This window comes from Pseudomonas sp. D4002 (assembly GCF_013385665.1).
Classification (GTDB): Bacteria; Pseudomonadota; Gammaproteobacteria; order Pseudomonadales; family Pseudomonadaceae; genus Aquipseudomonas.
Window position 1 is genome coordinate 113,565 of record NZ_JACAPN010000009.1, and the last position, 56,716, is coordinate 170,280.

At 61.0% G+C, this 56,716-nt stretch carries 51 protein-coding genes (2 of these 51 only partly in view); 26 read left to right on the plus strand and 25 right to left on the minus strand.

Translation table 11 applies throughout. The features are described 5' to 3' along the window. Window positions 1-52: the 3' portion of a hypothetical protein gene (locus tag HX824_RS03075; protein WP_032899669.1), read on the plus strand. It extends 323 nt beyond the left edge of the window; only the last 52 of its 375 coding nucleotides appear in the window; its start codon lies beyond the left edge, outside the window; it ends in the stop codon at window positions 50-52. Window positions 53-67: 15 nt separating this feature from the next. On the opposite strand, the gene HX824_RS03080 is transcribed toward HX824_RS03075, so the two are convergent. Together HX824_RS03080 and HX824_RS03085 are read right to left on the minus strand one after the other, a co-directional pair. Further along, on the minus strand, window positions 68-397 hold the full coding sequence (locus tag HX824_RS03080) for a YXWGXW repeat-containing protein (protein WP_023659079.1): 330 nt from the start codon (window positions 395-397) through the stop codon (window positions 68-70). Between the two features lie 160 nt (window positions 398-557). Continuing rightward, window positions 558-1,457, minus strand: a complete 900-nt coding sequence (locus HX824_RS03085) for a DMT family transporter (protein ID WP_177054119.1) — start codon at window positions 1,455-1,457, stop codon at window positions 558-560. A gap of 97 nt (window positions 1,458-1,554) precedes the next feature. Between HX824_RS03085 and HX824_RS03090 the strand changes: the two genes are divergently transcribed. Further along, entirely contained in the window at window positions 1,555-2,403 is an 849-nt protein-coding gene (locus tag HX824_RS03090; protein ID WP_134325972.1) for a LysR substrate-binding domain-containing protein, read from the plus strand. Here the strand turns inward: HX824_RS03090 and HX824_RS03095 are convergent. Continuing rightward, on the minus strand, window positions 2,400-3,296 hold the full coding sequence (locus HX824_RS03095; protein ID WP_173406091.1) for a LysR family transcriptional regulator: 897 nt from the start codon (window positions 3,294-3,296) through the stop codon (window positions 2,400-2,402). The genes HX824_RS03090 and HX824_RS03095 overlap by 4 nt on opposite strands. 97 nt (window positions 3,297-3,393) lie before the next feature. On the opposite strand from HX824_RS03095, the gene HX824_RS03100 reads away from it, so the two are divergent. Beyond that, complete coding sequence (locus HX824_RS03100) at window positions 3,394-4,047, plus strand: NADPH-dependent F420 reductase (RefSeq protein ID WP_003218886.1); 654 nt, start codon at window positions 3,394-3,396, stop codon at window positions 4,045-4,047. A gap of 85 nt (window positions 4,048-4,132) precedes the next feature. On the opposite strand, the gene mqo is transcribed toward HX824_RS03100, so the two are convergent. Continuing rightward, complete coding sequence (gene mqo, locus HX824_RS03105) at window positions 4,133-5,779, minus strand: malate dehydrogenase (quinone) (RefSeq protein WP_087693667.1); 1,647 nt, start codon at window positions 5,777-5,779, stop codon at window positions 4,133-4,135. Window positions 5,780-6,216: 437 nt separating this feature from the next. Here mqo and HX824_RS03110 point away from each other — a divergent pair, with 437 nt between their 5' ends. The 6 genes from HX824_RS03110 (at window position 6,217) to HX824_RS03135 (ending at window position 12,058) form a co-directional block, all read left to right on the plus strand. Further along, entirely contained in the window at window positions 6,217-6,795 is a 579-nt protein-coding gene (locus tag HX824_RS03110) for a fimbrial protein (protein WP_003218890.1), read from the plus strand. A 67-nt stretch (window positions 6,796-6,862) separates the two neighbouring features. After that, window positions 6,863-7,558: a molecular chaperone gene (locus tag HX824_RS03115; protein WP_177054120.1), complete on the plus strand. Its 696-nt coding sequence runs from the start codon at window positions 6,863-6,865 to the stop codon at window positions 7,556-7,558. A gap of 41 nt (window positions 7,559-7,599) precedes the next feature. Next, a complete protein-coding gene (locus HX824_RS03120) occupies window positions 7,600-10,176 on the plus strand; it encodes a fimbria/pilus outer membrane usher protein (RefSeq protein WP_008437639.1) in 2,577 nt (858 codons plus the stop codon). Between the two features lies 1 nt (window position 10,177). Beyond that, the gene (locus HX824_RS03125; RefSeq protein WP_256346906.1) at window positions 10,178-11,089 is read left to right on the plus strand and encodes a fimbrial protein; all 912 of its coding nucleotides are present in this window, start codon (window positions 10,178-10,180) and stop codon (window positions 11,087-11,089) included. Window positions 11,090-11,099: 10 nt separating this feature from the next. Continuing rightward, on the plus strand, window positions 11,100-11,567 hold the full coding sequence (locus tag HX824_RS03130) for a fimbrial protein (RefSeq protein ID WP_003218898.1): 468 nt from the start codon (window positions 11,100-11,102) through the stop codon (window positions 11,565-11,567). Next, window positions 11,564-12,058: a fimbrial protein gene (locus HX824_RS03135; RefSeq protein WP_003218900.1), complete on the plus strand. Its 495-nt coding sequence runs from the start codon at window positions 11,564-11,566 to the stop codon at window positions 12,056-12,058. The genes HX824_RS03130 and HX824_RS03135 overlap by 4 nt, the downstream gene beginning before the upstream one ends. Here HX824_RS03135 and HX824_RS03140 read toward each other — a convergent pair whose 3' ends face one another. The 4 genes from HX824_RS03140 to HX824_RS03155 form a co-directional block, all read right to left on the minus strand. Then, the gene (locus HX824_RS03140) at window positions 12,059-12,706 is read right to left on the minus strand and encodes a response regulator (protein WP_017477281.1); all 648 of its coding nucleotides are present in this window, start codon (window positions 12,704-12,706) and stop codon (window positions 12,059-12,061) included. It abuts the gene before it with no gap. Between the two features lie 28 nt (window positions 12,707-12,734). Continuing rightward, entirely contained in the window at window positions 12,735-15,632 is a 2,898-nt protein-coding gene (locus tag HX824_RS03145) for an ATP-binding protein (RefSeq protein WP_177054121.1), read from the minus strand. 124 nt (window positions 15,633-15,756) lie between these two features. Then, window positions 15,757-16,956, minus strand: a complete 1,200-nt coding sequence (locus HX824_RS03150) for an EAL domain-containing protein (protein ID WP_003218906.1) — start codon at window positions 16,954-16,956, stop codon at window positions 15,757-15,759. Beyond that, a complete protein-coding gene (locus HX824_RS03155) occupies window positions 16,953-19,760 on the minus strand; it encodes an ATP-binding protein (RefSeq protein ID WP_177054122.1) in 2,808 nt (935 codons plus the stop codon). The genes HX824_RS03150 and HX824_RS03155 overlap by 4 nt, the downstream gene beginning before the upstream one ends. A gap of 170 nt (window positions 19,761-19,930) precedes the next feature. Here HX824_RS03155 and HX824_RS03160 point away from each other — a divergent pair, with 170 nt between their 5' ends. Beyond that, entirely contained in the window at window positions 19,931-21,118 is a 1,188-nt protein-coding gene (locus HX824_RS03160; protein WP_177054123.1) for an MFS transporter, read from the plus strand. An 87-nt stretch (window positions 21,119-21,205) separates the two neighbouring features. Here HX824_RS03160 and HX824_RS03165 read toward each other — a convergent pair whose 3' ends face one another. After that, complete coding sequence (locus HX824_RS03165) at window positions 21,206-21,439, minus strand: hypothetical protein (protein ID WP_003218911.1); 234 nt, start codon at window positions 21,437-21,439, stop codon at window positions 21,206-21,208. A gap of 226 nt (window positions 21,440-21,665) precedes the next feature. Between HX824_RS03165 and HX824_RS03170 the strand changes: the two genes are divergently transcribed. The 3 genes from HX824_RS03170 to tal all read left to right on the plus strand — a co-directional run bounded on the left by HX824_RS03170 (window position 21,666) and on the right by tal (window position 24,136). Beyond that, window positions 21,666-21,803, plus strand: coding sequence for a hypothetical protein (locus tag HX824_RS03170; protein ID WP_167410166.1), 138 nt, complete (start codon window positions 21,666-21,668; stop codon window positions 21,801-21,803). Between the two features lie 106 nt (window positions 21,804-21,909). Beyond that, a complete protein-coding gene (gene dusA, locus HX824_RS03175) occupies window positions 21,910-22,905 on the plus strand; it encodes a tRNA dihydrouridine(20/20a) synthase DusA (protein WP_177054124.1) in 996 nt (331 codons plus the stop codon). A 304-nt stretch (window positions 22,906-23,209) separates the two neighbouring features. Then, window positions 23,210-24,136, plus strand: coding sequence for a transaldolase (gene tal / locus HX824_RS03180; protein WP_008437618.1), 927 nt, complete (start codon window positions 23,210-23,212; stop codon window positions 24,134-24,136). Between the two features lie 199 nt (window positions 24,137-24,335). Here the strand turns inward: tal and rssC are convergent, their stop codons facing one another. The 3 genes from rssC to HX824_RS03195 all read right to left on the minus strand — a co-directional run bounded on the left by rssC (window position 24,336) and on the right by HX824_RS03195 (window position 27,035). Beyond that, on the minus strand, window positions 24,336-24,818 hold the full coding sequence (gene rssC, locus HX824_RS03185; RefSeq protein WP_003218919.1) for an anti-sigma factor antagonist RssC: 483 nt from the start codon (window positions 24,816-24,818) through the stop codon (window positions 24,336-24,338). Continuing rightward, window positions 24,818-25,999, minus strand: a complete 1,182-nt coding sequence (gene rssB / locus HX824_RS03190; protein WP_003218921.1) for a two-component system response regulator RssB — start codon at window positions 25,997-25,999, stop codon at window positions 24,818-24,820. The genes rssC and rssB overlap by 1 nt, the downstream gene beginning before the upstream one ends. 346 nt (window positions 26,000-26,345) lie before the next feature. Beyond that, window positions 26,346-27,035 (minus strand): VacJ family lipoprotein, encoded by a 690-nt coding sequence (locus HX824_RS03195; RefSeq protein ID WP_008437615.1) that lies wholly within the window; start codon window positions 27,033-27,035, stop codon window positions 26,346-26,348. 195 nt (window positions 27,036-27,230) lie between these two features. Here HX824_RS03195 and HX824_RS03200 point away from each other — a divergent pair, with 195 nt between their 5' ends. Beyond that, window positions 27,231-27,842: a hypothetical protein gene (locus tag HX824_RS03200; RefSeq protein WP_003218927.1), complete on the plus strand. Its 612-nt coding sequence runs from the start codon at window positions 27,231-27,233 to the stop codon at window positions 27,840-27,842. 110 nt (window positions 27,843-27,952) lie between these two features. Next, window positions 27,953-28,219 carry a DUF4404 family protein gene (locus HX824_RS03205; protein ID WP_177054125.1) on the plus strand — a complete coding sequence of 89 codons (267 nt, stop codon included), beginning with the start codon at window positions 27,953-27,955 and terminating at the stop codon, window positions 28,217-28,219. A gap of 126 nt (window positions 28,220-28,345) precedes the next feature. On the opposite strand, the gene queF is transcribed toward HX824_RS03205, so the two are convergent. Both queF and HX824_RS03215 read right to left on the minus strand, forming a co-directional pair. Continuing rightward, window positions 28,346-29,176 (minus strand): NADPH-dependent 7-cyano-7-deazaguanine reductase QueF, encoded by an 831-nt coding sequence (gene queF, locus HX824_RS03210; RefSeq protein ID WP_177054126.1) that lies wholly within the window; start codon window positions 29,174-29,176, stop codon window positions 28,346-28,348. Between the two features lie 57 nt (window positions 29,177-29,233). Beyond that, on the minus strand, window positions 29,234-29,758 hold the full coding sequence (locus HX824_RS03215; RefSeq protein ID WP_177054127.1) for a plastocyanin/azurin family copper-binding protein: 525 nt from the start codon (window positions 29,756-29,758) through the stop codon (window positions 29,234-29,236). Window positions 29,759-29,914: 156 nt separating this feature from the next. Here HX824_RS03215 and HX824_RS03220 point away from each other — a divergent pair, with 156 nt between their 5' ends. Both HX824_RS03220 and HX824_RS03225 read left to right on the plus strand, forming a co-directional pair. Further along, a complete protein-coding gene (locus tag HX824_RS03220; RefSeq protein ID WP_003218936.1) occupies window positions 29,915-30,595 on the plus strand; it encodes a heavy metal response regulator transcription factor in 681 nt (226 codons plus the stop codon). Next, on the plus strand, window positions 30,595-31,947 hold the full coding sequence (locus HX824_RS03225; protein ID WP_177054128.1) for a heavy metal sensor histidine kinase: 1,353 nt from the start codon (window positions 30,595-30,597) through the stop codon (window positions 31,945-31,947). Before HX824_RS03220 ends, HX824_RS03225 begins: the two co-directional genes overlap by 1 nt. A gap of 117 nt (window positions 31,948-32,064) precedes the next feature. Here HX824_RS03225 and HX824_RS03230 read toward each other — a convergent pair whose 3' ends face one another. The 3 genes from HX824_RS03230 to HX824_RS03240 are packed head-to-tail and all read right to left on the minus strand — an operon-like array spanning window position 32,065 to window position 35,309. After that, the gene (locus HX824_RS03230; RefSeq protein WP_003218940.1) at window positions 32,065-33,309 is read right to left on the minus strand and encodes a lipoprotein-releasing ABC transporter permease subunit; all 1,245 of its coding nucleotides are present in this window, start codon (window positions 33,307-33,309) and stop codon (window positions 32,065-32,067) included. A 58-nt stretch (window positions 33,310-33,367) separates the two neighbouring features. Beyond that, window positions 33,368-34,051, minus strand: a complete 684-nt coding sequence (lolD, locus tag HX824_RS03235) for a lipoprotein-releasing ABC transporter ATP-binding protein LolD (protein ID WP_003218941.1) — start codon at window positions 34,049-34,051, stop codon at window positions 33,368-33,370. 7 nt (window positions 34,052-34,058) lie between these two features. After that, window positions 34,059-35,309 carry a lipoprotein-releasing ABC transporter permease subunit gene (locus HX824_RS03240; protein WP_003218943.1) on the minus strand — a complete coding sequence of 417 codons (1,251 nt, stop codon included), beginning with the start codon at window positions 35,307-35,309 and terminating at the stop codon, window positions 34,059-34,061. Between the two features lie 94 nt (window positions 35,310-35,403). Here HX824_RS03240 and HX824_RS03245 point away from each other — a divergent pair, with 94 nt between their 5' ends. Beyond that, entirely contained in the window at window positions 35,404-35,988 is a 585-nt protein-coding gene (locus HX824_RS03245) for a PilZ domain-containing protein (RefSeq protein WP_003218944.1), read from the plus strand. Between the two features lie 66 nt (window positions 35,989-36,054). Next, complete coding sequence (locus HX824_RS03250; protein ID WP_003218946.1) at window positions 36,055-36,777, plus strand: glycerophosphodiester phosphodiesterase family protein; 723 nt, start codon at window positions 36,055-36,057, stop codon at window positions 36,775-36,777. Window positions 36,778-36,819: 42 nt separating this feature from the next. Here the strand turns inward: HX824_RS03250 and sthA are convergent, their stop codons facing one another. Further along, a complete protein-coding gene (gene sthA, locus HX824_RS03255) occupies window positions 36,820-38,214 on the minus strand; it encodes a Si-specific NAD(P)(+) transhydrogenase (RefSeq protein WP_003218947.1) in 1,395 nt (464 codons plus the stop codon). A gap of 236 nt (window positions 38,215-38,450) precedes the next feature. On the opposite strand from sthA, the gene HX824_RS03260 reads away from it, so the two are divergent. After that, entirely contained in the window at window positions 38,451-38,993 is a 543-nt protein-coding gene (locus HX824_RS03260) for a chalcone isomerase family protein (protein WP_177040093.1), read from the plus strand. A 286-nt stretch (window positions 38,994-39,279) separates the two neighbouring features. Beyond that, complete coding sequence (locus tag HX824_RS03265; protein WP_003218952.1) at window positions 39,280-40,578, plus strand: MFS transporter; 1,299 nt, start codon at window positions 39,280-39,282, stop codon at window positions 40,576-40,578. 163 nt (window positions 40,579-40,741) lie between these two features. Here HX824_RS03265 and HX824_RS03270 read toward each other — a convergent pair whose 3' ends face one another. Then, on the minus strand, window positions 40,742-42,205 hold the full coding sequence (locus tag HX824_RS03270) for a glyceraldehyde-3-phosphate dehydrogenase (protein ID WP_023659083.1): 1,464 nt from the start codon (window positions 42,203-42,205) through the stop codon (window positions 40,742-40,744). Between the two features lie 339 nt (window positions 42,206-42,544). On the opposite strand from HX824_RS03270, the gene mfd reads away from it, so the two are divergent. The 3 genes from mfd to HX824_RS03285 are packed head-to-tail and all read left to right on the plus strand — an operon-like array spanning window position 42,545 to window position 49,275. Further along, window positions 42,545-45,994 carry a transcription-repair coupling factor gene (gene mfd / locus HX824_RS03275; RefSeq protein WP_003218956.1) on the plus strand — a complete coding sequence of 1,150 codons (3,450 nt, stop codon included), beginning with the start codon at window positions 42,545-42,547 and terminating at the stop codon, window positions 45,992-45,994. 11 nt (window positions 45,995-46,005) lie between these two features. Next, window positions 46,006-46,575: a CsiV family protein gene (locus HX824_RS03280; protein WP_003218957.1), complete on the plus strand. Its 570-nt coding sequence runs from the start codon at window positions 46,006-46,008 to the stop codon at window positions 46,573-46,575. Between the two features lie 9 nt (window positions 46,576-46,584). Continuing rightward, window positions 46,585-49,275 carry a DEAD/DEAH box helicase gene (locus HX824_RS03285; protein WP_003218960.1) on the plus strand — a complete coding sequence of 897 codons (2,691 nt, stop codon included), beginning with the start codon at window positions 46,585-46,587 and terminating at the stop codon, window positions 49,273-49,275. Between the two features lie 112 nt (window positions 49,276-49,387). Here the strand turns inward: HX824_RS03285 and nagZ are convergent, their stop codons facing one another. Both nagZ and HX824_RS03295 read right to left on the minus strand, forming a co-directional pair. After that, entirely contained in the window at window positions 49,388-50,398 is a 1,011-nt protein-coding gene (gene nagZ / locus HX824_RS03290) for a beta-N-acetylhexosaminidase (RefSeq protein ID WP_102605709.1), read from the minus strand. Between the two features lie 170 nt (window positions 50,399-50,568). After that, complete coding sequence (locus tag HX824_RS03295; RefSeq protein ID WP_102368389.1) at window positions 50,569-51,276, minus strand: TetR/AcrR family transcriptional regulator; 708 nt, start codon at window positions 51,274-51,276, stop codon at window positions 50,569-50,571. 262 nt (window positions 51,277-51,538) lie between these two features. Between HX824_RS03295 and lexA the strand changes: the two genes are divergently transcribed. Next, the gene (gene lexA, locus HX824_RS03300) at window positions 51,539-52,147 is read left to right on the plus strand and encodes a transcriptional repressor LexA (RefSeq protein ID WP_003172575.1); all 609 of its coding nucleotides are present in this window, start codon (window positions 51,539-51,541) and stop codon (window positions 52,145-52,147) included. A 10-nt stretch (window positions 52,148-52,157) separates the two neighbouring features. Continuing rightward, entirely contained in the window at window positions 52,158-52,631 is a 474-nt protein-coding gene (sulA, locus tag HX824_RS03305; protein ID WP_003218967.1) for an SOS-induced cell division inhibitor SulA, read from the plus strand. A gap of 112 nt (window positions 52,632-52,743) precedes the next feature. Here sulA and HX824_RS03310 read toward each other — a convergent pair whose 3' ends face one another. The 4 genes from HX824_RS03310 to HX824_RS03325 form a co-directional block, all read right to left on the minus strand. Continuing rightward, complete coding sequence (locus HX824_RS03310; RefSeq protein WP_003218969.1) at window positions 52,744-52,977, minus strand: hypothetical protein; 234 nt, start codon at window positions 52,975-52,977, stop codon at window positions 52,744-52,746. A gap of 188 nt (window positions 52,978-53,165) precedes the next feature. Continuing rightward, the gene (locus tag HX824_RS03315; protein WP_003218971.1) at window positions 53,166-53,687 is read right to left on the minus strand and encodes a DUF6586 family protein; all 522 of its coding nucleotides are present in this window, start codon (window positions 53,685-53,687) and stop codon (window positions 53,166-53,168) included. Between the two features lie 126 nt (window positions 53,688-53,813). Next, window positions 53,814-56,435, minus strand: coding sequence for a type I DNA topoisomerase (gene topA, locus HX824_RS03320; protein ID WP_003218973.1), 2,622 nt, complete (start codon window positions 56,433-56,435; stop codon window positions 53,814-53,816). Between the two features lie 114 nt (window positions 56,436-56,549). Further along, window positions 56,550-56,716: the 3' portion of a DUF1653 domain-containing protein gene (locus tag HX824_RS03325; RefSeq protein WP_008437597.1), read on the minus strand. Its footprint extends 70 nt past the window's final position; only the last 167 of its 237 coding nucleotides appear in the window; the start codon falls outside the window, past its right edge — the gene reads right to left on this strand; the stop codon is at window positions 56,550-56,552.

Below are 56,716 nucleotides of genomic sequence, written 5' to 3' on the forward strand. Positions count from 1 at the left end.
CGCGGCGCTGCTCAGGGAAGTTCGGCTTCTGGGTACGAAGAAGCCGATTTAAGCCATCGGAAAACGGTCAGCGAACCCAACCGCCGCCCTGCCAGTGATAGCCGTCGTTACGCTGCTCCCAATGCGGGTGAACATAACGATAACCTGGCCGTACCGGCTCCCAGTGGCCGTGAACCGCCACATAGCGCCCGCCTTCCCAACGCCAGTAGCCACGCGACCACAGGTAACCTGGCCGCCCTTCGGGCTCGACCTCGATGACCTGCACCGGCGGCGGTTGCGGCGCGACGACTTCTACATATTCACGCTGCACCGGTCGTCGATCATGCACGACCCGCTCCTCTACACACCCGGAAGCCGCGACGACCAAAGCCGCCAATGCCGCATAACGTAACAACATACAGAATCCTCGGGCGTGACCGCCCAGCGTTTATACCGGAAAAAAAAATGCCCCCTTGTTCCAGCCGCGCTCCTGCTTGGCCATAAGACTTTTTAACAGGTGCCAACTGTCAGCTTGCTGAACCCACGGGCAGACAGCAGGTAAAGAAAAACTGACCTTTTCAAGAGGCACAGACTGCGACCGGCTGTTTCAGTCGCACCAGAATCAGCCCGGCCACCACCACGGCGATCCCTGCATATGTCGACGCATGAATCTCATCGCCAAACATCAGTGCCGCCCACACCAGTGTCACGGGAGGCTCCAGGTACACCAATGTCGCCACATGGGTAGCCGTCATTACGCGCAACAACATCCACAGGCTCAGGTAAGCCACGAAGGTAGAGAACACCGTCAGCCAAACGATGGAGATCAATACGTCGGGGGTCCGCGGAATGCTCAGCGTATCGGTGTACAGCACCGCTGCAGCAAAGCCGATCAAGGTCAGCAACGACTGGATAAACAATGCCAGGCTCAGGTCGCCGGAGTCAGTGTGGGCCGCCCGCCGTTCGTACAGCGTGGCCACGGTCAGACCGAGTGCCGACACCAGGGGCAATGCATACATGACCCACCCGACTTCGGCCCCGCTGTTGCGGTATTGCCCGAAGATGACGATCGACACGCCGGCAAAACCGATCATCAACCCCAGCCACTGCCAGCCGCCGCTGCGTTCGGCGTGGCTACCCGATGACAGCGCCGCCGTCATCAATGGCTGCAGGGCCGCGATGATCGCCGCAATCCCCGACGGCAAACCGTTCTGGATCGCCACGTAGACACAGGTCAAATAGAGAAACTGCGAGAGGAAACCCACCACCGCGTGATGGCGGATCTGTGCCCAGGAAACCTTCAGCAGCCGCACGTTCAAAAACAGCGCCAGGCACAACGACACCAGCAAGAAACGCCAGAACAGCACGTTGAACACGCCATCACTCCGGGTCGCCAGTTTCGCGCCGATAAACCCCGAACTCCACGACAGCACGAACACCGCCTGTAACAGCAACCGCCCCACGGTTGATCGCTTCATTGAGCCTCCGGTTCGCTTGATTGACCAAAAGGCTAAGTGCCGCGCATGATTCTGTATATTTGAATAATCTGTACCACTAATCCTTAAAAGTGGAATCATGAGCAAACAACTGAATATTGACCTGTTGCGCACTTTCCACGCGGTGGCCCGCTTCCAGCGATTCAACGAAGCGGCCAATCATGTGCATCGCAGTGCCTCGACGGTGACCACGCAGATCCAGAAGCTCGAAGACCAGGTCGGCCAACGCCTGTTCAGCCGCAGCAACCAGGGGGTTGAACTGACGATGTACGGCAAGAAACTCCTGGGCGAAACCACCGAATTCCTCAAGAGCCACGACCGCTTGCTGGCCTCCCTCACGCCGCAACGCATGCAGGGCAAGATTCGCCTGGGTTTGCCTGATTCCTACGCGCCAGACTTCATGCAGGAGTTCCTGCCCCGCCTGGTCGCCGACAACCCACTGCTGGAACTGGAGGTAGAGGCGCGCTCCAGTGGCGAACTGCTCACGCTGTTCGCCAGCAGGCAGTTGGACCTGGCCCTGATTGTCAGCGCCCAGCCGTTGGAACAAGGCGAGCGCCTGGGAGAAATCCAGCCGCTGTGGGTGGCCGCCGAACACTTCAGCTGCCCACCGCAGGCGCCGCTGCCGATTGCCGTGCAACTGACAGGTTGCCCTTATCGCGCTGCAGCGATTCGAGCGCTGAAGGAGCACGGCACTTACTATCGGGTGCTGCTGGAAAGCGCGAGTTCGCCCGCTGTTGAAGCGTGTATCCGCAGTGGCATGGCGGTGGGGTTGGTGGAAGAAAGCCGCATGGGTAAGGGATTGACGCGCCAGATTGCTGGAGCTGAACTGCCGCCGCTGCCGCTGCATCACCTGTACCTGCTTGGCGACAGCAGCAACCTGTTGGCACTGCATCTGTATGAGCAGGTCAAGGCCGGCTTCAGCGTCTAGGGTGGTCCGAAACGCAACAGCACCGCATCGACAAATCGCCGCAGCTTGGCGGTGCGCTGGCGATTCGCGGTGTAGAGCAAATGCATCTGCCGACTTGGCGCCTCATAGTCCGGCAGCACTCGCACCAACTCACCGCTCTTGAGCGCCGAGCGTAAGAAATCCTCAGGCCCCAGCACAACCCCGAAACCATCCCGCGCGGCCGACATCAAGGCCCGGCTTTCATTCACGTGCAGGCGGCTGGCGACCTGGGCCTTGTGCAGGACGGCGCCTTGGTAGAACGACCATTCGCGATCAGCCGGACGTGACCAGTAGGCGTATCCCAGGCACTCGTGGTGTTCAAGGTCAGCGGGCGTCAGCGGCGTGCCGCGCTCGGCCAGGTATTTGGGTGCCGCACAGACCACCAGGCGGTAGGGCTGCAGCGGCCGGGCGGTGAGGCTGCTGTTCGCCAGCGGGCCGATACGGAACGCCACTTCGTAGCCCTCCTCCACCAGGTCGACAAACCGGTCGGTCAGGTGCAGGTCGATTTCCACCTCGGGGTTGTCGCGTAAAAATTCGGTCACCAGTGGCATCAGGCTGTAGGAGCCAAAAGTCACCGGGGCGCTGATCTTGAGCTTGCCCCGTGGTGTGTCATTCATGATCTGGGCGAGGGAGTCTGCGGCCTCTGCCTCTGTCAGGATATGTTTGCAGCGCTCGTAGTACGCGCTTCCCAACTCCGTCAGGCTTTGCCGGCGTGTGGTGCGGTTGAGCAGGCGTGCGCCCAGCCGCCGCTCCAGCGCCGCCACATGCTTGGCTACCATCTGCGGCGACATTCCCAGGCGTTCGGCAGCACGGGCGTAGGACCCCAGTTCGGCAGCCATCACAAAGGCACTCATGCTTGAAAGGCGGTCCATCATTCACCACTCCCAGTAACAACACCAAGACCAGAACGGCCATTTATCCTCATCCAGTAGCCAATCATCATAACGTCTCTCTCAACTCAGGAGCACCGACATGAAAATTGGCATTATCGGAGCAGGCTTTATCGGACGCGCCGTTGCGCAGTTGGCGTTGGCGGCCGGCCATGAAGTGATGTTGAGCAACTCCCGCGGCCCGCAGTCGATGAGCAGCGTGCTGAGTGGCATTCGTGGGGTTCAAGTGGGTACTGCGCAAGACGCCGCGCAATTTGGCGAACTGGTCCTGCTGGCGATTCCGTTCGAACATTACCGCAGCGTGCCGGCGCAGTGGCTGGAAGGCAAAACCGTGATGGATGCCAACAACTACTACCCGAACCGCGACGGCCATATTCCCGCGCTCGACCGCTTTGAAACCACCACCAGTCGGTTGGTGGCCGAGCACCTGTCGCAATCAAATGTGGTGAAAGTGTTCAACGCTATCCTGGCGCCGGACCTGACCCAGGATGCTCGCAGCCGCGGCGCACCCGACCGGCGCGCGCTCCCGGTCGCGGCGGATGACCCGGCAGCCAAGGCGCAAGTCATCGCCCTGCTGGACGAGATCGGCTTCGACGCAGTAGATGCCGGTGGGCTGGATGAGAGCTGGCGGTTTGAACGCGCCAAGCCGGCGTACTGCATACCTCTGGATAAAGAGGGACTGAAGGCAGCGTTGGCAGCTGCAGAGCGGCAGGTCGAAGTACCCGCTCATTGGTGACACCTGCAAAAAAGCCCGCTGACCGTCACCGGTTCAGCGGGCTTTTTACGTTGCGCAGGCCCTGAATCAGGACCTCACCAACGTCTTACAGCGCGAGGTCAGAAGCTGGCTTGCTCGGCTCAGCCGCAGGCTGGGCAGACTCGGTGGCTTTAGGAGCAGTCAGCTGCGGAATCGCAGGTGGAGGCGTCAGCTGCAGAATGTTGGCGGTGTAGGCCCATTCTTTAGCCACAGCTTCAGGGCTGTCGTTCAGCTTGGTGCCGTAGCTAGGCACGATCTGGTGCAGCTTTTCCTGCCAGGCCGGGGAAGCAACCTGTTCCTTGAACACTTTCTGCAGCACGGTCAGCATGATCGGAGCCGCGGTGGACGCGCCTGGCGATGCACCCAACAGGCCGGCGATGGTGTTGTCGGCGGAGCTGACCACTTCGGTACCGAGTTTCAGGACGCCGCCCTGCTCTTCGTCACGCTTGATGATCTGCACACGCTGACCGGCCTGCCACAGGCGCCAGTCTTCTTTCTTGGCGTTCGGGAAGTACTCTTGCAGCGCCTTGAAGCGGTCGTCATCCGACAGCATCAGTTGGCCGGCGAGGTACTCGACCAGTGGGTATTCGCGGATACCGACTTTGGTCATTGGCCAGATGTTGTGGGTGGTGGTGCTGGTCAGCAGGTCCAGGTACGAGCCTTCTTTCAGGAACTTGGTCGAGAAGGTAGCGAATGGGCCAAACAGAATCACGCGCTTGCCATCCAGCACGCGGGTGTCCAGGTGCGGAACCGACATCGGCGGTGCGCCAACGGAAGCTTTACCGTAGGCCTTGGCCAGGTGCTGCTCGGCAATCGTTGGGTTATCGGTGACCAGGAACGAACCACCAACAGGGAAGCCCGCGTATTCCTTGGCTTCAGGAATGCCCGACTTCTGCAGCAGGTGCAGTGCACCGCCGCCCGCGCCGATGAACACGAACTTGGCGTCGGTTTCCGTCTTGGTGCCGTCTTTCAGGTTCTTGTAGCTGACACGCCAGGTGCCATCGGCGTTCTTGGTGATGTCCTGCACTTCGCTCGACAGTTTCAGGTCGAACTTCGGCGTAGTTTGCAGGTGAGCGACGAACTGGCGCGTGATCTCGCCGAAGTTCACGTCCGTACCGATCGGGGTCCAGGTGGCCGCGATTTTCTGGTTCGGGTCACGCCCTTCCATCATCAGCGGAACCCATTTGGCGATTTGCGCCGGGTCCTCGGAGTACTGCATGCCGGCGAACAGCGGGCTCGCCTGCAGCGCTTCGTAACGCTTCTTCAGGAACTTGATGTTGTCATCGCCCCACACGAAGCTCATGTGCGGAGTGGAGTTGATGAACGAACGCGGGTTCTTCAGGACGCCCTGCTGAACCTGCCAGGACCAGAACTGACGGGAGATCTGGAACGCTTCGTTGATCTCGACCGCTTTCGGGATCTCAACGTTGCCGTTCTTGTCTTCCGGGGTGTAGTTCAGCTCAGCCAAAGCCGAGTGACCGGTACCTGCGTTGTTCCAGCCGTTGGAGCTTTCTTCGGCCACGCCATCGAGGCGCTCGACCATCTCCATCGACCAGTCCGGTTGCAGCTCATTGAGCCACACACCCAGGGTTGCACTCATGATGCCGCCGCCGATCAGCAGCACATCGACTTTCTTTGCCTCTTCCGCGTGAACGGAAGTGATCCCCATCGACAAAGCCAGCCCCAGCAGGGCAGTGTTTACTTTTTTAAACATCAGTAGCACCTATGATAAAACGCCATCCGCCCCACTGCCCCTGATCATGGGCAACCCTCAATCACGCTGCGCCAGGCAACGCACCGCGGGGTGTGCACATTCATTCGGGGACCGCAGGGTGGGCACACAAGGCCGACGTATCGACCTCACTTTTATGTCCCTTCTGCGCTGACTTCTTATCATTATTGGCTTCAGCTACCTGGGCGACAGCTAACCACCGGGACGTATACGGGTGTACGTACTCGATAGAGGCTAGACCAAGATGGCGCGCAGAATATCACGCTCGGCGCCTTATATGGACTCAGCGGTCGGGCGGCCATCAGTTCGCCAGTTTTTAAGATCCGTCTCATGTGCCTCTAAAACACAGCATTGCACTATGGATTGGCTTACCTGACGGGTAGGCAGACAACCTTCCTTCTCTTAAAAGAGGCACTGCAATGCTGAACAAACTGAGCCAACTCACCCTCGCCTGCGGCGCTTGCTGGTTGCTGGCCGGCACCGCTCAGGCGGCGGACGGGCAGATCGAATTCACCGGTTCCGTCACCGATAACGCCTGCACCATCACCACCGGCGACGTGAACAAGTCGGTGACTCTGGACCCGGTGCGCATCGCTGACTTCGCGCCCACCGTGGGTTCGGTGCTCACCGATAAAGCTAAGCCGTTTTCCATCAGCCTGGACAACTGCAGCACCGCGACCCGTAAAAACGTCGCGATCACCTTCAGCGGCCAGCAAGACGCCAGCGACCCGACATTACTGGGCCTGACCGGTGAAAACCAGGTGCGCGGCATCGCGATCCAGATCACCGACTCCCGTAACGGCAACAAACTGCCACTGAACACGCCGACCGCCGATTACGACCTGCGTGCACAGTCCAATACCTTCGACTTTACCGCTGCCTACGTGCGCACCGTCGCCGACACCACCACCGGTGAAGGCGACGACGCGGTGACCACCTCCGGCATCAGCACCGGTCAGGTGCACGCGCTGGCCAGCTTCGACGTTACCTACAAGTAATTGCTCGTCAACACCGTGGGCCAGGCGTTCGCGCGCCGGCCCGCGGGCTTCCGGAGGTCCCCCTGTCATGCGTTTGAAAGTCTATCTTCTGCTCGCCCTGCTGCCGTTCTGGCACAGCGCCGCCAACGCCGCCGTCACCGTCGGCGCCACGCGACTGATCTACGACGGCGCTTCCAACGAAGCCAACCTAAGCGTCAGCAACCGCGACGACACCTCGCCTTACCTCGTGCAGTCCTGGGTCAGCCACTTCGGCAGTGGCAACGAGGAAAGCGTCGATAACTTTATCGTCACGCCGCCGCTGTTCCGGCTGGATGCCGACAAGGAAAACATCCTGCGCATCATTTTTACCGGTGGCCCAGAAGTGCCCCAGGACCGCGAAAGCCTGTTCCTGATGAACGTCAAGGCAATCCCGGCCATGAGCGACGATCAAAAAGGCAAGAACGTGCTGCAGATCGCGCTCAAGACCACGATCAAACTGTTCTACCGCCCGGCCGGCCTCAAAGGTTCGCTCAAGGACGCGGTGGCGCAAGTGAACTGGAAGGCCCAAGCGGGTGCATTGGCCGTCAATAACGCCTCCAAGCTGCACGTGGTGGTCAGCGAACTGAAGCTCAACGGCCTGCCGATCACCCAGGCGCCGGATGTGCTGCGCCCAGGCGAAGCGCGTGAGCTGCCGATCCAGGCAAAGGCCGGCGATGAAGTGCAACTGAGCTACATCGATGACTACGGCAGCATCGTGACCGCCCCCGTCATCAGCATTCACTGATACCCACGCGACAACCCCGGAACGCCTTTTCAGGAACGACCATGCTCCGTTCATTCCCATTCATGCGCCGTCGGGCCGTGAAGGCTTTCGGCTGCCCGCTCGTGGCCGCCGCCGCCTTGCACCTGGCCCCCGCACACGCCGGCTACGAGTTCGATGCGTCGTTTCTCGAAATCGGCGGCGGGCAGAGTTCGGCCGCTGTGAAACAACAGGTCAGCGCCATGAGCGACGGCCAGTTGCCGGGGATTTACCGGGTGGATATCCAGCTCAACCAGCGCTCGATCGAACAGCGTGATGTGCGTTTCATCCGCGCCACCGGCACCCAGGAACGCTCGAGCACCGGCCTGTTCCCCTGCCTGGATGTCGAGTTCTTCCGCGCCCAGGGCGTGGCCGACACGGCCCTGCAAAACCGCACCGACGCCGACCCCACCTGCATTGCGTTCGATCAGGGCCTGGCCGGCGTGAGCTACGACTACGACTTCAACCGCCAGATCCTGTCGATTGAAATCCCACAGGCCTACCTGGGCAGCATCCCTTTTGAAGTGCGCCGTCGGCAATGGAGTAACGGCGAACAGGTGGCCTTCACCAACTACAGCTTCACCGGCAGCACCGTGGAGTCCGATACCGGCCGCCGCCAGGACCAGTTCGGCAGCCTGAGGAGCGGCGTGAATGCCGGGGCCTGGCGCCTGCGCAATTTTTCGACCTGGCAAAAAGGCAGCACCACGCCCGGGCGCTGGGAGTCGCTGGAAACCTACGCCCAGCGCGACATGGGCAATATGATGGCGATCGCCACCCTGGGCGATTCCACCACCGAAGGCGACCTGTTTGACGCGATCCCCTATCGCGGGCTGGGCATCGCCTCTGATCTGGACATGCTGCCCGACCAGGCCCGCGAATTCGCCCCGGTGATTCGCGGCATTGCCAATGGCCGCTCGCGGGTGATCATCCGCCAGCGCGGCTATGTGATCCATGAGCAATGGGTGCCGTCGGGGCCGTTCGCCTTGACCGACCTGTACCCCACCGCCAGCAATGGCGACATCGAAGTCACCGTGGAAGGCCCGGACGGCCAGCGCCAGGTCTACACCCAGTCGTTCTCGTCGGTGCCCTACATGCTGCGCGAAGGCCAGCAAAGCTATTCGGTATTCGCCGGCCAATACCGCCCGGCGCAATCGTCCTTTGTGCAGCAAACCCCAACATTTATCCAGGCCTCCCTACGACGCGGTTTGAGCGGCAGCACCACGCTGTTTGGCGGCAGCCTGCTGAGTAATCAATACAACGCCGGCCTGCTGGGTTTTGCCCACGACTTTGCCGGCTTTGGCGCGATCTCGGTGGACGTGACCCACGCCCGCAGCGACGCCGTGGGCCGGGAGAAAACCACGTCCAGCGGCCAGTCGTTTCGCTTTCGCTATTCCAAGTCCCTGGCGGCCACCGACACCAACTTCAGCCTGATCGGCTACCGCTACTCCACCGGCGGCTACTACTCGTTCAACGAAGCGCTGAACAGCCGCAGCACCGAGCAAACCCTGGACACGTACCGCAGCGGCCACATGAAAAGCAACTTCACCGCCAACGTGTCGCAGCAATTGGGCGGCTACGGCGGGGTCTATGCCAACGTGTCGAAAACCGCCTACTGGGACAAGAGCAAGGCCGACACCTCGATCCAATTGGGATACAGCGCGAGCGTCGGGGACATTTCCTACTCCCTTGGGCTGGGCCTGAACAAAGGCGCCAACAGCGACGACCGCAGCCTGTCCCTGAGCATCAGCATGCCCCTGGGCGGCACGCGCAGCCAGCGCGTTACGGCCAACATGAACCAGAGCGCGCGGGGCTCGGCATCACGCACCGCGACCCTGAGCGGCAACGCGTTCGAGGACGATACGCTGGCCTACAGCGCGGGTGTGTCGCAGCAAGTCAGCGGCGCGCAACGCCAGACCGGCGGCACCTTCGCCGCGCAATACGACGCGCCCAACGCGATTGTGCGCGGTGCCTATAACGAGACCACCGGCAGCCGCCAACTGGACATGGGCGTCGAAGGTTCGGTGGTGGCGTATGGCAGCAACCTGATGTTCAGCCAGCCATTGGGCGAAACCAATGTGATCGTCGCCACACCGGGCGCCGCCGACGTGGGCATCAGCAACAAGCGCGGTGTGCGCACCAACAGCAATGGCTACACCGTGGTGCCACAGGCCCTGCCCTATCGCAAAAACCGCGTGTCGCTGGACACCCAGTCGATGCCGTCTGACGTCGACATCGCCGAGCCGGTGCAGGAAGTCACGCCAAACCGTGGTGCCTTTGTGCTGGCGGACTTCGACACCCGGCGCGGACAACGCATCCTGTTTCGCATCAGCGACACGCAGGGCGAAGCAGCGCCGTTTGCCGCCCGCGCCGAACTGTTCGCGCCGGACGGCCGTGCCTTGGGCAACACCCTGGTAGCCGACAAAGGCCGCGCGTTCCTGACCGGCGTGCCGCCCGAGGCGCGGTTGTTGGTCAGCGTCGACGGCCAGCCGTGGTGCAGCCGCGAATTGAAGCTGGACGAAACAGAGCCTGCCGAGGGCGGCATCACCCAAATGAATATTCAATGTGAGCGCGCGGCCGGTGGGTCGGGTGCCAAGGATTCCTGACATGATCGTTAAAGCAACACATAAGGTACGTGGACGGCTGATGCTTGCGCTGTTGTGCGCAGTATTGAGCTGCCTGTCACAACAGGCGCACGCGTTGGTCGAAGGGAATCTCAACTGCACAGTGCCGGGTTTTCCGAGCGGCGGTTACACTTTTACGCCCGGTCAGGCGATCAGAATCGTCTACGAGGGTACGTGCACCGTTCGCCGTGCATTCCCCTATTCCGCCGGCTTAAATTCGCAAGTCAATTACCTGAGCGGCCCGGATCAAGCCCCGTTGAGATTGACCGACCCGTATCACAACATCTACTTATCCAATCTGCCCATCGGCCAATACAGTAACAATTGCCTGGGTGGCTATTGCCGGCCTCTGCCCCTGAATACCGTGGTGCCTTACCGCTACATTCTGGTGGGCACTGCGCCCCGAACAGCAGGTACACGATTTGTAGCTGTAGCGCTGGGCGTGACCTCGCAAAACTGGCTGGGTTATGGCGAGTGGTTCATGCAAACACTATTTCAATACACCGTCGTTCCACCGGCGTGCAGCCTGAGTTCACCCGGCAGCGTCGACCTGCGCTTTGGCTCCATCAGTAACGCCGACCTCAGCAACCAGATGCAATCGACCACTGTGTCGATCAACTGCAAGTCCGCGATGCGCGCCAACGTCTACCTGCTGCCCAACCAGGCGGTAGTCAACGCCACCACCGGCGTGACACGCACCTCGCTGGCAGGTTTGAACATGCAGGCGCTGTGGACCGACACCCTGAACCCGGTGAACTTCACTACCCCGCGCTTTATGCAGTTACGCGTGGGCAGCAATGACGTAAACCTGAGCTTCAAGCCACAACTGGCGGCCGGGCAATCACCGACGGGTGCGTTTCAGACCCAATACACGCTGAACATCGACTATCAATGAGGGCCTTGCCATGAAAACTCCACTGCTCGCCCTGATGCTGCTCAGCAGCACCGCTCACGCTGCCGACGTGGTGAATATCACCGTCAGCGGCACCCTCACCCGCCCACCGTGCGTATTGAGTACCGGCACAACCCTGACCGCCGCATTTGGCGACGTGCGTACTGACCAGGTGGCGACCACCGGCACTGTGGAAGTGCCGGTGCGCTTGAAGTGCTCGTCGGGTTCTTCGCTAAATGTCAGCTTCACGTCCAATAACGGCACCTACACCTCCACCGTGGCCAAGACCACGGCGGATAACCTCGGTGTGTCGTTGCTGTGGGCGGACAACACGGCGGCAAACCTCAATGGCACCGTCAAGAAATACACCAACCTCAGCGGCGACGTGGATATCAGCCTCAAGGCGCAACTGGTCGAACGCGGCACGCTGGCGCCGGGCGCGTTCACCTCGTCGATGGTCATGACCCTCAATTACCTATGAAAGCGCTCGCCTGGATGCTGCTGGCCGTAGCCAGCACCGCCCTTGCGCAAGCGGCGGAAGAAGCGCAGATCGACGTCAGCGGCAAGCTGACCGCACCGCCGTGCACCGCAAGGTTTCCGAGTACGCAACAGGTGGACCTGGGCAAGGTCAACCTCAACCAGTTGGCCGACGGCAGCACCGTCGCCACCGATGTGCCGCTGGTCTTCGACTGTCAGGCGGGCGCTCAGGTCGAGCTGAGTTTGTCGGCGGGCATGGCCCGGGCCCTCACCGTCAGCCCGGTGCTGCTCACCAATCTCCCATCCCTGGGGTTGCAGGTGCAATTGCGTGACAAGACCGACAAGCCGGGGATCGGCCTGGGCCAAACCGGCACCTGGCCGGTAGAAGACGAACCGTTGGCGCTGACCCTGCGCGTCAAGCCCGTGTCCCTGGGCGAGCTGCCCGAGGCGGGTAGCTACAAAGCCACCCTGTTGATGCAGATGACGTACCGCTGATTACTGAAACTGCCGGGCTTCGATGCAATAGGTCAGCAGCGCCTGGTCACTGTCCACCTCCAGCTTGCGCATGGCCGAAATCTTCTGCGCGCTGACGGTCTTGTTGCTGCGGCTCAACTGCCGCGCGATATCGCTCACGCTCATGCCCGTCACGAATAAACGCAGCACTTCCATCTCCCGTGGCGACAGGCTCTGGAAGCGCGCCTGCACCTGGGTCACATTGGCCAAGACCGAAGTCGCGGCGGGCTCCGGTGCGCGGTAACTGCGCTGGGCACTGATCGCGCCGAGGGCCTTTTCGATCTCGCCGTGCAGGTGGTTCTTCTGGATCACCCCGGCCACACCCAATTCCTGCAAGCGGGTGAGAATCAGGCTGTTGGAAATCATGGTCAGCACCAGCACCTGGGTCGCGGGAAAGTGACGCAGGATGTACTCGATCAGCTTCAACCCATCGCCATAGGTGTCGTCACCCGGCATGTTGAAATCGGTGATCAGGACTTGCGGCCGGTGCTTGCGCAACTGCTCGATCAGTTGACTGGAACTGACCGCCTCGCCCACCAGGCTGTAGCGTGAATCACGCTGCACAATTTCGCGCACGCCCACCAGTACGATCGGGTGGTCATCGGCGATCACAACGTTCATTTCTCGCATTCTTTATCTTCCTTGTAATGGGCTTTCATCAAGTTTGCGACTCTGCCAGCAAGCACTGCGCAACCGCTGTAAGCCGTGCGCACACGCCTCGAATCTGCGTGGTGGCGTATGTATCCAGCGGTGCGTCGTACAGGGTGTTCTCCCATGCCTGACAAGCGCTGGACAGTTCCCCGGCACGCACACTGGCCAGCGCGCCGTTGAGGCTGTGCAAACGCTCACGTACGAGGGTGGCATCGCCGGCCGTCAGGCCTTGTTCGATCTGCTGCACATCCACCAGCAACGTGTCGGCCATCAGTTGGCGCATGGCCGGGGAAAGCTCGATCCAGCCTTCACGGTCCCGGTCCACCTGCACCACCGGCAAGGCCGTGGCCCGCCGGCAGTGCGCCATTAACGCCTGGCGCAGCATGCTCAGGCTCAGCGGTTTGACCACCCACGCGTTCATGCCCACCGCCAGGCAACGCTCGCCCTCCTCGCGCAGGGCATTGGCGGTGACGCCGATGATCGGCACCTGGACGCCTTGTTCACGCAACGCGCGGGCCAGGTCGTAGCCGTTGAGGCGCGGCATATTGATGTCGGTGATCACCAGGTCGAACGGCTGCGAACCCCAGATTTGCAGCGCATGCTCGCCGTCACGCGCTACGGTGGGGTGGGCGCCAAGGGCCTCGAGCTGTTCTTGCAGCACGGCCTGGCTGACCGGGTTGTCTTCGGCGACCAGCACGCGCACGTTCAGGCACGGTGCGTCCAGGCACGGCGGCATCGGCGGTTGTTCCGCAGAGGGCAGGGTTTCCTGAAGCACCGGCAAGGTGATGAACAGCGAAAAACTGCTGCCCAACCCTGGCTCGCTGACCACGCGCATGCTGCCGCCCATCAACTCACTCAAGCGCGAGCAGATAGACAGGCCCAGGCCGGCGCCATTGCCGTCCTGGTCGCCCGCTACCTGATAAAACGGCTTGAACAACTGGTCCAGCGCCTTTTCCGGAATGCCCACGCCGGTGTCAGTGACCTGCCATTGCAGGGTCACTTTATCGTCAAGTAGTTGCTGCACCATCAGGCGCAAACGCACGCGCCCGGAGTCGGTGAACTTGATCGCGTTGCCCAGCAGGTTATGCAGGACCTGCCGGATGCGGCCAGCATCGCCAAGCAGTTGCGGCGGTAGCAGCGGGTCGATCTCGGCATCGATCTGCAAGCCTTTATTGCGCGCGGTCGCGCTGAACGCCAACACCGATTCCGCCACCAACTGGCTCGGGCTGAACGGCGCCGCTTCCACGGCCATTTGCCCGGATTCGATTTTCGATACATCCAGTACGTTGCTGATCAACTGGAACAGCACAGTGGACGAACCCTGGATAATTTCCAGGTAGTGGCGCTGGCGCTCGCTCATGTCGGTCAGGGCCATCAGTTCCAGATTGCCGAGCACGCCGTACAGCGGGGTGCGGATTTCATGGCTCATGGTTGCCAGGAACACGGTTTTGGCCTCGTTGGCTTCGGTGGCTTCCTGGCGCGCCTGGGTCAGCAACTGGGCTTCGTCCACGTGTCGGGTGATGTCGTTGCAGCCGCAGAGGAACACGTCCTCACCTTCGTACCGCGCCGCCACCACCACGACCTGCAAGTACCGCCCCTCCACCGCCAGGCACATCTCGCCGGGGGTATCCGGGCCATCGTTGGCCTTGAGCACGTCGAGCAGCGGTGCGGTGCCCTGCAATTGCAGCGCGCGCTGGTTTTCCAGGAGTAACTGGTGATCGCTGCGGCGCACTACGCACAATCCCACCGGGGCGTTGTGCAGCATGATGCGGTTGAATGCCTCGCTCTCGAACAGACGCTCCTGCGCGCGTTGCGCCGGGCTGACGATGCGGGTCTTGTACCAATGGTTGATCCACCAGCCCAGCAGCACGGCCGCCAGAAACGTCAGGCCAAGGCCCAGCAGCGGCCATTTGGCGTAGCGCAGGAAATCCTGATAGCTGATGGCGTACAGGCCGGTCCAGTGCTCGCCACCCTCGCTGAGCATCTTGAAGCGCAAACCCTGGCTGTTGAAGCTCAGGCCCAGGGGCGCCATGTGTTCATCGCCGAGGCTGCCGAGCAACACGTCGCCCTGGGGCGAGATCAGGGTGAACTGGTTGTAGACCGACAGTTGCAGTACTCGCTCGATTTCGTCGACCTGCGAGGTGTCCACCACCGCCGCCAGCGTGAGCAGGCCCTGAGGCTGATTGGCCGGCAATACGGCGGCAGGCGCGTCGAGGCCGATCATCGCGACCACGCTGCGGCTGTTCTGGTACAACTGCGGCGGCGCACGCATCCAGCGCACGCGGCTGTCGGTCAGCAGGAGGCTTTGGCTCTGTTGCAGTTGCTGCAAGCGGCTCACCACGTCGCGGTACTGCTCGCGCAACAATGGCTGGTGCTGGCGCAAGCCGCCCACGCCGGGCACGGCCAGGCTGGCGACGGCATTGGGGGTGAACACGAACAGCTGCGGCGAGGCGTAAAACGAGCTGGCCCAGTAGCCGCCGTAGTAGTCAGTCAGTTGCACGCCAAACGCCAGTGCCCGGCGCGTGTCATCCGCCGAGAACGTCTCGGCGTGGGACAAGGTGAAGGGTAGCGACATCGCAAACCCCTTGGCCTGCAACACCACCTGCCCGCCTTCGTGCTGCAACTCCACCACCGAGGTCGACTGCACGGCCGGCAGCGGCGGCGCGTTGCTGCGGCTGTAGCCACTGGCCACGTTGCGCAGGAACGCCTCGTGCTCATGGATGATCTCCACCACGCGGGCGAAGTGGAACTCGACCTTTTCCTGTTCAGCGTCGAGCAACCGCGACACCGCCCAATAGCAACTGCTGGACAGCAACAAGGCGAGCCCCGTGAGCAATAACAGGGCTTTGTTCAAGCGTTGAGAGCTTTGCGCCAGCTTGTCCAGGCGCAGACTTGCATGTTTCATCGTCAGTACCGCAGAAGCCTGAATCAGGATATGGGGCCTATGCTTGATCCCGGCATTGGCCAATAACGCCCGGCTGACCGGGCGACCCTTCCTTCGGGCTTCTTGACTGTGTGACCCTGGCCACTCACATAAGTGCTGGCGCAGGGCCATCCTCGATTAACAGGGCGCTGAATTTTTCCGCCGCCACGGCATGGGAGATCAGGAAACCCTGCACCTGATCGCAGCGGATACGCCGCAACACCGCCAGCTCCGCCTGGGTCTCGGCGCCCTCGGCGATGGTGGTCAGCCCGAGTTTGCGGCCCAGCTCGACAATGCTTTGCAAGGCCGACGCCAGGCTTTCGTTCTCGGCACAGCCATGCACCAGTGACCGGTCGATCTTGACCTCGTTGAACGGCGTCGACACCAGGTTGAAGTAGGAACTGAACCCCTTGCCGAAGTCATCCTGCGCCAACCCAAAGCCCATCATGCGCAAGCGACATGCTCCAGCGTAGTAGTTACTGGGCAGCCGTGTGGTGGAGCTTTCCATCAATTCGAAGGTAATTTGCCGGGGTTCGGCGTCGCGGCTTTGCACCTGGGCAAGCAGGCGGTCGACCAGGTCGCTCTGGTCGAGCAAATGCGTGGGCAGGTTGATCGACACCGGCAGCCGGTAACCGAGTTGCGCCCACTGGGCCTGGGCGATGAGGGTTTGGCCGAGAATGCAGGTGAGCAAGCGGGTTTCCAGGTCAAGGCGCTCGATGTCGTCAAGAAACGCGCCGGGCATCAATAACCCTTCCACCGGGTGCACCCAGCGTGCCAGGGCTTCGGCGCCCACGATGCGCCCGTCATGCAGGGATTTTTTCGGCTGGAACCACGCCTGGATTTCACCATTGGCCAAGGCGCGCTCAAGGTTCTCCCGGGCATGGCTGACACCCCGGTGGCAACACGGCGTGCGCGCCTGCTCGGCGAGTTTGTCGAGGCAATCGCGCAGGGTGCGCACCTCGCGTTCGCGCACCGGCTTGGAGATTAGCCCGGCGACGGTCAGGCCGAGGTTCCCGGCCACCTGCCCGGCGCCCACCAGCATGCGCCGCGACGCCACGCTCATCAGCGCCAGCGCAGGCGGCGCGTGCATGCGGGCCAAGTGCTGGATCAGTTGCACACCGTCCATCCCCGGCATCATCAAGTCGCTGAGCAGCAGATCGTAGCGCTGTCGGGCCAGGCGTTGCAGCGCGGTGGCGCCATCCCAGACCACATCGACGTCAAACCCGCCGATGGCCTGGAAGACGTTGATCAAGTACTCATGCTGGAAAGGATGGTCTTCCACGATGAGTACGCGATAGGCGCTCAAAGCACCCTCCTCTGATAGCGATGCAGGCACTGGTAGAGGGCGCGCAGGGTGAACGGCTTGACCAGGCAATGATCCATGCCAGCGTTCAGGCAGCGCTCGGCTTCGTCGAGCATCGCGTTGGCGGTGGCCCCGATGATCGGCAGTGAGCAACCCAGGCGACGCAGTTGTTCGGTGAGTTCATAGCCGTTCATGCGTGGCATGTTGACGTCGGTGAGAATCATGTCGAACGCGGTATCACCCCACAATGACAGCGCTTCAATGCCGTCGCCGGCCAGCACCACGCTGCAGCCGAGCTCTTCCAACTGGTCGCGCAGGATCAACTGGTTGATCAGGTTGTCTTCGGCCACCAGCAGGCGCAGGTTGAGGCTGAACTCGGTGGGCTTCTCGCTGATCCTCGGCGACAACAACTCTTCGCTGCCCTGGGCGCGGCTGACCGCGCGGTTGAGCGCCTGCAGGTTGTTCAGGCCGATCTGCCAGGGATAAGCGCCATGCTCGTCGACCGCGGCCATCACCCGCGGCCCGGACCAATGCAGCAACTGGTCGGGCTCGGTCGGGCCGGGATACAGCTCGACCAATACCGCGCCGGGGTCGGCCTCGGCGGACTCCGGCGCACCGAGTTGCGCGCGCGCGCCCCAGCGACGCAACCAGCCGCCAACACTTTCCGCCAGCTCACGCACCGGCGACACCACATACACCCGCTCGCCGAGCAGCGGCTGCGCCCAGGGAGCCTGGTCGTCGTCGTTGACTTGCTCCAGCGGCAAGGTGAAGGAAAAGCTGCTGCCCAGGCCCGGTTCGCTGACCACCCGCAAGGTGCCGTTCATCAAGTGCATCAGGCGCTTGCAGATCGACAAGCCCAGGCCGCTGCCGGCGACCACATTCGCATTGCCGCTGACCTGGAAGAACGGCTCGAACAGGTACCGCTGGTCTTCCTCGGCGATGCCCTTGCCGGTGTCGACTACCTGCCACTGCAACATCGTGCGCTCGCCTTCACGGCTTTCCAGGCGCAGACGCAAGACAATCCGGCCGCTTTCGGTGAATTTCAGCGCGTTGTTCAGCAGGTTATTCAGGATCTGGCGGATGCGTGTGACATCCCCGCTCACGTGGTCGGGCAACTGCGGGTCGAGGCAGGCGAACAACTGCAGGCCCTTGCTTTGGGCGGCGCCTGCGTAGCCCTGGATCACTTCCTGCACCAACTCGATCGGTGAGAACGTGCTGAACTCTAGGGACAGTTGTCCCGCTTCGATTTTCGACACGTCCAGCACATCGCAGATCATTTGCAGCAAGTTCGCCGACGAGCCCTCGATGGCATTCAGGTAGCCACGCTGCTGGCTGTTAAGGTCGGTGCGCGCAAGCAATTCCAGGGTGCCCAGCACGCCATACAATGGCGTGCGGATTTCATGGCTCATGGTTGCCAGGAACAGGGTCTTGGCCTCATTCGCCGCGTCCGCCAGCGTGCGCGCCTGCTGCAGGGCCAACTCCACCTGCTTGCGTTCGGTGATGTCGCTGAAGGCGCAGATCAGCACCTCCTCACGCTGGTAACGGGTTGGCGCGAAACTCAGGTACAGGTGACGACCGTCGGCCATTTGCAGCTCGTCGGTGCTGCTTTGTTCCGACTCATCGAACGCGCGGCGAATCCAGCCGTGACACAGTTGCTGGCGCTCGTGGCCGTTGCCCAGCCATTGCCGGGACAGGGGGTTTTCCAGCACTACCTCGCCGTCGCTGCGGCGCAGCACGCACAAGGCCACTGGCGCGATGCGAATCACCGCACTGCTGAATGCCTCACTCTCCACCAGCGCTTCGATGCGATTGGCTGCCGGGATAATCAAACGCTGATCGATGCGCCGCACCAACCGCACCATCAACAAGCTGGCCGCTGCGCACAACAGCAGGCACAGCAGCAACGGCATGGCCAGGCTGGGCAACAGTGAACTCAGCTCCAGGCTGTAGACGATCTGCCACTGGGAGTAACCCAGGTGCTTGCGAATGGCCAAGCGATCCGGCAGCCAGCGGCTGCCTTCCCAACCAAAGCTGGCCGTGGCGTGATACTGGCGCAGCACCTGCGCAGCCGACGGTTGATGAGGCGTGCTGCTGAAAATCAGCTGCCCGGCGCCGTCAAGCAACATGAAGTCCCCGGCTTTTTCATGCTGTAGGGCGTTGATCAGGTCCGGGCCGTCCACCTCCAGCCCGAGCCAACCCGACGTGGGGCTACGGTCGTCGAGGCGGGTGAAGATGTATAGCGGTGAATCCAGGCGGCTCTGCTCAGTCAGCCACAACTCATCGCTGACCGAGACCTTGCCGGTGTCCACCGCCATCAACCGCTGCAATACCGGCTGCGGCACATTCTCCGGGGCCGCCCCAACGGTAAACAGGCGCTCCACCACCGGCTCGGCGCGCTGCGCGACGTAGATCAGGTTGACCTGGTTGACCTGCAGGTAATCAAGCAGGCGCCTAGTCAGCCAAAGGCTCCAGATATTGCCCGCCTCGCCCAAGGTGATGTGCAACTCTTCGGCCGGCACATTATTGAGGTTGCCCACGGGTGGCGTGACATGACGAACCGTCGACAGGCCGAGGCTTTTGAGCAGCGTCTGGCGGCTGATAAAAAAACTCTGCGCATCGGAAATCGCCTCATTCATATAACTGCGCCGTAGCGAAATTTCCTCATTCAACGCCGCACGCAAGTAGCTGTAGGCACCCACATACACGCCGAGCACCAATGCCAGGGCAAACAGCCGCAACAACTTGCGCGCGGCCTTGGGCGTCGAAAAAGAAGAGTCGAGTGGTTGCAGGAAATGTTTGAGCTTCATCGCCAAAAGAGTAAGCGTGGCGAGAGGGTAGTTGAATAAGACGGATCTCAAAGCCCCGCACTGCTTGCGCCGATGGAACTCTCGCGCAACACGCTGTTCTAGACACCTTCGTCGCTGCATGCGTAGCATCGGCGGCTGTCCTTCGTGCACTTCATCAAACAGAGTTACCCATGACTATCCAGCAAACACCCGGGCACGTGCTGCCCGCGCGCAGCGCCGCCAAAATGGAAGCGGCCATGGCCGTGGGCGCCTTTGCGATCGGCACCGGCGAATTCGCCATCATGGGCCTGATGCCCGACATCGCCCGCAACCTCAATCTCAGCGAACCGCAAGTGGGCCACGCCATCAGCGCCTATGCGCTGGGCGTGATGGTCGGCGCCCCGCTGCTGGCGATCCTCGGCGCCAAGTTGCTGCGTAAACACATGCTGCTATTGCTGATGGGCCTTTATGCCCTGGGCAACCTCGCCACGGCGTTTACCCCGACCTTCGGTTCGCTGGTGGCCTTCCGCTTTATCAGCGGCCTGCCCCACGGCGCCTACTTCGGCATCGCCGCCGTGGTCGCCTCCAGCATGGTGCCCAACGACAAACGCGCTGGCGCCGTCGCCCGCGTGATGATGGGCCTGACCCTGGCCATGCTGCTCGGCAACCCCATCGCGACCTTCCTCGGTCAACACTTTGGCTGGCGCTCGGCGTTCGCGCTGGTCAGTGCTATCGCCCTGTGCACCATCGCGCTGGTCTGGCAATTCGTACCGGATCGCCACGACGAACCCCGCAGCGACCCGCGCAAAGAACTGCGCGCCTTCACCAAACCGCAGGTGTGGATGGCGCTGTCCATTGGCGCTATTGGTTTTGCCGGGATGTTTTGCGTGTTCAGCTACCTGGCGCCGACCATGCTCGAAGTGACGAAAGTCTCGCCGCAGTGGATCCCATTCGGTCTGGCCGCGTTTGGCGTAGGCGGCATCATCGGCAACATCGCCGGCGGCAAGCTGTTTGATCGCCTGCAATTTCGCGCAGTGGGCTGGATTATGGTGTGGTCGATGGCCGTGCTGATTTTCTTCACCTTCGCCGCCAGCTCGCTGTGGAGCGTGCTGCTGGGCATCGGCCTGGTCGGCACCATGATCGCCATGGCCGCGCCGCTGCAAATCCGCTTGATGGACATTGCGCATGAGGCACCGAGCCTGGCGGCGGCGTCCAACCACGCGGCGTTTAACCTGGCGAACGCGCTGGGGCCGTGGCTTGGCGGGATGGCGATTACGGCGGGGTATGGGTGGACCAGCACGGGCTACATTGGCGCGGCTACGGCGCTGGTAGGCTTGGGCATCTACCTGATCGCCCGACGTATGAAAGGCGGTCACTAAAGCCCTCCCACGATCCAATGTGGGAGCGGGCTTGCTCGCGAAAGCGGTGGGTCAGTCACTGAGTAAATGACTGCCCCACCCGCTCAGTCAGTCATCATGCATCAACCCCGAACCATACTCCCCGTAACTGCTCCCCAGCGCGTTGCCCCCAAAATTCATCTTGGCGGCCTTGCTGGGGCTGTGGTCGCCAAAGGCTTGGCATCCCCCTGAATAACAAGGGTCGCTGCTCAGGTCGCTACTCATGCCCGATGAACCCGACGAACAAGCGGCCAAGAGCAACGTGCCTGCGACCATCACGACTTTGACGAGGTTGGAGATCATTTTTTCAGTTCCCTTTGGGCTTATGGGCTGAGCGTAGGCCTCAATGCCGGTGAGAATTATGAAACTTTGCCGTAGGACAGGATCGGTTCAGGTTGATGTCGTTTTGGCGACGAATTATCCCGGCACATATTCTGATTGGCGATATCAACGGTTAGCCCCTACATATTAAAGCCGACCAGGCATCAATTCAGATGAGCCTGCGGCCTACGTAGAGGGAAGCTCAATAATGGCTAAAGACGAAAAAACCAGTGAAAGCGTCGCTTCAAAAGCAGCCAAGCTGCTGGCGGATCCCACCACTCCGCCGGATGTGAAATCTGTGGCGGCTTCGGCGCTGACTCAGGCGCCCGACAAAAAGAAGAAATAAGCTGAAAACCGTGCCAGGGTGGCTGGAGCTCTGGCACTGACCACCACGGCACCACGCCCATTCCTGTTAAACTGTACGCCCTTCGCCTTATCCATCTCAGATCCTAATGTCCTCACCTATAGCACCAACGCCATCGTTCTCCCGTCGCTTCTCCGTTGCTCCGATGATGGATTGGACGGACAGACACTGCCGCTTCTTCCTGCGCCTGCTGTCCAAAAACGCCCTCCTCTACACCGAGATGGTCACCACCGGCGCAATCCTCCACGGCGACCACGAACGTTTCCTGCGCCATAACGAGGCCGAGCATCCACTCGCCCTGCAGTTGGGCGGTAGCGTCCCCGCCGACCTGGCCGCCTGCGCCCGCATGGCCCAGGACGCCGGCTACGACGAGGTGAACCTCAACGTCGGCTGCCCCAGCGACCGGGTGCAAAACAACATGATTGGCGCGATCCTGATGGCACACCCTGCGTTGGTGGCGGATTGCGTTAAGGCAATGCAGGACGCCGTCTCGATCCCGGTAACGGTTAAGCACCGCATCGGCATCAACGGCCGGGACAGTTACGCCGAGCTGTGCGATTTCGTTGGCCAAGTGAAGGACGCGGGCTGCACCAGTTTTACCGTGCATGCGCGAATCGCCATTCTGGAAGGGCTGTCACCGAAGGAAAATCGGGACATCCCGCCCTTGCGCTACGACGTTGCCGCCCAGTTGAAGCAGGATTTCCCTGAACTGGAGATCATCCTCAACGGCGGCATCAAGACCCTCGAACAGTGCCAGGAGCATCTGCAGACCTTCGATGGCGTGATGCTGGGCCGCGAGGCTTATCACAATCCGTATTTGCTGGCCGAGGTGGATCAGCAGCTGTTTGGCAGCACGACACCTGTGATCACCCGCGCCGAGGCGTTGGCGCAGTTGCGTCCTTATATTGCCGAACACCTGGCGACAGGTGGCTCGATGCATCACATCACGCGCCACGCGCTGGGGCTGGGGACGGGTTTCCCGGGGGCGCGGAAGTTTCGGCAGTTGTTGTCGGTGGATATTCATAAGGCCAGTGATCCGCTGGCGTTGCTGGATATGGCCGGGGAGTTGTTGGAGGGGCGGTGATTTGGGTGTCAGTGGGTTTATTGGGTGGCTGACACGACGCCTTCGCGAGCAAGCCCGCTCCCACATTTGGATGGGGGGGGATGTCAGGAAGATGGGGCAAGGCTGCTCCCACCGTTTGATCGGGTGGTCATCGGGCAGTTGGGTTGAACCTGCTGGCTGTTTTGGCCTCCTATTGAGCATTGGCCGGTGATTCAAACGGCTGTTTTCAGGTTGTTGCCCTCGCAAACGATCGAATGCATTTGCGCCCTTGAGCGGCTGTCAGCGCTCGGGTAATGTCATCAGACCCACAGGACAGAGCACGCCCATGACTTCCAAGCTGGAACAACTCAAGCAATTCACCACTGTAGTAGCCGATACCGGCGATTTTTCTACCCTCGCCAAGCTCAAGCCACAAGACGCCACTACCAACCCTTCCCTGCTGCTCAAGGCCGCGTCGATCCCAGGCTATGCCAAGCTGCTGGATGAGGCTGTTGCCGACTGCAACGGCGATGTAGGCCTGGCCAGCGACCGTTTTGCGGTAGCCGTCGGCCAGGAAATCCTGAAAGTGGTGCCCGGCCGCATTTCCACCGAGGTGGATGCCCGTCTGTCGTTCGACACTGACGCCGTCCTCAAGCGCGCCCATCGCCTGATCGACCTGTACGACAAGGCCGGCATTGGCCGTGACCGCGTGCTGATCAAGATCGCTTCCACCTGGGAAGGCATCCGCGCCGCCGAGCAGCTGGAAAAGGAAGGCATCCAGACCAACCTGACGCTGCTGTTCTCCTTCGCCCAGGCCGTGGCTTGCGCCGAAGCCGGCGTGTTCCTGATTTCGCCGTTCGTGGGCCGTATCTACGACTGGTACAAGAAGGCCAACGGTAACGATTACACCGGCTCCGAGGATCCGGGCGTGCAGTCGGTGACGCGCATCTACAACTACTACAAGGCCAATGGCTACAAGACCGTGGTAATGGGTGCAAGCTTCCGTAACTTGAGCCAGATCGAAGAGCTGGCTGGTTGTGACCGCCTGACCATCAGCCCGGACCTGCTGGAAAAACTCGCAGCCGACAACGGCAAGCTGGAACGCAAATTGTCGCCAGGCCATGCGGGCGAAGCTCGTGTGCACCTGACCGAAGCGCAGTTCCGTTGGGAATCCAACGAAGATGCAATGGCCACCGAGAAACTGGCCGAGGGCATTCGTCAGTTCGCCCGCGACCAGGAAAAACTCGAAGCGCTGTTGACCGCCAAGCTCTAAAAACGGCGGCGACAAAAAGGGCGGCACCTGTGAGGGTGCCGCCCTTTTTTTGTATTAGCCGATTTCGAGCCGAACTCAGTTAAAAATGTGGGAGGGGGCTTGCTCCCGAATACAGGGCGTCAGTCGCTACATTCACTACTGAACCGCCGCTTTCGGGAGCCAGCCCCCTCCCACACTTTGACAGTGTTTCAGCTGGAAATTAGTGCCGCTCCAGCGCATTCACCAGGTCGTGGAACGCCTCGCGGTTGGAGTCGTTCAAGCCCATCAGGATCTTGTGGGCTTCCAGTACCTTGACCCGTACCACTTCCTCGGACTGGTCCTGGGACGGCAGGTCGGTCAGGCATTCCGGGCACGGGATCGGGCGGTCAACGATGTTGAACACTTGATCGAAGCCCATGGACTGCAACAGACGGGTGATGTCTTCGTGGGTGGTGACGACGGTCGGCAGCAGTCCGACCTTCTGCCGAGACAGAATGGACAACTTGGCCAACAGCCCAAGGGTGGTGCTATCGATGCTGCGGGTTTCGGTCAGATCGATCACGATCGCCGAGAAATTCAAGGCAGTGAAGATCCGCTCAATCGTCGCATCCAGCGCCGAACACAAGGTCAGGCGCACTTCACCGACAAACTTCAGGACAAAAGTCCCGTCTTGCTCGGCGAATTGGATTCTTCCGGTACTCATCAAAGATTCCTGCTCAACACCAATAGGGCGATATCATCCGGCATCTCCCCTAGCGTGGCCAATCCAAAAACCTGCCGCAGGCCATCCAGGCTGCCGCCCGCCGACCTGACCCGTTGGGGCAAGGCGGCTTCTTTCTCTTTGAGTGTAGGCTCTGGCAAAAGGTCCAGGATACCGTCGGACATCAGCGTCAGGCTGAACGTCGGCGGCAATTCCAGGATGTGGTCTTCGTAGGTGGCTTCATTGAACAAGCCAACCGGCAAACCACGCCCTTCCAGGTAGCGCACACTGTCTGGAGTGTATAAAACCGGCAATGGCAGGTGACCGCCAATGCTATAGGTCAAAAGACCTGTTTCTTCATCAATCACGCCGCCGACCATCGTCACGTGCTTGCCCAGCTTGCAGCTGATCAGGCCCCGGTTGATGTGGCCCAGCACTTGCGAAGGGGTGAACTCCGGCAAGGTGCCATTGCGCTTGGACTCGAACAACAGCCGTGTAGTCATGAACTTCAACAACACGGTCACGAATGCAGAGGAGGCGCCGTGGCCGGAAACGTCGGCCAGGTAGAACGCGACACGCCGCTCATCAACGCGGAAGTAGTCGACGAAATCACCCGACAGGTACAGCGACGGGATGATCTGGTGGGCAAACTTGAACTCGTCGATGCTCCACGGGCTCACCGGCAGCATGTTCATCTGCACCTGGCGACCGGCGTTCTGGTCTTCCTGGAGCAGGTTCAGGCTGGCTTCGAGTTCGCGGTTGGCGGTTTCGAGCTTTTCACGGTAACGCTGGTTTTCCAGCAGCAGCCGTGCACGATCCAGGGCACGACGCACCGAGTGCTCCAGCACAGCCAGGTCTTCCAGGGGCTTGATCAGGTAGTCGGCGGCGCCGAGGCGCAAGGCCTCGACGGCATCGTTCATCACGCCGGCACCGGACACGACAATCACCGGCGTCTGCGGGGCGATGTCGGTCACCTGGCGGATCAGCTCAAGGCCGCCCACCTGGGGCATGCGCAGGTCGCAGATCACAAGGTCGGGCTTGTCGCGCTCGAATACCTGGAGACCCTGGAGGCCGTTGCTGGCCTGCAGGACGCTGAAGCCACTGTCTTCCAAATAGGCCGCAAGACTCGCGCGCACTACTTCGTCGTCATCGATTATCAGCAGCGTGGCACTGGTTTTCTGCATGTGGGCAAACGGCGCCAGAATTAGGTTGGCGTAGGCAGCTCGACAATGGCCGGGCTTACTACTGGATTCGCTTTCTAGCCTCTCTGTCCTACAAAACGCCGAGTTATTGCCGACGCACAAAGGTAAAGCAGAGGTGCCCTTCTAAGGCGCAGACGGTACTCCCATCCGCCAGGGGTTTCAAGCTCACGGCGATGGTCGCCGGGCGTCTTTACATCGCAAATCACCACTAGTTATAAGAACGCATAAAACCGCGACTTAAAGTAAGCACGTAACCCACGGATAAACCTCGAATGCCGCCCACAAAAAAGGCGACCCGAGGGCCGCCTTCTTCTTTCAAGCCTGGGGCTTAAAAGTCGTCTACAACCTTGCCATCCTTGACCTTGAACTCGCGGTTCTGCAAGTAGGCGTTGCGGATGAAGGTGTATTTGTCGCCGCTGATCAGCTTCTCGGAGGACAGCAGGCTGGCACGCGTGTCGACGATATTCAGGCCGAAGGTGCTGTTGCGCCAGCCGATATCGTTCATGTAGCGGTATGGCTGGGTGTAGCTGTCCACGTATTTGGACGGCGCGTCACGCAGGGTGCTTGGGCCCAGCAGTGGCAGCATCACGTAAGGACCGCTGTCGACGCCCCAGTAGCCGAGAGTCTGGCCGAAGTCTTCGTCGTTGCGTTGCAGCCCCATTTTGGTGCCGACATCAACGAAACCCAGCACGCCGAACGTGGTGTTCATCAGCAAGCGGGCAGTGTCGACGCCTGCAGCGTGGGGCTTGAGTTGCAGCACGTCGTTGGCAAAGTTGCCGACGTCGCCGATGTTGCGGAAGAAGTTGTGGATCCCGTCCTGCACGAACTGCGGGGTCACGAACTGATAGCCTTGAGCCAATGGCTTGAGGGCATAGGTATCAACGGTATCGTTGAAGGTGAAGATCGGGCGGTTGACGCTTTCCCATGGATCATCTTCCGAGGCCGCCTGGGCTACGAAAGGAACCAGCAAAATACTCGCACATACGGACAGCTGAGCTAGACATTGGCTCCAGCGCATAGCTTGAACTCCTTGAATGGTCTGTCATGGGCGCTATGCCCTGAATGAGGCCGTCAGTATATGACGGAAGTGTCAGATTAGGCAGCCTTGCAGAAATGTCATTCAGCAAATGCACAAAATTCCTACAATTGCTGCGGGTGTAACTTGCTTGTCACCCAAGTCCGGTAGCGTCACTGCTATTTCAGGGACGTCGAAATGCCACACGCCGAGATTGTTAGTGCCAGCACCCCGTCCTTGACGGCCGTACTGTTCGGGCTTAGTGGCTGCCTGGTGGACTTTGGTTCCCAGGCCCGCGCCGATTCCGCGCCTTCCAGCGATACCCATGCCACTGTCGGCGCTCTGAAGATCCTGCGCAGCCTCGAAGAACAGCGCGTCCCTTGTGCATGGCTGGACGAGTTGCCGGCGTCGGTTTCCACACCGCTGGCCGCCGGGCTACCCCGCTGGATCAAGGCTGCCAAGCCCTCCTCCACCCGCTGGCCGGCGCCTCACGCCTGCTGGCAGGCCCTGATGGAACTGAATATCGAACGCCTGGAAGGCTGCGTCCTGGTCAGCGGCGAGCCACGCCTGCTGCAATCGGGGCTCAATGCCGGGCTGTGGACCATTGGCCTGGCATCCTGTGGCTCATTGTGCGGGCTTTCGCCGCAGCAATGGCAAGCACTCAGCGAGAAGGAACGCGAGCATAAGCGCGCAAAAGCCACTGTCGCGCTCTATGGCCTGGGCGTGCATTCGGTGATTGACCACCTGGGCGAACTGCAGACCTGCCTGGCCGACATCAGCCTGCGCCAGCTCAAAGGCGAGAAGCCCTGATCGAGATCATGCACAGTAGGCGCCAGTGGATTAATCTACAGGTCAGCCCATAGACCTTTCCCGGCGTGCCGCGGTCTATGTCAGTGCCTATCGATAAAAGGAAGAACGCCATGCCTGCCCGCGAACAACTGCAAGAACAGGTCAAAACTTTGCGCGAGCAATTGGATCAGAATCCAGAAATGCCCCTCGAACAGCGCGAAGAGCTGCGAGATTTGATTGCTGAACTGGAAGTTCAGGAGCCACTGGAAGGTGCCATTCAGGATCCAAGCATCGCCGACGGTGTGAACCTGGCCGTAGAACGCTTCGAACTGGAGCACCCGGGCATTGCCGGGACCTTGCGCAATATTGTGGTGACCCTGGGTAACATCGGGATCTAATAGTCGGACACCTATCAAATGTGGGAGCGGGCTTGCTCGCGAATGCGGTCCGTCAGCTGATACATAAGCTGGCTGATACACCGCTTTCGCGAGCAAGCCCGCTCCCACATTTATTTTGTGTGAAGGCTACTGTCGAGCCAGGCGCAGGTTCTGGAACTGCTGCTCTTCAGTACTGCGATACGGGTTGATATCCAGCCCGCCACGCCGCACATAGCGCGCATACACCGTCAGTTTCTCCGGCTTGAGCAAGCGCTGCAGGTCGAGAAAGATCCGCTCCACGCACTGTTCATGGAAGTCCGAGTGCTGGCGGAAGCTCACCAGGTATTCCAGCAGGCTGGCATGATCCAGCGCCGCGCCGCGGTACTCCACCGCCACACTGCCCCAGTCAGGCTGGCTGGTCACCGGGCAGTTGGACTTGAGCAGATGACTGTGGACGCTCTCCTCCACCACGCGCGAATCGTCGCAACGCAACAGTTCCGGGCGCGGGTACTCGTAGTTGCTGACGGTAATGTCCAGGTCATCAATGCACACACCCGGCAACGCGACCACGCCTTCGGCTTCAACCTCGCCCAGGCTGCGGATGCGCACACCAACCGGCTTGCCGGCCGCTGCACTCAGGTCGGTGCGCAAAGTCGCTTCAAGGCTTTGCACATCGGCAAACGCGGTTTGGTTCAGCGAGTTGAGGTACAACTTGAACGACTTCGACTCGATGATGTTCGGCGAGTCGGCCGGGATACTGAATTCACCGATGGCCACCACGGGTTTGCCGGATGGCAGCAGCCAGGACAGTTCGAAGCAGTTCCAGAAATCCACGCCTTTATACGGCAGGGTCTCGGCACTCAGGCCCAGCTCGGCCCACTTGGCGGCGCGAGGAATCGGGAACAGCAACGACGGGGTGTAGGTGGAGATGTATTCACTGGACTTGCCCAGCGGCGAATGTTCGGCTGCGGGATGCATGGCGGAAACCTGGCTAAATAAACGCCGCCATTCTACCCGCCTTTGCCCGTCAATGGCTTACTGGCTGACGGTCAGCTTGCCGACCATGCCCGCCTGGTAATGCCCCGGAATGTTGCAGGCAAACTCCAAGCCGGTGGCCTTGGTGAAGGTCCAGGTCAGCTCGGCGGTCTTGCCGGGCTCTACCAACACGCTGTTGGGGTCGTCGTGCTTCATGCCTGCCATATCACCATGCCCCATCGCACTGTGGTCCATTTTGCCCATGCCGGTCGCCGTCAGCATGCCGCTGGCCTGCATCTGCAGCATCTCTTTCTGATGCACTGCGTGCATGGCGGCATCGCCAAGGTTGAATTCATGAAGCAACTGGCCTTTGTTGACCAGCACAAAGCGCACGGTCTCACCGGCTTTTACATCGATGGCCTTGGGCGAAAAGGAAATGTCCTGCAGCACCACTTCCACCGTGCGCGTGGCCTTGGCGGCGGGCGCAGCCTCACCGAAGGCGAAGGTTTCAGCCGGGGAAGCCAGCGCCGGAAGACTCAGCGCCATCAGGCAGCCCGCCAACAACCAGGATTTACGTAAAAACATGCTCACACTCCAAAGGTTCGGAATCAGTCTGTGGGACACTTTACGAACGCGCCGCTGCCAGCCAGCTGACGGCCAGATTACAACTTTGTCAGCTTGAGCCGGCTGCCGGATGTGCGCGGTATAACGTCTGTGTTCCCGTAAAACCATGAGCCGCCCATGAAACTGCTGATCGTCGAAGACCAACCGAAAACCGGCCACTACTTGCGCCAGGGGCTGGCCGAGGCCGGGTTCAACACCGAGCTGGTGGCCGACGGCACCAGCGGCCAGCACCTGGCGCTGACCGGTGACTACGACCTGTTGATCCTCGATGTGATGCTGCCAGGTCGCGATGGCTGGCAGATCCTCCAGGCCGTACGCAACGCCGGGCTCGACATGCCGGTACTGTTCCTTACCGCGCGGGACGCCGTGGAAGACCGGGTGCATGGCCTGGAACTGGGCGCCGACGATTACCTGGTCAAGCCCTTCGCCTTCTCCGAACTGCTGGCCCGGGTGCGCAGCCTGTTGCGCCGTGGCAGCAGCCCACCCCAGGAAACCAGCCTGCAACTGGCCGACCTGCGCATGGACCTGATCCGCCGCCGGGTAGAGCGCGACGGCCAGCGCATCGACCTGACGGCCAAGGAGTTTTCCCTGCTGGAACTGCTGCTGCGCCGCCAGGGCGAAGTACTGCCCAAGTCGCTGATTGCCTCTCAGGTGTGGGACATGAACTTCGACAGCGATACCAACATCATCGAAGTCGCGATCCGCCGCCTGCGCCTGAAGGTCGACGACAACTTTCCCAACAAGCTGATCCATACGGTACGCGGCATGGGCTACGTGCTTGAGGAGCGGTTCAGTTGATGAAACGGATTTCCCTGGCCAGCCGCCTGGCACTGCTGTTTGCTGGCTGTACCGCCGTGGTTTCATTGCTGGCCGGCGTGCTGTTCAACCATGCCAGCGAGGCGCACTTTATCGAGCTGGACCAGCAGTTGCTCGACGGCAAGCTGATAGCGCTGCGCAGTACCTTGCAGGATGCGGACACGCCCGAGCTATTCGCCTTGCGGGAAGGGAAGCTGCGCGAAGAACTCAATCGCCAGCCTGACCTGGCCTTGCGCATCACCGCAGGCGACCGGCGCTGGTTCGACGGCGCCCCGGGCATCGCCCTGCCGCAGGAGCCTGGCCTGCACAGTTTGCAGAATGCCGGGACCGATTACCGCGTGTATAACGTGCCCCTGGTACCTGGCAATCGCGAATCGCCACAACTGACGCTGATGCTCGACATCACCCACCATCAACACTTCCTGCAACGCATGCAGCATCTGATCTGGCTGACCGTCGGCCTTTCCGCCCTGGCCACCGCCCTGCTCGGCGCTTGGGCCGCCCGCAGCGGGTTGCGACCGCTGAGGCGCATGAGCGAAGTCGCCAGCGGCGTCTCTGCCCACTCCCTGACCCAACGCCTGCCCCAGGAACAAATGCCCGCCGAACTGGCGGAACTCGCCCAGTCCTTCAACGCGATGCTTGGGCGCCTGGACGATGCCTTCCAGCGCCTTTCGGCGTTTTCTGCCGACATCGCCCATGAACTGCGCACGCCACTGTCGAATTTGCTGACACAGACCCAAGTCATCCTCACGCAGCCACGGGCGCTGGAAGACTACCGCGAAGCCCTGCACAGCAACCTGGAAGAACTGCAATGGATGGCGCAGTTGGTCAACGACATGCTGTACCTGGCCAAGGCGGACCATGGGCTGCTGGTGCCCAAGCGCGAAACCCTGGTGCTGGCGGACGAGGTGGAGGCATTGCTGGAGTTTTTCGCACCGCTGGCGGAGGACGTCCAGGTGCGGCTGGTTCGGGAAGGCAACGCCAGCACTTCAGGTGACCGCAGCATGTTGCGCCGGGCGATTTCCAACCTGCTGGATAACGCGCTGCGGTTCACCCCGCCGGGTGGCGAAGTCAGCGTGCGGATTGTCGAGGGGATGCAAGGCGTGACGCTGAGTGTGGAAAACACCGGGGAAGGCATTCCCGACGCATTGTTGCCACGGTTGTTTGACCGGTTTTACCGGGCAGATCCGGCGCGTCATGAAGGGAGCAGCGAACATGCGGGGCTGGGTTTGGCGATTACCCAGTCGATTGTGCGGGCCCATGGGGGGCGGATTTTCTGTGAGTCGGGGGCGGGATGGGCGAGGTTTGTGATGGAGTTGCCGCAGGGGTATTGATGCAAGCTGTAGCGGCCCTTTCGCGAGCAAGCCCGCTCCCACATTTTGACCGAGTGCATTCAGGAAGAACGCGGTCAAATGTGGGAGCGGGCTTGCTCGCGAAGGCGGTCTTAAGAATTACGAATACCTGAGGGCATGCGCCGGCTCAATCTTCGCAGCCCGATACGCCGGATAGATGGTCGCCAAAAAGCTCAACACAAACCCCGCCGAGCAAATCAGCAACACATCCCCACCCTGCAACTGCGAAGGCAGGTTGCTGACGAAATACACGTCCGAACTGAAGATATGCTGCCCGGTCACCCGTTCCAGCCAACCCACCAGTTCACTGACGTTCAGCGCCGCAATCACGCCGAGGATGCCACCGATCAAGGTACCGACGATCCCGATCACCGTCCCCTGCACCATGAAGATCGCCATGATCTGCCGCGGCGTGGCGCCAATGGTGCGCAGGATCGCAATGTCGGCGCCCTTGTCGTTCACCACCATGATCAAGGTCGCGATGATGTTGAACGCCGCCACCGCGACGATCATCAGCAACAGCAGGCCGATCATGGTTTTTTCCATCTTCATCGCACTGAACAGGCTGCCCTGGGTGTGGGTCCAGTCGTCGGCCTTGTAGTCGGCACCGAGGCTGGCGGCGATATCCGCCGATACCTTGGGTGCGGCATACAAGTCTTTCACCGCCAGGCGCACGCTTTGCACCTGGTTCGGCTCCCAATGCTGTATCTCGGCGGCGTCGGCCATGTGGATCAGGGCCATGGAGCCATCCAGCTCCGCGCCCACCTTGAACACACCCACCACGTTCAAACGCTGCATACGCGGGGTGATGCCACCGGGCGCACTGCTGATTTCCGGCACGATCAGGGTCAGCTTGTCACCGACGTTCAGGCGGAAACGCCGGGCGGTGATCTCACCGATGACCACACCGAACTCGCCCGGTTTAAGGTCTTCAAGATGACCCTGGACGATATGCTGGGCCACGATCGACACCTTGCCTTCCTGGGCCGGATCAACGCCACTGATCTCGATCGGCTGCATCGCGCCCTTGTAGGAGAGCATGCCGTCCATCTGTGTGAACGGTACAGCAGCAGTGACTTCCGGATTCTTCATCGCGGCATCTGCTACCGGCTGCCAGTCGCTGATGGGCTTCACGCCAACGATGGTTGCGTGGGGCACCATGCCGAGGATGCGTGAGCTCATTTCCCGCTGGAAACCGTTCATGACCGACAACACCACGATCATCGCCAGCACGCCGAGGGCGAGGCCGATCATCGAGGTCATCGAGATAAACGAAACAAAACGGTTGCGGCGCTTGGCGCGGGTATAGCGCGTGCCGATGAAAATCGATAACGGTCTGAACATTCGCGGGCACCGTTGAAAAAATAGAAAACCCGGCGCCGGGCGCCGGGCTTGAAACAGGTCAGATGGCGACCAGATGACCTTCCTGCAGGTGCAACACACGGTCCATCTGGCGGGCCATGCTCATGTCATGGGTCACCACCAGGAACGCGGTGCGCATCTGGGTGCTCAACTCCAGCATCAAGTCCTTGATGCCCTGGGCGGTATGGGAGTCGAGGTTGCCGGTCGGCTCGTCGAGCATCACCAGCCCCGGGTTGTTGACCAGGGCACGGGCAATCGCCACACGCTGGCGCTCGCCGCCGGACAACTCAGCCGGCTTGTGCTCCAGGCGATGGCCCAGGCCGACGCGCTCCAACAACGCCTGGGCACGCTGGCGTGCTTCCGGGATCGCGGTCTTGCCGATCAACAGCGGCATGCAGACGTTTTCCAGGGCGGTGAACTCGGGCAGCAAGTGGTGGAACTGGTACACAAAACCCAGCGAACGGTTGCGCAACTGGCCACGGGCCTTCTCGCCCAGGGCCGACAACTCTTCGCCGGCCAGCCAGACGCTGCCCTGGGACGGCGTATCAAGGCCGCCCAACAGGTTGAGCAAGGTACTTTTACCGGAACCGGAACTGCCGACGATCGCCACGCGTTCGCCCGGGTGCAGTTCCAGCTGCAGGTTGGACAGCACCACCACGGACTCCGGGCCTTCCTCGTAGGATTTGCCCAGGTTGCGGCAGCTCAGGATTGCTTTTTCACTCATGCCCGATTCACTCATAACGTAAAGCCTGCGCCGGCTGGGTACGTGCCGCGCGCCAGGCTGGATACAGGGTGGCAAGGAAACTCAGGACCAACGCGGCGCCGCCGACCATCAATACGTCCTGGCTCTGCACCTGGGACGGCAAGTAGTCGATGAAGTAGACGTCGGAGTTCAAGAATTTGTGGCCGATCAACACTTCCAGCCCGGCGATAGCCGCGCTGACGTTCAGCGCGGCGAGAATCCCCACCACGGTGCCGATCAAGGTGCCGACGACGCCGATCACCGTGCCCTGGACCATGAAGATCGCCATGATCTGCCCCGGCGTGGCGCCAAGGGTGCGCAGGATCGCGATGTCGCCCTTCTTGTCGTTCACCACCATCACCAGCGTGGAGATGATGTTGAAGGCGGCGACGGCGACGATCAGCAGCAACAGCAGGCCGATCATGGCTTTTTCCATGCGGATGGCCTGGTACAGGTTGCCGTGGGTGCGGGTCCAGTCGCGGGCGTAGTACTGGTTTTCACCCAGGTGCTGGGCGATTTCCCACGAGGTACGCGGCGCGTCGAACAGGTCGTTGAATTTCAGGCGCAAGCCCTGGACCTGGTCCGGCTTCCAGCGATGCAGGCGGGCCAGGTCGGTCAGGTTGGTCAGGCCCAGGTAGCCGTCGATCTCACCGGCGCCGACATGGAAGATGCCGACCACGGTAAAGCGCTTCATGCGCGGGAACATGCCCGCCGGAGTCACGGTGACTTCCGGCGCGACGAAGGTCAGCTTGTCGCCGATGCCCACGCCGAGCTTGGCCGCCGCCTTGTCACCGATAGCGATGCCAAAGCTGCCGGGCGACAAGTCGTCCAGTTTGCCCTGCTGCATGAAGTTATCGATGATCGAGACATTGCGTTCCTGCGCCGGGTCGATGGCATTGAGCAGGACTTTCTGCACCTTGCCGTCGTTGGTCAACAGGCCCTGCATCTGGGTGAAGGGCGCAACCGCCAGCACTTTGGGGTTCTGCTTGACCTTCGCGGCCAGGCTTTGCCAGTCGCTGATGGGCTCACCCGACTCGATGGTCGCGTGGGGCACCATGCCCAGCACGCGGGTGCGCATCTCATGATCGAAGCCGTTCATCACCGACAGCACCACAATCATCACGACAACGCCAAGGGCGAGCCCGATCATCGAGGTCAGGGAAATGAACGACACAAAATGATTGCGACGTTTTGCACGGGTATAACGCGTGCCAATAAATACGAAGAGAGGTCTGAACATGTCGGGGCTTGTTCGGAGGAAAAGAAGACGTCCTTGTGGCGGGGTCAGGTAAGCAGCTTTACACTCAGACCATCACCGCTGCCTTGGGTTCGCCATGTCGACATTAGATGAAGAAGATCGCCGCGAATACTACCGTATCGAGGACATGATCGCACTGGAAATTACCCCACTGTCGGGCCCGGAAGCGCTGAGCAAGGAAGTGTTGCTGGATGATTCGCCGCTGTTCAATCTGCTCAGCGAGTTGCACCTGAGTGAATTTGAATCCCAGCACTTGCTGCGCCAGATCGGCGAGCGGGACCGCACCCTGGCCGCCTTCCTCAAAGTGCAGAACAAACGCATGGATTTGCTCAGCCAGATCATGGCGCAAAGCCTGCTGGGCGAAATCGGTACGCCGCAGCCCGTGGTCATTTCCGAAGGCGGCATCGAATTTCTGAACCCCACCGCGATCCAGCCCGACAGCCACCTGGCGGTCAAGCTGGTGCTGATGCCGCAAGCCCTCGGGCTGTTGCTGCGAGCCAAGGTTACCCATTGCGATGCCAAGACCGGTGGCTTTGAAATCGGCACGGAATTCGAAGCCATGACCGATGCCCAACGCCAGTTGCTGGCGCGCTACATCCTGCAGAAACAGGCCCAGGAACGGCGCCTGGCGCGGGAAAAAAGCGACGAATCCGACACCTGAATACGATCATTGAATGGCGCGTCGCGTCATCCATCCAGCCAGGAACCCTGGCGTAAAGGAGCAACTGTGACCCTGATTTATGGCCACCGCGGTGCCAAAGGCGAAGCACCGGAAAACACCCTGACCAGCTTCCAGGAATGCCTCAAGCACGGCGTGCGCCGCTGCGAACTGGATTTGCACCTGTCCATGGACGGCGAGCTGATGGTCATCCACGACCCGACGCTCAAGCGCACCACCGACCGGCGCGGCAAGGTCGTCGAGTACTCAGCCGCCGACCTGGTCAAGATGGACGCGCGCAAAGGCGGCCCGGGCTGGGTCAACCCTTGCCCGATCCCGCGCCTGGAAGAGCTGTTCGAACAGTGCGACTTCGACCACTGGCAACTGGAAGTCAAAAGCGCATCGCGCACCCGCGCGGCAACCACCGTGCTGGCGATCCGGGAAATGGCTCAGCGTTTCGGGCTGATGGACAAGGTCACCGTGACCTCAAGCTCGCGGGAAGTGTTGAAAGCGGCGCTGGACCTCACCCCGGACCTGTCCCGCGGGCTGGTAGCCGAATACGCCTGGCTCGACCCGTTGAAGGTCGCGGCCAACTATGGCTGTGAGATTCTGGCGTTGAACTGGACGTTGTGCACCCCTGAGCGTCTGGAAAAAGCCCAGCGCCAGGGTTTGCACGTGTCCGTATGGACCGTCAACGAACCCGCGCTGATGCGCAGGCTCGCCGACTTCGGCGTAGATAGCCTGATTACAGACTTTCCCGGTTTGGCCACTGCCACCCTCGGGAATTACTGAAATCGGTCTCCCCGGCCGGCTCAGGCCACCGGCCGGAGCCGCTCAAAAAAGCCGGTTGAGGCCGTCGTAGGCCGCTACCCGATAGGCTTCAGCCATGGTCGGGTAGTTGAACGTGGTGTTGACGAAATACTTGAGGGTATTCAGCTCACCCGGCTGGTTCATGATCGCCTGGCCGATGTGCACGATCTCCGACGCCTGATAGCCGAAGCAATGCACGCCGAGCACTTCCAGGGTCTCGCGGTGGAACAGGATCTTCAGCATGCCCTGGGGCTCACCGGCGATCTGCGCACGCGCCATGCTCTTGAAGAACGCCTTGCCGACTTCATAAGGCACCTTGGCCTTGGTCAGTTCGTGCTCGTTCTTGCCGATCGAGCTGATCTCGGGAATCGTGTAGATCCCGGTCGGCACGTCGTTGACGTAGCGCCAGCTGCCGTTGTCGACAATGCTGCCAGCGGCCGAGCGGCCCTGGTCATGGGCGGCACTGGCCAGGCTCGGCCAGCCAATCACGTCACCGGCACCGTAGATGTTCGGTACGCAGGTGCGGTAGTTCTCGTCGACTTCGATCTGGCCACGGCTGTTGACCTTGACCCCGATGTTTTCCATGCCCAGCTTGTCGGTGTTGCCGGTACGGCCGTTGCACCACAGCAAGGCGTCGGCCTTGATCTTCTTGCCGGATTTCAGGTGCAGGATCACACCGTTGTCCAGGCCTTCGACCCGCTCGTACTCTTCGTTGTGGCGCACGGTGATGTTGTTGTTGCTGAAGTGGTAACTCAACGCCTGGGAAATTTCCGAGTCGAGGAAGCTCAGCAACTGGTCGCGGTTATCCACCAGCTCGACCAATACACCCAGGCCGCTGAAGATCGAGGCGTATTCACAGCCGATCACGCCGGCGCCGTAGATGATCAGTTTGCGCGGGGTGTGGCCCAGGCTGAGGATGGTGTCGCTATCGTAGATACGCGGGTGGTGGAAATCGATATCCGCCGGGCGATACGGACGCGAGCCGGTGGCGATGATGATGTGCTTGGCTACCAGCTTCTCGACCACGCCGTTGGCGCAGACCACTTCGACGGTTTGCTCGTCGGCGAAGCTGCCGGTGCCGAAGAACAGGTCGACGCGGTTACGGGCATAGAAGCCGGTACGCGAGGCAACCTGTTTGGAAATGACTTTTTCAGCGCTCTTGAGCACGTCCGGGAACGAGAACCAGCGCGGCTCACCAATGGCCCGGAACATCGGGTTGGTGTTGAACTGCATGATCTGGCGCACCGAGTGACGCAAGGCCTTGGACGGGATGGTACCCAGGTGGGTGCAGTTACCGCCGACCTGGCGACGGCTATCGACCATCGCCACCTTGCGCCCTGCTTTGGCGGCGTTCATCGCCGCACCTTCTCCAGCTGGGCCGGAACCCAGTACCACCACGTCGTAGTTGTAGACAGCCATGCGTACTCCTCAGAACAGGCCAGGGCGCACGGTTGGACGCCTGGCTAAATCATGCCGCGGCCAGCGGTCATGAAGGATCAATGTGGCTCAAGTGTGTGAGCCGGGGCACAGTCTATAGAACGCTCAACGTCGCGCACATTAACCCTTGGTCGCGTCGTAGGCCAGTTTTGCCTTTACTACACGGCGCTCGTTATTGAATTAACCTGTAGGCAAGCACCTTTTCAGGACTGGCCATTATGAAGCATGTCGTCATTTGTTTATTGCTGATGTTTTCGGTCCCGGTTCTGGCGAATGAGGCTGATCGCCTCAAACAAGCTGATTTTACGGCGCAATCTCATCAACTGGTGCTGAAAAACCAGGCCGTCCTGACCTACCTGTGGGCAGACGTCTATGCGGCGGCATTGTTCGCCCCGGCTGACCTGAGCGCCAAACAAGCCCTGGATCAGCAAAAAGACCTGCGCCTGGAGCTGTATTACTTTCGCGATATCGACCGCAACGATGTGATCAAGGCCGCCACTGCCACCCTCGAACGTCAGCAAACACCCGCCACCCTCGCCCGCCTGAAGCCTGAACTGGATCAATTGCACAAAAGCTTCCGCAACATCCGCAGCGGCGACCGTTATGCGCTGGACTTCCAGCCTCAGCGCGGCCTGAACCTGGAAATCAACGGCACGGTGGTGTTCAGCAGTCGCAATGACGAGCTGGCCAAGGCTTACCTGGGAATCTGGCTGGCACCAAAAGGCTTGTCCGACAGCCTGCGTAACACCCTCCTCAACTGATCGCAAAAACCCTGTGGGAGCGGGCTTGCTCGCGAATGCGGTGTGTCATTGGCTCATAAGCTGACTGACACACCGCATTCGCGAACAAGCCCGCTCCCACATTGGATTTTCATCACCCGGAGGCCTGCGGCAATTTGCCAGCTTGCTATCGGTTTTTTGTTGCCTGTGGTGGCTTATACACATATCGTTACAAAACTGTTCAGCGCCAGCCTCGTGCCAGAGCTTCAACAGCAAGGACGGTTGCGACCAGGGATTACTAATAAGATAGCCAAAATGAGTGCATGACATGTCCACTACAACGGGCAAGGGCAAGGCGATCTTTCGCGTTGTCAGCGGTAACTTCCTCGAGATGTTCGACTTCATGGTCTATGGCTTCTACGCCACGGCCATTGCCAAGACATTTTTCCCCACCGACAGCGCGTTCGCGTCCCTGATGCTGTCCCTGGCGACCTTTGGTGCCGGGTTCCTGATGCGTCCGCTGGGCGCGATTTTCCTCGGTGCCTATATCGACCGTCACGGCCGTAAAAAGGGCCTGGTGATCACCCTGGCGATGATGGCCGCCGGTACCGTGCTGATCGCCTGCGTTCCCGGGTATGCCACCCTGGGTGTCGCGGCGCCGCTGATCGTGTTGTTCGGCCGCCTGCTGCAAGGTTTCTCCGCCGGTGTCGAACTGGGCGGCGTGTCGGTGTACCTGGCGGAAATCGCCACTCCAGGCCGCAAAGGCTTCTTCGTCAGTTGGCAGTCCGCCAGCCAGCAAGCTGCGGTGGTATTCGCCGGCCTGCTGGGCGTAGGCCTCAACCACTGGCTCAGCCCGGAAGAAATGGGTGACTGGGGCTGGCGCGTGCCGTTCCTGATCGGCTGCCTGATCGTGCCGGTGATCTTCGTGATTCGTCGCTCCCTGGAAGAAACCCCGGAATTCCAGGCGCGCAAACACCGCCCTACCCTGCAGGAAATCGTCCGCTCGATCGGCCAGAACTTCGGCATCGTCATCGCCGGCATGGCGCTGGTGGTGATGACCACCGTGTCGTTCTACCTGATCACCGCCTACACCCCGACCTTCGGCAAGGCCGAACTGCACCTTTCGGACTTCGACGCGCTGCTGGTCACCGTGTGCGTCGGCATCTCGAACTTCATCTGGCTGCCGGTGATGGGCGCGGTGTCCGACAAGATCGGGCGTAAGCCCCTGCTGCTGGGGGCGACTATTCTGGCGATCCTCACCGCTTATCCAGCGCTGTCCTGGCTGGTGGCCAACCCGAGTTTCAGCCATCTGCTGATCGTGCTGCTCTGGCTGTCGTTCCTGTATGGCTCGTACAACGGCGCGATGGTTGTAGCGCTGACCGAGATCATGCCGGTAGAAGTGCGCACCACCGGCTTCTCCCTGGCCTATAGCCTGGCAACGGCGACCTTTGGTGGTTTCACACCAGCGGCGTGTACCTACCTGATCCACGTGCTGGACAACAAGGCCGCACCGGGCATCTGGCTCAGCGGCGCGGCGGTGCTGGGCTTGATCGCCACATTGATCCTGTTCAAGGGCAACCGGCATGAACTGCGTACCGCGCAGGCTTCGATAGTCGGCGGCGCTTGATAGGCCGCTTTCGCGAGCAAGCCCGCTCCCACATTTGAAATGTATTCACAAATCAAAATGTGGGAGCTGGCTTGCCTGCGATGAGGCCGGTACAAGCAACACAAAAACAACAGACATAAAAAAGCCCCGAACCAGTCGGGGCTTTTTCATTTACCGCTGATGCTTAGCGCGGGAATGCTGGCGGGTTAACCCCGGCCATGTCTTCCATCACACGAACCACCTGGCAGCTGTAACCGAATTCGTTGTCGTACCAGACGTACAGAACAACGCGGTTGTCTTGAGTGATGGTCGCTTCAGCGTCCACCACACCGGCGTGGCGCGAGCCCACGAAGTCGGTGGAAACCACTTCCTGCGAATTGACGAAGTCGATTTGCTTGTGCAGATCGGAGTGCAGCGCCATGTAGCGCAGGTACTCGTTCATCTCTTCACGGGTGGCGGCTTTCTCAAGGTTCAGGTTGAGAATGGCCATCGACACGTTCGGCGTCGGAACACGGATCGCGTTACCGGTCAGCTTGCCGGCCAGCTCAGGCAGGGCCTTGGCAGCAGCGGTGGCAGCACCGGTCTCGGTGATCACCATGTTCAGCGCGGCGCTACGGCCACGGCGATCGCCCTTGTGGAAGTTGTCGATCAGGTTCTGGTCGTTGGTGTACGAGTGAACCGTTTCAACGTGACCGTTAACGATGCCGAACTTGTCATTCACAGCCTTCAGCACCGGCACGATGGCGTTGGTGGTGCAGGAAGCGGCGGACACGATCTTGTCGTCAGCGGTGATTTCACCGTGGTTGATGCCGTGCACGATGTTCTTCAGCTTGCCCTTGCCAGGCGCAGTCAGGACAACGCGGTCGATACCCGGGCACGCCAGGTGCTGGCCCAGGCCCTCGGCGTCACGCCACACACCGGTGTTGTCCACCAGCAGTGCGTCCTTGATGCCGTACTGGGTGTAATCCACCTCAGACGGGTTCTTCGCGTAGATCACCTGGATCAGGTTACCGTTGGCGGTGATGGTGTTGTTTTCTTCGTCGATGACGATGGTGCCGTTGAACGGACCGTGGACCGAGTCACGACGCAGCAGGCTCGCGCGCTTGGTCAGGTCGTTTTCAGCACCTTTACGCACCACGATGGCACGCAGGCGCAGGCCGTCGCCGCCACCGGTTTTTTCGATCAGGATGCGCGCCAGCAGGCGGCCGATACGACCGAAACCGTACAGCACAACGTCGGTGCCTTTGCGGGCTGCGGCGTTTTGCTGGCCAACCACGTCGGCCATTTCTTCACGTACGAACTGCTCGGCGGTGCGGCCAGCGCCTTCCTTGCGGAATTTATAGGCCAGCTTGCCCAGGTCTACCGAAGCCGCGCCGAGCTTGAGCTCGCTCATGGCTTTAAGCAGAGGGAATGTTTCGTGGACGGAGAGTTCGCTATCGTCGGCAGAACGATGGCGAGCAAAGCGATGAGCCTTGAGAATCGCGATGACTGATTGGTTGATCAGGCTGCGGCCATAGATCGAGCTCACCACGTTGTTATTGCGGTATAGCTGACCGATAAGCGGAATCATCGCTTCAGCGAGTGCTTCACGGTCGATCCATTCACCAAGACACTGGTCGGGCTTCTGAGTCACGGGAACCTTCCACATGTAGGGGCAGAAAAAAGGGGCTACATTATGCCGCCCGACCGCCCTCGGAGCAATGCGCGGCCCGCAACAAAACCCCTTGCAAAAAAATATCGCCCCTCTGCAGCCCAGTAAATACGCGGCTTCCAGCGCACCCCCTGTTGGACCAATGTGACAAAGTGTCCGTAACCCTCCGAAACATACACCGATTTCGGCACTACATAATGAGTCAAAAGGCACCTTTGTTTGTCTTAGCCACTACATTTCCTACAAACCGTAATAGGCTCAGTCAGCAACTGACAGGCGGCACTCCGGGCCGTTACAATTACCGACTTTGTCGCAACGCTTGGAGCTCAACCTTCCGTGCCCGTTCTGCGTCTACCGCTTCTCCCTGCCGCGGCAGGTAAACAGCACTGGGGCAATCTGCCCGGTGCCGCCCTGAGCCTGGCCATCGCCGAGGCTGCCAGCGCTGCCAAGCGCTTTACCCTGCTGCTCACCGCTGACAGCCAAAGTGCCGAGCGGCTGGAACAGGAGCTGAGTTTCTTCGCCCCCGATTTGCCGGTACTGCATTTCCCGGACTGGGAAACCCTGCCCTACGATCTGTTCTCGCCGCACCAGGACATCATTTCCCAGCGCATCGCCAGCCTGTACCGCTTGCCGGAACTGGCCCACGGCGTGCTGGTGGTGCCGATCACCACGGCCCTGCACCGCCTGGCACCGACCAAGTTCCTGCTGGGCAGCAGCCTGGTGCTGGATATCGGCCAGAAGCTCGATGTGGAGCAAATGCGCACCCGGCTTGAGGCCAGCGGTTATCGCTGCGTCGACACGGTGTACGAGCACGGTGAGTTCGCCGTGCGTGGCGCGTTGATCGACCTGTTCCCGATGGGCAGCAAACTGCCCTACCGGATCGACCTGTTCGACGACGAAATCGAAACCCTGCGCACCTTCGATCCGGAAAACCAGCGCTCCATCGACAAGGTGCAGTCGATCAAGCTGCTGCCGGCCCGGGAATTCCCGCTGCAAAAAGACGCGGTCACGCGCTTCAAGGCACGTTTCCGCGAGCGCTTCGACGTGGACTTCCGTCGCTGCCCGATCTTCCAGGACTTGAGCAGCGGGATTACCCCCGCCGGTATCGAGTACTACCTGCCGCTGTTCTTCGACGAAACTTCCACGCTCTTCGATTACCTGCCCCAGGACACCCAGGTGTTTTCGCTGCCAGGCATCGAACAGGCGGCGGAGAATTTCTGGAATGACGTGCGCAACCGTTATGAAGAACGCCGCGTCGACCCGTCCCGTCCTTTATTGCCACCGGCCGAACTGTTCCTGCCGGTGGAAGACTGCTTCGCCCGCCTGAAAAACTGGCCGCGGGTAGTCGCCAGCCAGCAGGACGTGGATGCAGGCGCCGGCCGCGAGCGCTTCCCGGCGCAAGCGCTGCCGAACCTGGCGATTGAAGCCAAGGCCAACCAGCCGCTGGAAGCACTGTCGAATTTCCTCGGTGACTTCCCCGGCCGCGTGCTGTTTACCGCCGAGTCCGCCGGGCGCCGCGAGGTGCTGCTGGAGCTGTTGGAACGCCTGAAGCTGCGGCCGAAAACCGTCGACAGCTGGCCGGACTTTGTCGCGAGCAAGGATCGCCTGGCGATCACCATCGCACCGCTGGACGAAGGGCTGCTGCTGGACGACCCGGCCCTGGCACTGATTGCCGAGAGCCCGCTGTTCGGTCAACGGGTGATGCAGCGTCGCCGCCGCGAAAAGCGCGCCGATGCCAACAACGATGCGGTGATCAAGAACCTCACCGAGCTGCGCGAAGGCGCGCCGGTGGTGCATATCGACCACGGCGTGGGCCGTTACCTGGGCCTGCAGACCCTGGAGATCGACAACCAGGTGGCCGAATTCCTCACCATGGAATACGCCGAGGGCGCCAAGCTCTACGTGCCCGTGGCCAACCTGCACCTGATCGCCCGCTACACCGGCAGCGACGACGCCCTCGCGCCGTTGCACCGCCTGGGCTCCGAGACCTGGCAGAAAGCCAAGCGCAAGGCCGCCGAACAGGTACGCGATGTGGCCGCCGAGTTGCTCGACATCTATGCCCGTCGCGCCGCCCGCGAAGGTTATGCGTTTGCCGACCCAAAAGCCGACTACGCCACCTTCAGCGCCGGCTTCGCCTTCGAAGAAACCCCGGACCAGCAAACCACCATCGACGCCGTGCGCGCCGACATGCTGGCGCCCAAGCCGATGGACCGCCTGGTGTGCGGCGACGTGGGCTTCGGCAAGACCGAAGTGGCAATGCGCGCAGCGTTTATTGCGGTGCACGGTGGCCGCCAAGTGGCGATCCTCGTCCCCACCACCCTGCTCGCCCAGCAGCACTACAACAGCTTTCGCGACCGCTTTGCCGACTGGCCGGTGACTGTGGAGGTGATGAGCCGCTTCAAATCGGCCAAGGAAGTGAATGCGGCCATCGCCGACCTGGCGGAAGGCAAGATCGACATTGTCATCGGCACTCACAAGCTGCTGTCGGATGACGTGAAGATCAAGAACCTCGGGCTGGTGATCATCGACGAAGAGCACCGCTTCGGGGTTCGCCAGAAAGAACAGCTCAAGGCCCTGCGCAGTGAAGTCGACATCCTGACGCTCACCGCCACGCCGATTCCGCGCACGCTGAACATGGCGGTGTCGGGCATGCGCGACCTGTCGATCATCGCCACGCCGCCGGCGCGCCGGTTGTCGGTGCGCACCTTCGTCATGGAGCAGAACAAAAGCACGGTCAAGGAAGCCCTGCTGCGCGAGTTGCTGCGCGGCGGCCAGGTGTACTACCTGCACAACGATGTAAAAACCATCGAGAAATGCGCCGCCGACCTCGCCGAACTGGTGCCGGAAGCACGGATCGCCATCGGCCACGGGCAGATGCGCGAGCGCGAACTCGAGCAGGTGATGAGCGACTTCTATCACAAGCGCTTCAACGTGCTGATCGCCTCGACCATCATCGAGACCGGCATCGACGTGCCGAGCGCCAACACCATCATCATCGAGCGCGCCGACAAGTTCGGCCTGGCGCAGCTGCATCAGTTGCGCGGCCGGGTCGGGCGCAGCCACCACCAGGCGTATGCCTATCTGCTGACGCCGCCGCGCCAGCAGATCACTTCCGACGCCGAGAAGCGCCTGGAAGCGATCGCCAACACCCAGGACCTCGGCGCCGGCTTTGTGCTGGCCACCAACGACCTGGAAATCCGCGGCGCCGGCGAACTGCTGGGCGACGGCCAGAGCGGGCAGATCCAGGCCGTCGGCTTCACCCTGTATATGGAAATGCTCGAGCGCGCGGTGAAGTCCATCCGCAAGGGCGAACAACCGAACCTCGACCAACCGCTGGGTGGCGGCCCGGAGATCAACCTGCGCCTGCCGGCGCTGATCCCCGAAGACTACCTGCCGGATGTGCACGCGCGACTGATCCTGTACAAGCGCATCGCCTCGGCCACCGACGAAGAAGGTCTCAAGGACCTTCAAGTGGAGATGATCGATCGCTTCGGCCTGTTGCCGGAGCCGACCAAGAACCTGGTGCGCCTGACCCTGCTCAAACTGCAGGCCGAGCAACTGGGCATCAAGAAGGTCGACGCCGGGCCGCAAGGTGGGCGTATCGAATTCGAAGCGCAGACGCCGGTGGACCCACTGGTGCTGATCAAGCTGATTCAGGGCCAGCCCAATCGCTACAAGTTCGAAGGGGCTACGCTGTTCAAATTCATGGTGCCGATGGAACGCGCCGAAGAACGCTTTAATACACTGGAGGCGCTGTTTGAGCGCCTCATCCCGAAATCTGCTTGAAGGACACCCCAATGCGCCTGTTCCGCATTTTGAGCTTGTTGTTGGTGGTCGTTGCCCCTTCGGCGTTCGCCGACAGCCCGTACCTGGTGGAGATGATCCTGGTGCGCCAGAACGCCGAGCCGGTGATCAACAGCCGTGCGGCGCCGGAAAACTGGGACGCCGGCGCACCACGCCTGGGGACTGACAAAATGAGCCCGCCACGATTGGGCAATATTGTCGAGAAGCTGCAAGCCAGCAGCGACTACACCGTATTGCTGCACAAGTCCTGGGAACAGAATCTCGGTGAGCAACCGGTGAAGCTGGCCATCAGCGATGGCCAGGAACAGTTCGGCCAGTTCCCCATCGAAGGTACCCTGAACCTGCAGCTTGGACGCTTTACCGATATCGACGCAGACTTCTGGGTCAACCAGTTCGACGCCAACGGCAGCGTCATCGCCAGCGAACACCTCAGCCAGCAAGACGTGCGCACAAAGAACAACCAGCTCAACTACCTGGACGGCGGCCACCTCGCCCTGCTGATCAAGATCACTTCGCTGACCGCCAAGCCGCCCAGCGCTCCACCGCCCGATGTCCAGGACTGATCCAGCACCATGCCCCTGACGTCGTCGTTGACCAAACCCCTGGCCCCTTCGTGGGCCAATCGCTTTAAAGAGCAAAGCCTCGAGCGTGGCCGGCGCTACGCCCTGGAAAACCGTGTGCGTATCGTCGAGTCCGGCGACAGCACCATCATTGCCAGCTGCGAAGGCTCGGGTGGCAATGTCTACCGCCAGACCATTTCGCTGCGCGAATCCGCCAAGGGCACGTTGATCCTGGTGGACAGCCGCTGCACGTGCCCCGTGCACACCAACTGCAAACACATCGCCGCCGTGCTGCTCAAGGTCCAGGAAACCCTGGCCTACCCGGCGGCGGCCCAGGATGCCGAGTTGCTGGAGAAGCTCCAGGCGGTGCTGGATAACCGCGTGGTGTTGCCGCAAGTGGTGATGGAAGACGTGCAACCGGTGCCGCGCCTGTGGCTGGCGAGTATCGAGTTCAGTGCCTTCGAACCGCGCAACGGCAAGATGCAGCGTTATATCCAGCATCGCGCGGCGTTGTCCTTCAACTATTTGGGCAACTACGTCAGCGGCCAGAAGAACGCCGACATTATCGTGCGCCAGGAACAGCAGAGCCTGCGGATCAAGCGCCACCCCGAGGTGGAGCAGCAGTTTCGCGAACAGCTGCGCCTGCTGGGCTTCAAGATCGCCACCCGCCAGAGCAAGGCCCTGCCGGAAAGCGCCGGCGAGCTGTTCGAGATGGTCAATGACAGCGCGTGGCTGAACTTTACCCTGAATGCCTCGCCGAACCTGCGCGCCCAGGGTTGGGAACTACAGATCGACGAAGATTTCGGTTTTGACCTGAGCGCCGTCGACGACTGGTACGCCAGCGTCGACGAGATGCCGGAGCGCGACTGGTTCGACTTGGAGCTGGGGATCATCGTCAACGGCGAACGCCTGAGTCTTCTGCCGATCCTGTTGAACCTGATGCGCTCTCACACCGAGATCCTCAACCCGGAAAAACTCGCCCGGCGCCGTGATGACGAACTGATCCTGGTGAACATTCCCGGCCTGCCCAACGGCCACGGCCCGCTGCAAGTGGCGCTGCCTTATGGCCGGCTGAAACCGGTGCTGGCAACCCTGGGCGAGTTCTACCTGCAAGAGCCCGGCACCACCGCGCTGCGCCTGGCCAAGGCCGACGCGATTCGCCTGAACCCGCTGGAAGACCTGCCGCTGCAATGGGAAGGCGGCGAAAAGATCCGCAACTTCGCCCAGCGCCTGCGGGACATCAAGGATTTCAGCTGCGAAGCGCCGGAAGGCTTGAACGCAACGTTGCGCCCTTATCAACTGGAAGGCCTGAGCTGGATGCAGTCGCTGCGCCAACTCGACGTCGGCGGGATTCTCGCGGATGACATGGGCCTGGGCAAAACCCTGCAAACCCTGGCGCATATTCTCAGCGAGAAAATCGCCGGACGCCTGGACCGCCCGTGCATGGTGGTGATGCCCACCAGCCTGATCCCGAACTGGCTCGACGAAGCGGCGCACTTCACGCCGCAGCTCAAAGTCATGGCGTTGTACGGCGCGGGGCGCAAGAAACATTTCCCTCAGTTGCAGGACTACGACCTGCTGCTGACCACCTACGCCCTGCTGCCCAAGGACATCGAGCAACTGGCCGCCCTGCCCTTGCACGTGCTGATCCTTGACGAAGCGCAGTACATCAAGAACCCCAACAGCAAGGCGGCCCAGGCGGCCCGCGAGCTGAATGCCCGCCAGCGCCTGTGCCTCAGCGGTACACCGCTGGAAAACCACTTGGGCGAGCTGTGGTCGCTGTTCCACTTCCTGCTGCCGGGTTGGCTGGGGGACGTGAAGAGCTTCAACCGCGATTACCGCGTACCGATCGAAAAGCGCGGCAGCGATGTGCGATTGCAGCACCTCAATGGTCGGATCAAGCCGTTCCTGCTGCGTCGCACTAAGGAACAGGTGGCGACCGAGCTGCCGCCCAAGACCGAGATCATCCACTGGGTCGACCTCAACGAAGCCCAACGCGACGTGTACGAAACCATGCGCCTGGCGATGGACAAGAAAGTCCGCGACGAGATTACCCGCAAGGGTGTGGCGCGCAGCCAGATCATCATCCTGGAGGCGCTGCTCAAGTTACGCCAGGTGTGCTGTGATTTACGCCTGGTCAATGATGCAACCCTGCCGGCAAAGGGCAGTAGCTCGGGCAAACTCGACAGCTTGATGGAGATGCTCGAAGAGCTGTTTGCCGAAGGGCGCAGGATTCTGCTGTTTTCCCAGTTCACTTCGATGCTGAGCCTGATCGAGGCCGAGTTGAAGAAGCGTGGCGTGGCTTATGCGCTGCTTACCGGTCAGACGCGGGATCGGCGCACGCCGGTGAAAGACTTCCAGAGCGGCAAGCTGCAGATCTTCCTGATCAGCCTGAAGGCAGGCGGCGTCGGACTTAACCTGACGGAAGCCGACACGGTGATTCACTACGACCCGTGGTGGAACCCGGCCACGGAGAACCAGGCCACCGACCGTGCGTATCGCATCGGCCAGGAAAAGCCGGTATTCGTCTACAAGATGATTGCCCGGGGCACCGTGGAAGAGAAAATCCAGCATTTGCAGCAGGAAAAGTCTGATCTGGCGGCGGGCGTTCTGGATGGGCGGACGACGGGGGATTGGAAGTTGGGGAATGAGGATATCGAGGCGTTGTTTGCGCCGTTGCCTCATAAGCAGGAAAAGCGCTGACTGTTAGATCGCCTTCGCGAGCAAGCCCGCTCCCACATTTGACCGCATATACCCTGGAGGAATGCGGTCGGATGTGGGAGCGGGCTTGCTCGCGAAGGGCGCACCGCAGTTGTCAGTCGATCAACTGAGCATCCCGCAGCGCACCCAACGCCGCCAACCAACGCGGATCCTGCTTGTACTCGGTCGACGCCACCGCCTGGCCACGCATCCGCGCGATACGCGCCGACGGCGTGACCTTCATGCGCTGGGCAGCACTCAGGGCCAGCTCGGCGGCCGCGCGGTCGTTGCACACCAGGCCCATGTCGCAACCGGCAGTCAACGCCGCTTCGATACGACTGGCAGCATCACCGACCACATGAGCCCCCGCCATCGACAGGTCGTCACTGAAGATCACCCCGTCGAACTGCAACTCGCCACGCAGGATGTCCTGCAACCAGCGCCGGGAGAAGCCGGCCGGTTGCGCGTCCACTTGTGGATAAATCACATGGGCCGGCATGACGGCTGCCAGTTGCCTGCTCAGGCGCGCGAAAGGCACCAGGTCATTGGCGCGAATCTGTTCCAGGCTGCGCTCGTCGTTGGGAATGGCGACGTGGGAATCGGCTTCGGCCCAGCCGTGGCCGGGGAAGTGCTTGCCGGTGGCCGCCATACCGGCGCTGTTCATGCCACGGATGAAGGCGCCCGCGAGCACGGCGGCGCGCTCGGGGTCGCCTTCGAAGGCGCGAGTGCCCACAACGGCGCTGCGTTGGTAATCGAGGTCCAGCACCGGGGCGAAGCTCAGGTCCAGGCCAACCGCCAGCACTTCGGTTGCCATGATCCAACCGCACTGCTCGGCCAGTTGCTCCGCATTCGGGTTGTCGGCCAAGGCACGCATCGCCGGCAGACGCACAAACCCCTGACGCAAGCGTTGCACTCGGCCGCCTTCCTGATCGACCGCCAGCAACAGGTCCGGGCGCACGGCGCGAATCGCCGCGCTCAATTCACGCACCTGCCGAGGATGCTCGATATTGCGTGCAAAAATGATCAGGCCGCCCACCTCGGGCTGACGCAACAAGTGGCGATCCTCAGCCGTCAGCCAGGTGCCGGCAACGTCCACCATCAAAGAGCCTTGCAGGGCTTGGGTCATATAGCTTCCTTAAATAACGCGCGCAGCCCGAAGCCCCCGCGAGATCGCATCGCCAGGATTGAACCTGGAGACGGACGCTCAGCAAGCGCAACGGGCTGTGGATAAATAGCTGAAATCGGCATGGGCGGCTAGCTTAGCGGATGCAAGCGGCCGCGCACACCCGGGAGGGGTTAAACCTTGGCCGGGGCCGGTGCTGACTTGCTGCGCGGGCGCAATTGGGCGGCGGCCATGGCCTGGTCGGTGACGCCGGTTTCGGCACGCATGCCGGCGGCGAGAAACGGCACCATCAGGCGCATGACCTGCTCGATGGAGGTGTTGACGCCGAAGTCGGTCTCGGCAATCGCACGCAGTGCCTTGATCCCGGACATGCTGAATGCCGCGGCACCGAGCATGAAGTGCACGCGCCAGAACAGTTCGATTGGCGGGATACGCGGGGCGGCTTCGTTGACCAGCAACATATAGCGGCGGAACACCTTGCCGTACATGTCTTCCAGATAGCGGCGCAGGTGGCCCTGGCTCTGGCTGAACGCCAGGCCCAACAGGCGCATGAAGATCGACAGGTCGTTGCCGCTGCGTGGCTGAACCACCAGGGCTTGTTCGACGAGGATCTCCAGCAGGTCTTCCAGGCTTGGCTTGTTTTCAGGCTTGGCCTGGCGACGCTCCAGCTCACGGTCGAGGCTGATGCAGAAAGGCCCCAGGAACCGAGAGAACACGGCCTGGATCAGCGCCTTCTTGGAGCCGAAATGGTAGTTCACTGCCGCCAGGTTGACCCCGGCCTTGCTGGTAATCAGCCGCAATGAAGTTTCAGCAAATCCTTTTTCCGCGAACAACTGCTCGGCAGCATCGAGAATGCGTTCAACGGTTTCCGACTGGGCCATGGCTACTCCGCCTGACAAACACTTGTTTGAAACATACGTTTCAAGCTATGTCTTGTCAAGCCTGCAGGTCGGTTTGCGGCTGGCCGGTCAGCTATTTCATAGCCATTTAATCACATTCGCCAAGGTCTGTAGGCAGCGCTGTCTCCAGTGTGTAGGACAGGTGATAAATGACCGTCCAGCGGAGTGACTGAAAACGGTGATTGCCAAGCGCAGTCCACTGTATATAATCCCAGTCACTGTATAAAAAGACAGAGCGATCAACATGCTAAAACTGACGCCACGCCAAGCTGAGATTCTGGCTTTTATCAAGCGCTGCCTCGATGACAACGGCTACCCGCCGACCCGAGCGGAAATTGCGCTGGAACTGGGATTCAAGTCACCCAACGCCGCTGAAGAACACCTCAAGGCCCTCGCCCGCAAAGGCGCGATCGAGATGACTCCGGGTGCTTCACGCGGTATTCGCATCCCTGGCTTCGAAGCCAAGGCCGACGAGTCGACACTGCCGATCATCGGCCGCGTCGCAGCCGGTGCGCCGATCCTGGCGCAACAGCACGTCGAGGAATCCTGCAACATCAACCCGACCTTCTTCCATCCCCGTGCCGACTACCTGTTGCGGGTCCATGGCATGAGCATGAAGGACGTGGGCATTTTCGACGGCGACCTGCTGGCCGTCCACACCACACGTGAAGCCCGCAATGGCCAGATCGTCGTCGCCCGTATCGGCGATGAAGTGACGGTCAAACGCTTCAAGCGCGAAGGCAGCAAGGTCTGGCTCCTGGCCGAGAACCCCGAATTCGCGCCGATTGAAGTGAACCTGAAGGATCAGGACCTGGTGATTGAAGGCTTGAGCGTCGGCGTTATTCGCCGCTAACGGAGGCATCATGCAGTTCCTACAGACCCCACAACACACTCAACTGTCGCTGTTTGAGGCCTTTATGGCCCAGCCCCTTGCGCCCATCCTCAAGGAAGTGGTCGAAGCGCCCTGGAGCGCCGAACCCGAGGCGTTCAGTGAACTGTCGTTGCGCGGTGCTGCCGGGAACTGCCTGAGCCTGTTGGCGCCGATCCTTCGCGAACTGAGCGAGGAACAGGACGCCCGCTGGCTGACGCTGATCGCCCCGCCATCCAGCCTGACCCAGGCCTGGTTGCGGGATGCCGGCCTGAACCGCGAACGCATCCTGTTGCTGCAACCCCGTGGTGCTCAAAGCGCCCAGCAGTTGACCTGCGAAGCCTTGCGCCTGGGCCGTAGCCATACGGTGGTCAGCTGGCTGAACCCGCTGACCACAGCGGCCAGGCAGCAACTGATCAGCGCCGCCCGCACAGGTGATGCGCAAAGCTTGAACATTCGGTTGGGATAAAACGATACGCGGGTAACTGACAGCTGTCAGGATCCGCCATGACGCGAGGCTTCTTCAGAATTGAGAAGCCGATCTGCACAATTGAAGCCTGTAAAAAAGTCGACAGACGGACTCAGTGAAGAATCCGCGGGCCGTCTTCCTTTTCCGGTTCGCCTTCAGCCAGGCGCCCCGCCATCTGCACACCTACGCTCAACATGGCTTTTGCCACTTCCACGTGCTGGCCCTGCAGGAACGCTTTTGCGTCCTCGGAAAAATCCAAGATCACCAGAGAACCCTCGTCCTCAGCCCGGCGCAGCTCGATTCGGCCGTCGGGCAACTCAACAATTTCCAGAAAGGACGTTGGCATAAAAGTCTGTTCTCCACGAAAGGCCGGCATTATATCAGTCTTGTGGCGAGCGGGCTTGCCCGCATTGGGCTGAGCCGCGGCCCTCCGACAGCTGACACTGCCAGGCCTGAAAAGCCTTGGGGCTGCTTCGCAACCCAGCGGGAGCAAGCTCCCTCGCCACAAGAGCGGTAGTTGTCAGCGAGAAGCCTTCAGCATTCGTTCAATCCATCCCGAAACCGAATGGCCAACTTCTTCAGCTCCTGCCGCCAGCTTTCCAGCTCTTCCCGGCTCAACGGCTCGGGTCCTTCTTCGTCCAGGCTTACGGCCACGATCAGCGGCTGGGTCACATCGCCTTTGGGCGTGTGCTTCACCCGTGGCGGTTGGAACATCTCCGCGTGGGCTACCAGCAAGCGCGCCAGCCAACTGTCCGGGCTTTGCGCCATCTCCACCAGTTCGGCCAACTCCGGGATGGCCATGGACTCCAGCACATCCCGGTGGATGATCATTTCCGCACGCGGCGAGCCGGCCTGCGGCAGACGGTAGAACCCGGCAATCTCATGGCACAAGCCAAGCAAGGCGCCATACAGGTGGAACAGCGCGGCTTCACGCCCGGCCTGTACCAGCGCGATAGCGTTCATCTCCTTTCCTTCCTCGGCACGGCCAAGGGCTTCCAGGGACAAACCCGCGAAGTAAATTTTCTGGTTGGTACGGGTATAGAGTTCGTTGGCCATGAAGGCAGTCTCCACAACGAATAAGGCGTGATGCTGGCTGAACAGTGTCACGGATCAGCCAAGGCCACTGCAAGCGCAAAAAAAGGCCGCCTATCAAGGCGGCCTTTGTGCATGTAGCTGATCGTATCAAGCGCCCTGGCGCTTGTCCTCGACCTTCCACTTGCCACCGTCGTAGAACGCTTTCCAGCCGGTAGGCTTGCCTTCCACTTCGGTCTGCACGTACTGCTCCTTGGTCTTGCGGCTGTAGCGGATTACGGACGGGCGACCGTCCGGGTCCTTCTTCGGCGCTTCACAGAGGAAGTGGTACTTCGGATCGATCTCGTCCTTGTGGGGCACGATCTCCATCACCAGCGGAGCACGGGTCTCGCGGTTTTTCGGGAACTGGCTGGCAGCCAGGAACAGCCCCGAAGCGCCATCACGCAGGATGTAGGTGTCGTTGACCTTCTCGCACTTGAGTTCAGGCATCTTCACCGGGTCCATCTTCGGCGGCGCCGCGTCACCGCTTTTCAGCAGTTTGCGGGTGTTCTTGCACGTCGGGTTGGTGCAACCGAAGAACTTGCCGAAACGGCCGGTCTTGAGCTGCATCTCGCTGCCGCACTTGTCGCATTCCAGGCTCGGGCCTTCGTAGCCCTTGATGCGGTAAGTGCCTTCTTCGATCTCGTAGCCGTTGCAATCCGGGTTGTTACCGCAGATGTGCAGCTTGTGCTTCTCGTCCAGCAGGTAGGCATCCATTGCCGTGCTGCAGATCGGGCAACGGTGCTTGCCACGCAATACCAGTGACTCGGATTCACCCTCGTCATCGGCCGCGATTTCATCGCCCGGCACCAGGTTGACGGTGGCCTTGCAGCGCTCTTTCGGCGGCAGGCTGTAACCCGAGCAACCGAGGAACACACCGGTGGAGGCGGTACGAATCTGCATCGGGCGACCGCAGGTGAGGCACGGAATGTCCGTCATCACCGGCTGGTTGGCCCGCATGCCGTTCTCGGCGCTTTCAGCCACTTCAAGTTTCTTCTTGAAGTCGCCGTAGAACTCGTCGAGCACGTTTTTCCAGTCGCGTTCGCCCTGGGCCACGTCATCGAGGTTCTCTTCCATGCCGGCGGTGAAGCCGTAGTCCATCAGGTTGGAGAAGCTCTCGGACAGGCGCTCCGTGACGATGTCGCCCATCTTTTCCGAGTAGAAACGACGGTTGTGCAAGGCCACGTAGCCGCGGTCCTGGATGGTGGAGATGATCGCCGCATAGGTCGAAGGACGACCGATACCGCGTTTTTCCATCTCCTTGACCAGGCTGGCTTCCGAGTAACGCGCCGGCGGCTTGGTGAAGTGCTGGGACGGGTCGAGCTTGATCAGCTTCAACACATCGCCCTGCGCCATGTCCGGCAGTACATCGTCGTCGCCCGGCTTGGCGATTTGCGGCATCACGCGGGTATAACCGTCGAACTTGAGGATACGGCCCTTGGCACGCAGCTCGAAGTCACCAGCACCCACGCTGACAGTCGTCGACAGGTATTGCGCCGGCAGCATCTGGCACGCCAGGAACTGGCGCCAGATTAGCTCGTAGAGGCGCTCAGCGTCGCGCTCCATGCCGCTCAGCTTGCTTGGCTCGGTGTTGGCGTCGGAGGGACGAATCGCTTCGTGAGCCTCTTGTGCGCCTTCCTTGCTGCTGTAGACGTTCGGCTTCTCCGGCAGGTACTTCTTGCCGAATTCGCTTTCAATATAAGTACGCGCCATCGCCACCGCGTCTTGCGACAGGTTGGTGGAGTCGGTACGCATATACGTGATGTAGCCCGCTTCATACAGGCGCTGGGCCATCATCATGGTCTTCTTCACCCCGAAGCCCAGGCGGTTGCTCGCGGCCTGTTGCAGGGTGGAGGTGATGAACGGCGCCGACGGCTTGCTGCTGGTGGGCTTGTCTTCACGCTTGACGATGCTGTAGCTGGAAGCCTTGAGCTTCTCCAGCGCGGCCATGGCCTGGGCTTCGTTGAGCGGCTTGAAGGCCTCGCCTTTCTCGCGGGCCACTTCAAAGCGTACGTTGTTGCCCTTGGCAGTGCCCAGGTCAGCGTGCACTTCCCAATATTCTTCAGGGTTGAACGCACGAATCTCGCGCTCACGCTCCACCACCAGCTTTACCGCAACCGATTGCACACGGCCGGCGGACAGGCCACGAGCGATTTTCGCCCACAGCAGCGGCGAGACCATGTAACCCACGACGCGGTCGAGGAAGCGACGGGCCTGCTGGGCATTGACGCGGTCAATGTCCAGTTCGCCCGGCTTGGAGAAGGCTTCCTGGATCGCCTTCTTGGTAATTTCGTTGAACACCACGCGCTTGTAGCGGCTGTCGTCACCCCCGATGGCTTCCCGCAGGTGCCAGGCAATAGCCTCCCCTTCGCGGTCCAAGTCGGTTGCGAGATAGATGGTGTCAGCATCCTTGGCGAGCCGGCGCAGCTCTTCGATGACCTTTTCCTTGCCCGGGAGGATCTCGTACTTGGCTTTCCAGCCATGATCGGGATCGACACCCATGCGCGAGACCAGCTGCTTGCGCGCTTTCTCTTTAGGCGTGAGCACCGGACCTTCGCCCGCAGCCGCCTTGCCGCGCTTGGCGGCAGGCTCCTTGCTGGCGCTAGCCGAACCGCTGGTGGGCAGGTCTCGGATATGGCCGATACTCGACTTCACCACGTACTCGTTACCCAAGTACTTGTTGATGGTCTTGGCCTTAGCCGGGGATTCCACAATGACCAGCGATTTGCCCATGGATCGGAAAATTCCTGAATTCGAGAAGTGAAAGGCGGTTGGCGCCTGACGCGGCAACGCTATATATAGTGGCAACAAGGTGAGGTCAAGCGCAGCATTCTGCGCGGCCTGCCTTTATTGCACGGAAAAAAGGCTGGGTTCGGCCTGCATCAAAGCAAAGCGCGGGACCTGTTCGCCGTCAACTTCGACGGTCTCCAGGAACATGCTCAAGGGACGCACCCAAAAGCCGTAATCGCCATACAGTGCTTGGTAGAACACCACTTCCTCTTCGGTCTCGGAAT

What these genes read in the sequence shown, in the direction of transcription:
- HX824_RS03080 (WP_023659079.1), bottom strand. Translation starts at nt 397, where the DNA reads ATGTTGTTACGTTATGCGGCATTGGCGGCTTTGGTCGTCGCGGCTTCC.
- HX824_RS03085 (WP_177054119.1), bottom strand. Translation starts at nt 1,457, where the DNA reads ATGAAGCGATCAACCGTGGGGCGGTTGCTGTTACAGGCGGTGTTCGTG.
- HX824_RS03090 (WP_134325972.1), top strand. Translation starts at nt 1,555, where the DNA reads ATGAGCAAACAACTGAATATTGACCTGTTGCGCACTTTCCACGCGGTG.
- HX824_RS03095 (WP_173406091.1), bottom strand. Translation starts at nt 3,296, where the DNA reads ATGATGGACCGCCTTTCAAGCATGAGTGCCTTTGTGATGGCTGCCGAA.
- HX824_RS03100 (WP_003218886.1), top strand. Translation starts at nt 3,394, where the DNA reads ATGAAAATTGGCATTATCGGAGCAGGCTTTATCGGACGCGCCGTTGCG.
- mqo (WP_087693667.1), bottom strand. Translation starts at nt 5,779, where the DNA reads ATGTTTAAAAAAGTAAACACTGCCCTGCTGGGGCTGGCTTTGTCGATG.
- HX824_RS03110 (WP_003218890.1), top strand. Translation starts at nt 6,217, where the DNA reads ATGCTGAACAAACTGAGCCAACTCACCCTCGCCTGCGGCGCTTGCTGG.
- HX824_RS03115 (WP_177054120.1), top strand. Translation starts at nt 6,863, where the DNA reads ATGCGTTTGAAAGTCTATCTTCTGCTCGCCCTGCTGCCGTTCTGGCAC.
- HX824_RS03120 (WP_008437639.1), top strand. Translation starts at nt 7,600, where the DNA reads ATGCTCCGTTCATTCCCATTCATGCGCCGTCGGGCCGTGAAGGCTTTC.
- HX824_RS03125 (WP_256346906.1), top strand. Translation starts at nt 10,178, where the DNA reads ATGATCGTTAAAGCAACACATAAGGTACGTGGACGGCTGATGCTTGCG.
- HX824_RS03130 (WP_003218898.1), top strand. Translation starts at nt 11,100, where the DNA reads ATGAAAACTCCACTGCTCGCCCTGATGCTGCTCAGCAGCACCGCTCAC.
- HX824_RS03135 (WP_003218900.1), top strand. Translation starts at nt 11,564, where the DNA reads ATGAAAGCGCTCGCCTGGATGCTGCTGGCCGTAGCCAGCACCGCCCTT.
- HX824_RS03140 (WP_017477281.1), bottom strand. Translation starts at nt 12,706, where the DNA reads ATGCGAGAAATGAACGTTGTGATCGCCGATGACCACCCGATCGTACTG.
- HX824_RS03145 (WP_177054121.1), bottom strand. Translation starts at nt 15,632, where the DNA reads ATGAAACATGCAAGTCTGCGCCTGGACAAGCTGGCGCAAAGCTCTCAA.
- HX824_RS03155 (WP_177054122.1), bottom strand. Translation starts at nt 19,760, where the DNA reads ATGAAGCTCAAACATTTCCTGCAACCACTCGACTCTTCTTTTTCGACG.
- HX824_RS03160 (WP_177054123.1), top strand. Translation starts at nt 19,931, where the DNA reads ATGACTATCCAGCAAACACCCGGGCACGTGCTGCCCGCGCGCAGCGCC.
- HX824_RS03165 (WP_003218911.1), bottom strand. Translation starts at nt 21,439, where the DNA reads ATGATCTCCAACCTCGTCAAAGTCGTGATGGTCGCAGGCACGTTGCTC.
- HX824_RS03170 (WP_167410166.1), top strand. Translation starts at nt 21,666, where the DNA reads ATGGCTAAAGACGAAAAAACCAGTGAAAGCGTCGCTTCAAAAGCAGCC.
- dusA (WP_177054124.1), top strand. Translation starts at nt 21,910, where the DNA reads ATGTCCTCACCTATAGCACCAACGCCATCGTTCTCCCGTCGCTTCTCC.
- tal (WP_008437618.1), top strand. Translation starts at nt 23,210, where the DNA reads ATGACTTCCAAGCTGGAACAACTCAAGCAATTCACCACTGTAGTAGCC.
- rssC (WP_003218919.1), bottom strand. Translation starts at nt 24,818, where the DNA reads ATGAGTACCGGAAGAATCCAATTCGCCGAGCAAGACGGGACTTTTGTC.
- rssB (WP_003218921.1), bottom strand. Translation starts at nt 25,999, where the DNA reads ATGCAGAAAACCAGTGCCACGCTGCTGATAATCGATGACGACGAAGTA.
- HX824_RS03195 (WP_008437615.1), bottom strand. Translation starts at nt 27,035, where the DNA reads ATGCGCTGGAGCCAATGTCTAGCTCAGCTGTCCGTATGTGCGAGTATT.
- HX824_RS03200 (WP_003218927.1), top strand. Translation starts at nt 27,231, where the DNA reads ATGCCACACGCCGAGATTGTTAGTGCCAGCACCCCGTCCTTGACGGCC.
- HX824_RS03205 (WP_177054125.1), top strand. Translation starts at nt 27,953, where the DNA reads ATGCCTGCCCGCGAACAACTGCAAGAACAGGTCAAAACTTTGCGCGAG.
- queF (WP_177054126.1), bottom strand. Translation starts at nt 29,176, where the DNA reads ATGCATCCCGCAGCCGAACATTCGCCGCTGGGCAAGTCCAGTGAATAC.
- HX824_RS03215 (WP_177054127.1), bottom strand. Translation starts at nt 29,758, where the DNA reads ATGTTTTTACGTAAATCCTGGTTGTTGGCGGGCTGCCTGATGGCGCTG.
- HX824_RS03220 (WP_003218936.1), top strand. Translation starts at nt 29,915, where the DNA reads ATGAAACTGCTGATCGTCGAAGACCAACCGAAAACCGGCCACTACTTG.
- HX824_RS03225 (WP_177054128.1), top strand. Translation starts at nt 30,595, where the DNA reads ATGAAACGGATTTCCCTGGCCAGCCGCCTGGCACTGCTGTTTGCTGGC.
- HX824_RS03230 (WP_003218940.1), bottom strand. Translation starts at nt 33,309, where the DNA reads ATGTTCAGACCGTTATCGATTTTCATCGGCACGCGCTATACCCGCGCC.
- lolD (WP_003218941.1), bottom strand. Translation starts at nt 34,051, where the DNA reads ATGAGTGAAAAAGCAATCCTGAGCTGCCGCAACCTGGGCAAATCCTAC.
- HX824_RS03240 (WP_003218943.1), bottom strand. Translation starts at nt 35,309, where the DNA reads ATGTTCAGACCTCTCTTCGTATTTATTGGCACGCGTTATACCCGTGCA.
- HX824_RS03245 (WP_003218944.1), top strand. Translation starts at nt 35,404, where the DNA reads ATGTCGACATTAGATGAAGAAGATCGCCGCGAATACTACCGTATCGAG.
- sthA (WP_003218947.1), bottom strand. Translation starts at nt 38,214, where the DNA reads ATGGCTGTCTACAACTACGACGTGGTGGTACTGGGTTCCGGCCCAGCT.
- HX824_RS03260 (WP_177040093.1), top strand. Translation starts at nt 38,451, where the DNA reads ATGAAGCATGTCGTCATTTGTTTATTGCTGATGTTTTCGGTCCCGGTT.
- HX824_RS03265 (WP_003218952.1), top strand. Translation starts at nt 39,280, where the DNA reads ATGTCCACTACAACGGGCAAGGGCAAGGCGATCTTTCGCGTTGTCAGC.
- HX824_RS03270 (WP_023659083.1), bottom strand. Translation starts at nt 42,205, where the DNA reads ATGTGGAAGGTTCCCGTGACTCAGAAGCCCGACCAGTGTCTTGGTGAA.
- HX824_RS03280 (WP_003218957.1), top strand. Translation starts at nt 46,006, where the DNA reads ATGCGCCTGTTCCGCATTTTGAGCTTGTTGTTGGTGGTCGTTGCCCCT.
- HX824_RS03285 (WP_003218960.1), top strand. Translation starts at nt 46,585, where the DNA reads ATGCCCCTGACGTCGTCGTTGACCAAACCCCTGGCCCCTTCGTGGGCC.
- nagZ (WP_102605709.1), bottom strand. Translation starts at nt 50,398, where the DNA reads ATGACCCAAGCCCTGCAAGGCTCTTTGATGGTGGACGTTGCCGGCACC.
- HX824_RS03295 (WP_102368389.1), bottom strand. Translation starts at nt 51,276, where the DNA reads ATGGCCCAGTCGGAAACCGTTGAACGCATTCTCGATGCTGCCGAGCAG.
- lexA (WP_003172575.1), top strand. Translation starts at nt 51,539, where the DNA reads ATGCTAAAACTGACGCCACGCCAAGCTGAGATTCTGGCTTTTATCAAG.
- sulA (WP_003218967.1), top strand. Translation starts at nt 52,158, where the DNA reads ATGCAGTTCCTACAGACCCCACAACACACTCAACTGTCGCTGTTTGAG.
- HX824_RS03310 (WP_003218969.1), bottom strand. Translation starts at nt 52,977, where the DNA reads ATGCCAACGTCCTTTCTGGAAATTGTTGAGTTGCCCGACGGCCGAATC.
- HX824_RS03315 (WP_003218971.1), bottom strand. Translation starts at nt 53,687, where the DNA reads ATGGCCAACGAACTCTATACCCGTACCAACCAGAAAATTTACTTCGCG.
- topA (WP_003218973.1), bottom strand. Translation starts at nt 56,435, where the DNA reads ATGGGCAAATCGCTGGTCATTGTGGAATCCCCGGCTAAGGCCAAGACC.